We start from the raw sequence: 57,671 nt of genomic DNA, 5'->3' as shown, positions 1-57,671 counted from the left end.
AAATAAGAAGTATTGAATCGCTACTTTTGCCGTTCAGTTTTATTTTTCTTATTTTGATTGTGACATTTAAAATGACCAACGGTCATTTTTTAAGAGAAAACATTTTTAAAAATTCCCTCAACTTTGTTATTCGTCATAGAAGAAAATTAATATTACTCCTCTTTGTTGGGGGATTTCATGGTCTTTCTGAATTAACAACTTATTTATCTGGGAAAAATTTTAATGAATTATATACAAGTATCGTTGTCGCAGCCTTAGCACTTTTCTTACTTGATTACTTTATCTTAGAGCTAAAAGACAGTATCTCTGATGATGTCTTTAATAAATCCCACGTATTCAACTCTGATCAACCTTTGCTTGCTTTAACTTCACTCGGAAAAGAAAAAATTTCTGTGTTGAGCCTTCAAAAACAATATGGTTTGCCTAACCAGGTAATGCACGGGAAGATAGAATTGCATTTAAAAGGGGTGCTTACTCCAGTTCGACGCCCCTTTATTCGCCTTTCAAATTCCGAAGAAGAACTCCTTAATTCATCCTATACTCATTTTCTCTTTAAACTTCACAAAATTATTCAATTCTTTTGTGCTGCAGCTCTCACTTTAAAGGGAAAAAGTTTGAAGCAAGTAAAAGATGTTTATTTTGAAAAACAAAAAACAATGTCGCCAAAACAAAAGACCGGATACACGTTCATTATAAATATTAGTGTCATCCTTGCCTTTTTCATTCTTAAAGTATGGCTTACAAAATAACAACGGAGGAAATAACAATTGAACAGAAACGAACTTATACAAGCCCAACAACACTTTATCTCTACGTTTCAGACTTTAACACGTGAAGATAAACTAGAATTTTTAAACTTTAATCGCTATCATCATAAACGACCAATACAAGATGTCATCTCAATCTTTGTCCAGTACCCTGAAGCTCGCTATCTGGGGTCTTTTGATTTTTGGAAAGATTACAGTACAGAATCGAGCGTTCAATTTGGTCAAAAAGTTGCGGTTAGACTTTATGACAAACAAGGACGTCTGTCCGAACAACTCTTTGACATTGCACAAACAACACTTCATACAGTGCCTGACATACGTGATACTGTCCTTTCTGACCGCTTATTGACCAATTCTCTTGCAGAACTGACAGGGAATGACTATTTTATTGGTGAGGAACATTATGGCCAATATTTTGAAAGTATTTCAGACTCTATCGAGCAATACATAAAGGAGCATGTCCCTGCAGCTGCTCTTGAGAGTTACTCTCCCAAACAACAAAGATTAGCTCTGACTCTTGCAAAATATAACATTTGTGAAGAGTTTGGGGCTTTTTTAGAGGACAGCGAGCGTTATAATGCCTTTCTTGACAAAATAAGTACATCTATTGATGAAATGGCCCCTGAAGATAATTTGTTGCGTACCTTTGCTTTGGGAAATAATTACTCCAAAGAACTTTCAACACAAGTTTACAGCTTGTATGAAGAAGTTGAAAAAAGGACTGAAAATTTAGTCCAGGAACAAGCTACCTTGAACCAAAAAATTGCATCTCTCGATAGTGATTTATCTTTTGATAAACCTGATGTATTTGATGCTCAAAATGAAATCTCTGATACAAAAGTTGAAGAAAACTTAACTGAAGAGACCGAAATTTTACCTACAGAGGAAAAATCTGTCTCAGATAATATTTACAATACTACGGTACCCACCCTCACTTTTAAAATTAATGATGACTTAGGTGCTTTATTTATTCAGCTTTATTCTTCTGATCAAGTACAAAGGGGAAATGCTCAAATTAGTCCTGCATTATTGACAAGTCCCAATATCGGTAGTATTTCTGATGAAGAAAAAATTCAAAATGCTCAAAGGAGAGAGGAAATTATTTCTGCTGTTCAAAAATCTCCTGATCTGGCTTTAGATTTTATCAAAGAAGTGAATGGAAGAATTAGTTGGAAGAAAGATGGAACGAATATCTATGATATTCTTCCAAGCATTGACTATACAAATCTTTCTTGGGAAAGTATCAGTCAAGGTTTGGAGGAAGTTTCCCCTCAATATCACAATCTCGTCCATGAACCAAATCATATTCAAGAGCACCAACAACAGACTACTGAAGGAATAGATGAGGCTCTTACTTCAGATAAAGCATTTTTGGAAGCTGTAATTGAACATTTTGAACTCCCAGATAACTTTATTGTCACACAAGACGAATACAGCACAGACCTCATAAAAGGGAACTTCTGGGGGACTGAGAATGTTCTTTCTCTGGATGGGGAGTTAGAAGTTTCGGGAGCTGCTTCTGTTATAACTGAAATTAAAGATTTTGAGAAAAAAGTTTTACAATACTATTCCGACTACATAAATCAAGAGTTTCAATACAGAGTGGGGGATATTCTCTTTCTCGAAGGGCAATATATGGCTTCTGGATATGATGAAGAGCTTATAAAAATTTCTTCTCTTCCTGAAGACAGTTCTCAACCGATGTCTACTGAACAGGCGGTAAGGAGAATTGTAGATAACCGTGAGCCAACTGACTACAACTATCACCCTCAACTAGAACTCTACCGTTATCAAACAGTTAAGGCACGCCTTGCGACTGATGAAGAGATAGAGATTTTCAATGCGACTAAAGATAAGGCTACTACAAAAGAAGTCAACCTCTTTGATACTGAAGAGGATATTTTAAAGCCTTCCTCTGAAACAATTAACTTTCAAAACGAAAGTTCTGATACAAAGACTGAAGAAAACTTAACTAAAGATGTTCAAGTTTTAGCTGCAGAGGAAAATACTTCTCCAGGTTCTACAATTGAAAATAAAAGTCTAGAAAATATACGAAATGAAAGATTTCGAGAAGAATTTCCAAGTGCACATGAGAGTTGGCTTCAATATTCAGAAGAAGAGCTTGTTAAAGATTTCTTGGAAGGAGATTCTGGAGTTGAACTGACCGAAGAAGCAGCTCGATTTAATACAGCACTTTTTCAAAGGTTCTATGATACTGAATTTACAGAACAACAAAAAGAACAAATAGTACACCTGATTGATCGCTGGGATAAGATGGATTATGGATATAGTGGAGGAGTTAAGAATAAGGATATAAATGAAGCTATTGAGGAATTACACCAAATAATCAAACACCCCTCTTTAAAAGTTGAGTCAAAAAATGAGAACAATAACACTTCAGATAAAACATTCTTGGAAGCAGTCATTCAACATTTCGATCTTTCCGATAAATTTATTATCACACAAGATGAAACCAGCACAGACCTTGTAAAAGAGAATCCTTGGGGAACAGAAGTTCTGCTTTCTTTGGATGGAGAGTTAGAAGTATCTTCTGCTTTTTGGGGCTTAACAGATGATAGGGACTTCGATAAGAAGGTAAAACAATTCTATTTTGACTACACAAATCAAGAGTTCCAATACAAAGTGGGAGATATTCTCTTTCTCGAAGGGCAATATATGGCTTCTGGATATGATGAGGAACTTATAAAAATTTCTTCTCTTCCTGAAGACAGTTCTCAACCGATGTCTACTGAAAAGGCGGTAAGGAGAATTGTGGATGATCATGAACCCGCAGACTACAGCTATTACCCTCAATTAAAACTCTACCGCTATGAAACTGTCAAAGCACGCTTAGCCTCTGATGAAGAAATAGAGATTTTTAATGCGACTAAAGATAAGGCTACTATAAAAGAAGTCAACCTCTTTGATGCAGAAGAAGAAATTTCAAAGTCTTCCACTGAAACAATTGACCTTGATGTTCCCTCCCCTGAAGAAGTTGAACAAGTACGTGAAAAGGAAATTAAAGAGGACTTACAATGGGGTTCTGGTGTTCGAGAGGGAAAATTTAGAATATATGATTTCTTTAAAAATTACGCTTCTCTCACTGACCGGATTTCTTTTTTGAAAGACGAATACGGTGTGGGTGGTCATTCTGCTTTTGGAGAAAATAAGTACACACAAATGCATGACGCTAAGGGCTTACGCTTTTACTCAGATAATGATGATGTCTTACTGCCTTGGAAGAACATTGCCGAACGATTGGACTTTCTCATCGCTTCTAATGATTATCTTACCTCTGAAGAACAAGAAAAATATAAAGCTTGGAAGTCAGATAAAGAAAAAAACAACCAAGATTATACGAATGAGAACGATTCAAAATCTGAAGACGAAGACTTAACGCTACTTTCAGACGATGAACTTCTCGATGGTTTACGTGAAAGTTACAATACCATGATTGGGAAGAACGGTAACGTTTATAGAAAAGGTGCTTTTACACGTTGGGCAGAACTTCGTTCAGAAGAAAGTAGAAGAAGAACTGCAGCAGAAAAGAACAATAGCGAAATCTCGCTATTTGATGTTCTTGAAGGTACTCCTTCTAACAATGAAAGTAAAGATGATGGTTGTACAATTACTGAAGATAAAATTGCTGAAGTAGTTCCTCAAAACTACCAGGATAAGGTCAACTTTATTTTCCCTGAAGAGAACATTTATCCTAAAACTCCACGTGAGAAAGTCGAAGCAAATATTGAAGCTATTCAGCTCGTCAAAAAGCTTGATGAAGAAAAGCGTTTGGCCACTCCTTTTGAGCAACAAGTTCTTGCACGATACGTGGGATGGGGAGGTATTGCGAACAAGTTCTTTGATGAATCCAATCCTGTCTTTGAAGAAGAGCGAAATACTCTTAAAAAATTGGTGTCTTTAGCAGAATATTCTGCGATGCGTGAGTCGAGCCTTACGGCCTATTACACAGACCCTCAGCTTATTCAAAAAATGTATGCTTCACTTGAAAATCTAGGGTTTACAGGTGGGAAAATTCTTGACCCTTCGATGGGAACAGGAAACTTCTTCTCAACACTTCCTGAAGCTTTACAGGACAATAGCGAGCTTTATGGTGTAGAGCTGGATAAAATTACAGGGCAAATCGCAAAACAATTGCATCAAGCGACAAACATACAAGTGACGGGCTTTGAGCATACAAAATTTGTGGACAACGCTTTAGACTTAGTGATTACCAACGTTCCCTTTGGGCAAATTCCTATCGTTGATAAACGTTATGAAAAAAATCACGTCATCCATGATTACTTTATAAAACGCTCCCTTGACTTAGTACATGAAGGGGGCTTTGTTGCTGTGATAACCTCTACAGCCACGATGGATAAACGAGACGATAGAGTACGTAGCGAACTCGCACGTCAAGCAAACTTAATTACTGCAGCACGATTACCAAAAAATGCATTTACTGCTATTGCGGGAACTGACGTATCGAGTGACATTCTTATCTTCCAAAAAACAAGTACACCCGACCCTTCGCCCGAATGGTTAGAAACTACCTCCCTCAGTGATGAGAGAGGCAATACGGTTCACTATAATAAATATTTTGAGAATCATCCTGATCATATTCTTGGCCATATCAAAATTGAAGCCTTTAATGGTGGAACGCTCTCAATTACACCCGAATTTTCATTGGATGACCTTCCAATGGAATTAGGAAATGTCCTTTCTGATACACAAATTGACATAAAACCTTTTGAAAAGAAGGATAAGACACTTCAAGTTTTAGAAGAAATCAAGTTACCAGGTCAAACGGAAGATTTTAACATTGAGCCTTATACCATTGAAGTTATCGAAGGTGTCCCTTACTATCACAATGGAGAAGAAGTCGTCCAACACCAAAAAACGTCTAGCATAACATTGAATGCTAATGAAACCAGACAAAATCAATTGAATCGCTTTGAAAAAGTTAAAGATAGAATTTTTGATAAGAAAACGTCTTACAAAAATATCTTTTCTGGTTCAGGTTACTTTGATTCATGGTCAAATTTCATTTTTACCCCGGCAAAAGCAAATACTCCTAAAATCCCTCATGAGGTCTTGGAAATGCTCAATGATGGTTATGACCAAACTATACACGAAGACCATCGTTATACCGTTTCGAAAGGGAAAGATAACCTTCTTACTTTAACCGTAGAAGAAGCAGTAAGTACAAAATACAGCTATACACAAGACTATAACTCTCGAGATGTCAAAGCGATGCAAGGGATGATTGACTTGCGCCACAGTTTACAAGATGTTCTTAATATTCAACGTATACATGACATTTCAGAACCTGAGTACAAGGTAGAATATGAGACGTTGCTTCGTCGTCTCAATGATAAATATGATACCTTCGTGAAGAAATATGGTGCAGTAAGTCGTCCCGAAAATGCAACACTTCTACGTCGTGATGATTACTATCCTTTCTTGACGTCTATTGAACAAGAAAAAGAAAATTCTATTACCCACGAAAAAGAGTACAGTAAAGCCCCTGTATTTTTTGAACCAACCATTCAACCTCTCCCACAATCGGTAGTGGTTTCCTCTGCAGGGGATGCACTACTTGCAAGTTTGAACCACAAAGGGAAACTTGACTTTGAATATATGACTGATGTTTATGAAGGACATACACGTGAGGATATTATTCAAGAACTTGGCAATCAAATCTTCTATGAAGGAAACGGGCAGTATGCGACCAGAGAGGAGTACCTGTCTGGAGATGTTAAGACAAAGCTCTCTCTTGCCAAAACGAATAATGATTTTGAAGTCGAAGACTATGATTGGTCAGTAAATATACAAGCTCTAGAAGAAGTCATTCCGCTTGATTTGCCCTTAAGTGATATTAATTATCGATTGGGCGCACGTTTTATTCCAATTCCTGTTTATCAACGCTTCTTAGCAGAGCAGTTTGAACAAAAAGGTTATTATGATGACGATTATAATGCTGATTGGATAACGATTGAGTATGACGAAAGAGGGGATAGCTATAAAGTTGCTGCACGAATGGAAGGAACTTACGGTCTCCGAGATAAATTTGGATTGGCTTCCAAAAATTATCCCGGAGATAAACTTGCGACAGAACTTTTAAATTTACGTGATCCCAAAATTTACAAACCAGACCCCAACGACCCAACAGGTAAAAAACGTGTCCTTGATGAGGTTGCGACTGAAGCTATTCAAGATAAAGGAAAAATGTTGACCTCAGCCTTTAAAGACTGGGTCTTAAAAACTCCCGATGTACAAATGGAAATCGTTCAGATTTATAATGAGAAATTCAATCGTTACGTGGGGCGGACGTATGACGGGTCTCAATTGACGGTCAATGGCCTAGCAAAACAGTTTAAACTTCGCCCTCACCAAGCAAATGCGGTCATGCGTGCCGTGATAGAAGGACGTGCAGGGCTTGCCCATGAGGTAGGTGCTGGTAAAACTCTCACACTGCTTGCCAGTGCAAGAAAAATGAAAGAATTAGGTATTGCTCAAAAGCCTCTTTTTGTCATCCCAAAACCTTTGGTCGAACAATTTGGTCGTGAAATTTACCAATATTTCCCTGAAAGTCATGTCTTGATTGCACAGTCTGAGGACTTCCAAAAAGAAAATCGCAAACGCTTTGTCAGTCGTATTCTTACAGGAAAATACGACTTTATTGTTATTGCGGACTCTCAGTTTGGAAAAATTGCGATGAGTAAAGAGTACCAGGAACATTATATTCTTACTCAACTTGAAGCAGAACGTTCAGCTATGGAAAATATGGATGACAAGTCCTTTACCGTGAAGAAGATTGAGCAACGTATTAAACGGATGGAAAAATCTTTAGAAGACCTCCAAAAGAAAGATACCGACTCCTTTATCAATTTTGAAGAACTGGGTATCGACCTTCTTGTGGTCGATGAAGCTCACAATTTTAAAAACCTTGCGCCAATGACGCAATTGGAAAATGTCAAAGGCATCTCTGATACACGAAGCCAAAAAGCAATGGATCTCCAACAGAAAATTGAATATCTTCAAAATCAATATAATTATCGACGTGTCATTTTCTCAACGGGTACACCTCTCTCTAATTCTGTGGTTGAAATGTACACCATGATGAGATATACAGAGCCTGATGTCTTAGCACGTTATGGTGTTTTGAATTTCGACACGTGGGTGTCGACCTTTGGAATGATTGAAAATAATTTCGAATTAACTGCAGCAGGGACATTTAAAATCAATCGCCGCTTTGTCAAATTTGGCAATATGCAAGAATTAATGAACATGTTCAAGGAAACATGGGACATTCAAACCTCAAATATGCTTGATTTACCTGTTCCTGAAGCAGAGATTATCACACATAAAAGTCCGATTACTGAAGCTCAAAAACTCTACACAAACGACTTAATTCAACGTGCATCGAACATTGAAAGAGGTTTTGTAAAACCTTGGGAAGATAATATGTTGCGCATTGTGGGAGAAAATAAAAAGTTAAGTCTTGATATGCGCACCCTCGATGACAAATATTATACTGCAGAAGATTCCAATAAGCTCCAACAAGTTGTCAATACAGTATTTGATATTTATAAAAAATATGATGAACAAAAAGGCACTCAAATTATTTTCTCAGATATGTCTGTTCCATTAAAATATAGAAATTCTCAAGCTAAAAATACTGACGAAACGATCAACTCCTTTTCTGCTTACGATGAAATAAAAGCAGCGTTAGTCAAAAAAGGCATTCCAGAACAGGAAGTTCGTTTTATCCATGAAGCTACAGATAAAACAAAAGCTGTCATGATGCAAGAAATGCGTGAGGGTAAAATACGTATTTTACTTGGCTCAACAGGGAAAGCTGGAACAGGTCTAAACGTTCAAGACAAGCTTATTGCAGTACACCACCTCGACGTACCTTGGCGCCCTTCAGATGTTATACAGCGTAACGGTCGAATTATCCGACAAGGAAATGAAAACGAAAAAGTTCAAATTCATTATTATATTACTCCTGGTACGATGGATTCTTTCTTGTGGCAAACACAAGAAAACAAAATCAAATTCACGGAACAAGTCATGGAAGGCACCTCGACGTCAAGGGAAATGGAAGAAATGGAAACAGCTATTCCAACTGCTAGCCAACTTAAGGCTGCCGCAAATGGTAACCCTCTACAAGCCGAATTTATGCAAATTGAGATGGAACTCCAAGGATTGGAGCGCTCTCGCAATCGTTTTTATGAAGAACAGGCCAGAAGTCAAGAACGTGTCCTTAAAGACCAAGAAAAACTCCCCCAAGCCGAGAAACTCTATGAAAAACAACAATTAGACGTTCAAAATGCAAAGGACACTCAAGACAAACCTTTTGAATTAACCTTACATTTCAACGATCAGTCTAAAATTTTTACAGAAGAAGATAAAAAAGCAGATGTAGGTCTTGCTTTGGTTGGACGTATCAATACGAGCCTTGCGGAAAATAATCTTCAAGCAAATAAAATCATGCAACATATTGCGACATACCGAGGTTTTGAAATTTATCATAACCCTTCCGCTTCAGTCACAGGTCAAACGACAATGGAAGAACATCTCTTTATGAAAGGTCATGCACAATATAGCTGTATGGTCTCTTTAGAGAGCCCTACAGGCATTCTTACTCGATTGAACAATAGAATTGATGAGGGTATTGAGAAGTCCGCAGCAGCAACACTTAAAGATATTTCACGACTACAATCGGCGATTGCACAAACCGAAGAGGATAAGGCTAAACGCTTCCCCGATGAAGAAACCTACAACACGAAAAAAGCTCGCCATACTGAGCTTAAAGACCTTTTAAGACAACAAAAATCAGACGATGTCACAGCCGTTCGAGATGTGACCGATGATTTCGATATGGAAATGTAAAAGAAAGAAGAAAAATATGAATATACTTAACAACTGGCAACTCCCCCTTATCCTTGTACTTTGGGGAATATTAATTTTACTCGCCTCTGAGGCAGTTCAATTTATTTTAAATAGCTTTAAAAATAGAAAAAAAGAAACCAAGGAAATTAAGAAATACGAAGATGAAGAAGACCAAGATATCCTACTTTCTTCTCCAAAAATAAAAAAAGAACGTCCAACAGAGTACCTCGATTTACATTTTCACTATAAAGTGACCTTACAAGAAAGTCGAAATGAAAAAATAAAGTATATTTTTGAAGAAGGAAAACAAGGAGTTGTTCAAGTCAAGCCCATTTTCCGCTATGACAGACTTAAAGGGGTCGAAATCACCCAAATAGACCTTAAAACAAAGCTACTCACCCAAGAAACTTATTATTTTGATGAGTTCACCAATCGTCACCTCCGACTGAAAAGCGTTGAAAAAATCGTCGGTACACAATATATTCTCGTCGATGGAACATCAGAAACAAATCCCCAACCTGAGATAAAGAACGTTCATTATTTTTATTTAGAAGACATTCAAAAAGGAAATACGCCTGAATTATTAGAACTACTCGGTGTACCTAAGAAAATGTTCAAGGAAATTCAAGCACTTTTCCCTGATTTCAACTACTCTAAAGATTTTTATGATAAATACAGAGAAAATCCCTCCGTTGATGATCTTTTAGAGCTTGCACATCAACAAGGAGGAACGACCACAGGACAATTGACTACTTTCTACGGTTGGTTCTTTAGGGATTGTAAAGACCCTGAATCTGGTGAGGACTTTAATATCCTTGAAAAAAAAGAAGATGAGTTGTTTGGCGAGTACATCAAATTCTTTGATTTCTACTATACTTATAATCGCTACTCTAAAAAATATTGTGAAAGCACTTTTGATGAATACCTCAACCAGCATCACGCAGAACTTGATTTGGACTCTCATTACACTCCAAGACAAATCAAAAAAGAAAAGACAGAAGTTTCTTGTAAGGTTCTGTTTATTAAGGATGGTGAAGTTGTAAGAGAAATCCCTGAAGATTTACCTCGATTTATTCTTGACCAACAACTTAAATCTAATGGATGGGGCTATTCTGGATCAGCCTTCCAAAGTCCACGTGACATGATTCTATGGATAGATTGTAAACATCAAAAAACACTCGATTATACGGCACTTCTCTCTGAGAGTCTGATAGGGTTTGACGAAGAGAACGGACTTCCTTTGTTTCATTTTATTGATGATGAAGTCGTTCCTTTAATCGCAAATGAACACAACTGGTTTAAGGCAAACTATACCTCTGAAGCGAAAGTCACTTCTAATGACTGGATTTAAAAATACCATAACTTAATAAATATATTTTAACTGAAAACACCTCACAGGCTTTGTTGCTTGTGAGGTGTTTTTTTTTGCTTAGAGATATTCCTCTTCAATTTTTTCCTTGAGCAAATCCTTAATATAATTTACTTCCATTCCAAAGATTTCATCATAATATTCTCTAACACATTGTTTTTCAGTTTCATCAAGTGTCTTTTCAAAGAATTTGTTATAGATTTCTTCTCCAAGCTCACTATAAATATCATCTGCTTCAGACATATCTTTATTGATTAAAGTCAATGCTTCATCAATATTATTTGTCAGATGCCCTTCTCCTGCTTGATATACGATTTCTTTTTCACTAAAGAGAGATAATTCATTGACCGTAAGACTTATGATGTCTCCTGCACTATTATCCAATTCAATAAGTTCATCATTATCCCAAACTTGTTCATACTTGAAAGGAGATGATAGCTTAAACATTAAGTCTTGGTAGTAGATAATGTCACTTGCCAACCAAGCATATTTTAAACCATTCTCTTCAAGAAAGTCTTCAACACTTTCGTTATCTGCTTCTTCTACTGTAGTAAGGTACTTCTCATAAGTTTCTTTACTCAATCGCTCTTGTAGAGGGTAGCTCACTCCTGATTCTTCAAGAGAAATTTTATCTGAACCTTGTTCTTCAAACAGTGCGAGATATTCAGCTTTGTCACCACCATATTCTTTCACCATTTTTACATCGGAGATTGCGAACTTCAGCAACTCTTTTTTGACTTTATCTTGCTTGAAGAAAGCTAATAATTCTTGTTCCATTGCTTTCGCTAGTTTTTTATTTTCGTTCATTTCATTCTCCTCTATTCGTTTTTCTTTATGTATTAATTATAACATTGTTTATTTACGTCGTCAATAAATAATAGGTGTTTTTTATTATTTATTTATCAAGAAAAATGGCAAGAAAAAAGACCAAAGTACATTGTTCAATGGTCTGTTAGCTCTTTTTTTGATATAATAATATGGTAGAGTTTATGAACGGTAGCCCCGATTGGAGGTGATGCCATGGTTTTAGTGGCAATTCCTCACAAAACATGAAAGGCGAAAATTTTTTGACTGTTTATCAGACATTGAGTCTTATGATTGCTTTTGCAACATTAATGATTCTTGTCATAAACACAAGTAACAAAAAATGACCGTTCATCTTAGCGGATAAGGTCATTTTATGAATTAATATCTGCTACCGTTCTTAAAACGGCTACATGGGACTTGTTGGTAGCAAGTCCTTTTTCTTTATCTTTATTATATGACTTTTTTTTACTTTTTTCAATCCTTTTATTCTTTTTTTGTCTTTTGAATAACATTGCTATTTGATAAGACTATGATAAAATAAGGAAAGTTTAAAAGGTGGATAATGATAAAAATTTATTACAGGGGGAGCTGTGGTTCTTCTCGACGTGCATTTTCTTGGTTTGAAAAATACAATATCAACGTACAAAAACAGCAAATAAGTAAAATGACCAGGAACGATCTTGTCAAAATACTCAAAGATTCCGATGAGGGACTAATAGATATTGTAAAGCGCCCAGGAAAGAGTAGCATGGAGGTTAAAGAAGCACTAAGATATATGGAATATCTCTCGTTTAATGAAGCACTCGACTTCCTACTTACACATCCTTATGTGCTTCAGACTCCTATTATTATAGATGACCATAGTCTTCTTATTGGATATAACGAAGATGAAATACGAAAGTTTCTCCCAAAAGCTTATCGACGTCACCGTCTTTGAGTATAATTTTTGTAGTATAATATTCTCATGAATAAATTTTTGTTTAACCTTAAGTATAATGAGCCTCTTGGGAAAAAATTCCCCAAATATGCTATATCTCAATCTGAATATACAAGACTCAATTCAGAAGAATCTGCTGTTGCCTGGGCTAAAAAATACTACGGAGATTGGTCACAACAATATTGTAATATCTACGGTCATTCTTCTCTTACGGGAGCTACGATAAAAAATTATATAGAATCAGATAATTCAAGTGACCCTATTAGATTCTATTGTGGGCATGAAGGATCAAAATTAAATAGATTTTTAAGAGGAATGAAAGATTGGACGACAAATCTAAAAAATTATAATGATGTCCTCTCAACATTATTATTACATTCTCCTAGACTTCCAGAAAATATAGTTACCTATAGATTTGTACCTGATGAAGCTATTCAAGATATTTTACAAGCGAATAAAGAAGAACGTGTATTTACAGACCCTGCATTCTTGAGTACTTGTTTATTAAATAGCAAGCCTCTTAAAAATTCCGAATTTGACTATAACAAGGTACTAGAAATCTATGTTGATAAAGGTACAGCTTGTGTATATACAAATTTGATAAGAGGATGTCATAGAGGTGAATTTGAATTATTAGTTCTTAAAAATGCAACTATGTATTTAATTGATTACCCTTATAAGAAAGATGGTAAAACTTTCTACCCTATACGGTTAAAGAATATCCCTGATCAAAATTATTTGTGGTAGAATTCAGTGTCCAGAAAACCTCCATTTTCTGGACACTTTTTATTTTCTACAATTTTCGTCAATATCTTTTATATTTTGTGTTCATTAACCCATAATTTAATCTATGTCCATTTATATATATTGTTTTAAGTTATGATACAATTAAACTAACGGAGGTACAGAAATTTGAATATTGGATATGCACGAGTTTCAACTGGACTACAAAATTTAGATTTACAAAAAGACAGTCTTGGAAAATATGACTGTGAGAAAATATTTACTGATCACATGTCTGGAAGTAAAAAAGATAGACCAGGGTTAAAATCAGCAATAGAATTTTCTCGGCCCGGAGACACAATTGTCGTTTGGCGATTGGATCGATTGGGAAGAAATATGGAGGATTTAATCAGCATAGTCAACTCACTAAACGATAAAGGAGTAAGTTTCCATAGTTTGCAAGAAAATATCACGATGGACAAATCAAGTTCTACTGGACAGCTTATGTTTCATTTATTTGCAGCATTTGCGGAGTTTGAACGTAACCTTATTCTTGAACGCTCGGCTGCAGGAAGAGCTGCAGCACGTGCTAGAGGAAGATTAGGTGGTCGACCTGAGAAATTCTCTGAGAAAGATATAGAGCTACTTAAAACACTTGTAGATAGTGGAACACCAATAAAGAATATTGCGGAGTCTTGGGGTGTTTCGAGAACAACTATTTATCGATATATTAATAAATAGTATATATTTAAAGTAAAATCAGGAGATGATGATGAATATCTTACAAAAAATTTCAGATAAACTTATGATTCCAGAATATAAAATTGAAGGCAAACTATTCAATGATTTCTTCATTTTATACGAGGAATAAATAAAGACAATCTAAAGGGTTATCTGTACCAAGCATTATTTATTATAGAAAATTATTTAATTGATAACACAGAGTAGTCTGTAATTGATGAAGATTACAACATGTACAGTATTAAAAACTTTTACATTAATAGAAATATTTTACCTGAACCCAATAGTCTTAATAATTTTTCACTCTTTAAAAACTTTGCTATAAGCATAATTTTGTTTAACCTTTTTCTGAAAAGCTGCAGCTCCTTCAGATTTGTACTTCCATATCCAACTTCTAAGGAGTCCTGATGAGGGGATATTATATTTTCTTGCAAGAAACGTTGCCCCAGTCTTGCCTTCTAGATATTCACGAACTACTTTTAATTTAGACTCAATGGAATATTTTGACAAGAAAAATGACCTCCAAATTTATAAGTTCTTAAGTCTATATTTTTAGGGTCATATCAACTTTGGCTAATTAACAGTTCTCGAACTAAATACTGCCACCGACTTTTACTCGGCTATATTGGACTTGTTTGCAGCAAGTCCTTTTTCTTTATTATATGACTTTTTTCAATCGTTTTATTCTTTTTTGCTATATTCCAAATACAATATTAAGTCTTATATATAGGAAACATGTAAAATAGTATAATTTTTTTATTTTCTTGATAGTTGTCAATTTTTATCAGTAAGGGCAGCGCTATACTAGTATCATAAAGAAAATCAAAGGAAGTAGAAAATATGGCAAAAATAACACTGAACTTTCAAAAACAACTTCAACAACACAGTAATCACTTGGTTATCCTCTCAGCCATTCTCATTGTACTCGGATACCTTGGTAAATATGGTGTAAATCAAATATGGATTTGGAATTCGACAATGATTATTGCAAGTATTATCGGTTTTATACCTGTTGCAATTCATGCCTATCAAGCAATCAAAGTGAAACAAATTTCGATTGACCTGCTAGTTTCTATTGCAGTTATCGGTGCTCTGTTCATCGGTGAATACGAAGAATCAGCAATTGTCACTTTTCTCTTTGCTTTCGGTGGATTTTTAGAGAAAAAAACGCTTCAAAAAACGCGATCTAGTATCAAAGAACTCACGAATATGGCACCCAGTACAGCCCTATCTGCTGATGGCGAAGAAATAGACATTGATGAAGTTGAAATTGGTGATAAACTTTTAGTAAAAACAGGACGTCAAGTTCCTGTTGATGGTCATATTTACCAAGGGTCTGGCTATGTCAACGAAGCCAGCATCACAGGTGAATCACGTGAAATCAGAAAGGAAACTGGTGCTAAGGTTTTTGCAGGTTCTATCTTAGAAAATGGTACAATTTACGTAGAAGCAGAAAAAGTTGGCGAAGATACAACTTTTGGTAAAATCATTGAACTGGTCGAAGAAGCCCAAGATACCAAATCTCCTGCTGAGAAATTCATCGACCGCTTTGCTAAGTATTACACGCCAGCGGTACTTGTTATTGCAGCTATTGCTTGGGTTTTTAGTCATAATCTAGAGCTAGCCATCACGATTCTCGTACTCGGTTGTCCTGGTGCCCTCGTGATTGGTGCGCCTGTTTCAAATGTTGCGGGAATCGGTAATGGTGCAAAAAGAGGTGTCCTTATTAAGGGAGGTGATGTTATGAATACCTTCAGTCATATTGACACGCTTCTGTTTGATAAAACGGGTACTCTGACGAAAGGCAATACAGAAGTTGTTGTCGTCAAAAATTATGGTGCTTCAAAAGAACTGATTGATGCAGTTGCTTCAGCAGAAAATGAATCCGATCACCCATTAGCAACAGCTGTTGTACGCATGATTGGAGAATTCAATCCTGTCAAATTTGCAAAAACGGACGTTGTTAAAGGACAGGGGATCATCGCAGACGACCTATTGATTGGTAATGAAAAAATGATGGTGGCTAACCACATCACGATTTCTCCCGAGCAGAAACAGGACATCGCAGAAATTACTAATTCTGGTGCATCAGTTGTTTTGGTTGCAGCTGATAACAGATTACAACTGGTTTATGGTATCGCAGACGAAATGCGTTCTGGTGTCAAAGAAGCCCTCGAAGAGCTACGCCACGAAGGTATTTCTCGTATGATTATGCTGACTGGAGACAACGAGACAACAGCTAAAGCAGTCGCTTCTCAACTCGATATTGATGAAGTACGTGCCAATCTCATGCCTGAGGAAAAAGCTGAAGTTGTCAAATCACTCAAAAACTCTGGTAAAAAAATTGCTTTTATCGGTGATGGTGTCAACGATTCCCCTAGCTTGGCACTTGCTAATATAGGTATTGCAATGGGTTCTGGTACTGATACTGCGATTGAAACGTCCGATATCGTGCTAATGAAATCCAGTTTTGACGAACTTGTCCATGCATATGGTTTGAGTAAACGCACGGTTGCCAACATGACACAAAATATTGTGATTGCGATTGTAGTTGTGCTCTTTTTACTGGCTGGTCTAATTCTTGGAGGTACAGGATTAGTACCTAGTTTTGTCAACATGGGCACAGGTATGTTCGTCCACGAAGCTAGTATCCTTATCGTCATTGTCAATGGCATGCGACTGATTAGGTATCGAGAGAAATAGAAGAATGGAAACAAACCAAAATTTATGCGGTTTGTTTTCTTTTTTTGAAAGGAATCATTTTTTTGATATCAATAAAGTTTATAATGATTTTATCAAAAATGATTTGATAAAATCATCGAGACATTTTCGATGGCTTCTAGAATCTTTACAATTAAAGTTTTCCTTACTAATAGGGAGGTTCAATAAGACACTGAATTTGAGGCTATGAGAGAAACTATCGCAAGCAATGTAGCACGTTAGGGATTTGAACTTGTTTAAAAGCTTTGATACCTATCTCAATATAACTTTTTTATAAAAATAGATAGGAAGTTCCAATGACAATTATTTAAAAAGGAAACACACACATTTGCTAGACAGGAAGATTGTCAGGTAGGAGGGGACATAGCGTTTTCAGAACACTTCAAACATCTTATGTACGATGGATGTTTTAAAAAAATCACTAATGGTTTTGCTCTTTTAAATCTCATACAGGCAAAATTAGGGATTGATTTAAACACCGTTCCGCGGACCGTCTCGGTAGACTCTAACTGGTGCTGATTGCGCTCCTCATAGAAGGTTATTCAGCGTTAAAAAAGAGACTCGAGAAACTTTATTATTTTGTAGATAAAAAAATAAAATTGATATTCTTGATAGATATCAATTTTTTGCTAGTACTAACGAGTTATAATTAATTTATAAAGAAAGAGAAAGAGGTGAATCTTATGTCAAAAGTAATTATGAAACTCAATGAATTGAGCTGCCCATCTTGCATGGCAAAAATCGAAGGAGCAATGACTACAACTAAGGGTGTAGCAAATGCAAAAGTGCTTTTCAATGCATCAAAAGTTAAAGCAGAATTTGACGAAAATGTTGTCAGTGCTGATGAACTTATCAGCAAGGTTGAGAAACTTGGGTACCCTGTTTTAAGTAGCAAAGTAACTGTTGTGTGATTTCTACCAGTAAAGACAGCACTATAAATTGAATAAAGGAAAAAATTGATGACTAAATTAACGATTGATGAAAAATATGCTAAAGAACTTGATAAAGCAGAGGTTGACCACCACAAGCCTACGGCTGGTGCGATGCTAGGACATGTCTTATCCAATTTGTTCATTGAAAATGTACGACTGACTCAAGCAGGAATATACGCGAAAAGCCCAGTTAAGTGTGAGTATTTACGTGAAATTGCAAAAAAAGAAGATGAATATTTCTTTAAAATTTCGGATTTACTTCTTGACGAAAATGAGATTGTACCAAGTACAACTGAAGAATTTTTAAAGTATCACAAGTTCATTACTGAGGATCCAAAAGCCAAATATTGGACTGATGAAGCTCTACTTGAAAGCTTCATTGCAGATTTTCAAGCACAAAATATGTTCATTACGCGAGCAATTAAGCTAGCAAATAAAGAAGAAAAATTTGCTTTGGCAGCTGTTGTAGTCGAACTTTACGGCTACAATCTTCAAGTTATTCGTCACTTGGCAGGTGATTTGGGTAAAGCTGTTGCTGATTTTCATGACGAAGATGAAGATAATGACAATTAATTTTTACGAAACTGTAGGCTTTAATTGAACAAAGCTTGCAGTTTTATAATTTTAGCGCGATAATAAGATAAGGAGAATTACCAAAATGAGCAAGTATGAACATCATTTTAGTCATGATGAACACCACTGTGTACAGCTTGTCCCACTATTTGCTTTACTTTCAGAAAGTGAACTGGCGCAAGTTGAGCAGGTTGTTCATCATAAGACTTTTGAAAAGGGCGAAGCGGTCATCAGCCCTTTTACGGTGCCTCAACTCGCAATTGTGGCGCACGGTACTTTAAAGATATATCAGCTTTCTAGCGCTGGTAAAGAGCAGTTACTACGTGTAATTGAACCTGGTGGATATGCAGGTGAAGACGCCTTGTTTGGAGTAGTGAATGAGAATCTTTATGGCGAAACATTGCAAGAAACAAAAATTTGCTTTTTGCGACAACAAGATTTCAAAAATTTATTGTTAAAATATCCCGAGCTAAGTTTGAAATTACTTGAAACCACCGTGAGAAGAGCTGCGGAAATGCAATATCAAGCACAATTTCTCATGATGGAAGATGTTGAAAGTCGAATCGCTAATTATCTTTTGCAACTCGTCAAAATAGTAGATTCAAATCTTGTTACGATTCCAATGAAAATGAAAGATCTCGCAACGTTCATTGGAACAACTCCCGAAACTATTTCTCGTAAGTTCAAAATACTAGAAGAAAAGGGATTCATTGAGCGTCGAGGAAAGGTAATCAAAATACTAGATATTGATAGGTTTGAAGATGATTATGCTTAAAATGGTCTAAAGAGGACACAATAGATTCTGATCCTACACAAGATCCAGACCTAATGCCAGATGAAAAAAGGAACCAATATTGTTTCTCAAAATGATATTGCACTAGATTGGACTAATGTCAAATAATTAGACAGAAAATGAACTATATTTTCTTAAAAAAGTTCTCTTCCTCTAATTGGGCATTGCGTTTTTGCAATTCTTGAATCTGTTTAGCAGTCAACACTGTATTATCTTCAAGATGAACTTGAGAGTACTGGTTGATCCATTTTGCAAGTGCAGAAACGGAGACTCCATAGTCTTTACAGAGTTCAGATTGAGTTTTACCTGTTTGGTAGAAGGGTGACAAGAGATTGTTTAAATTCCTCGTCGTAACGTTTAAAGCCTGACATAAAAGTCCTTTCGTTTTTGTGTCTTCTTAGACAGATTATAACACACATATTTGTGTCTACTTTTATAGTATAGCTCCACTCTTACATATATTAGAAAGATAGATATAACAGGAAGTATATCGTTTTTAGAAAAAACAACTGTCAAATAAACCAAAATATTATTGAAAGTTGTTTTCTTATCTCTATCTATATAGATACTATTTCTTCTTTTTGTTATAATATTTAAAGAGAAAGTTTATAGCGGTTGGCTAAGTATAGAAAGAGGGGTGATGCCTATGAGTATAGGTATTCCCCTATCAAACTAGAAAGGCAAAAATTTTTGAGTGTCTCAGACAGCTTAACATTGATGATTGCATTTGCAAGTTTCATTGTTATGTTGCTCAATCTCATTATTGTGATTGTAAAGAACATAAAAAAATAGACCCGCTAAACTTTTGACGAAGTAGGATCTATTTTTTTAGATGAATATTAGTCAACCGTCTTAAACGGTCTCTATGGAGCTTGTTACTAGCAAGCTCTTTTCTTTATTTCTATTATATCACTATATGATATTTTTGCAAATACTTCAGTACAACAAATATGGATCAATTAATTTTCATTATTTTTTTTATGTCATTCGCAATTTCTTTTTCTTGCTCTTCATTATAAATTCTCTTATGTTCATTCGCAATAAAAATTTTTAAATTATCTAGATATTCTGAAAAAGACTTACCATAGCTTGTTAATTGTTTACTTTCCAATATTTCTATATACTCTGCAAAATCAGCCATTGAGTCATATAAAAAGACACAAGATCTTAGAAGTGAGGAAAGCATGATACCATAAAAGGACAAAGCCATAACAGGTTCAAAATCGTTTGGATTTATATTCTTTTCAATTCTTTGAGGATGTACCCAATTTGAAGGCTCATCATAACAAATATAAAATACCATAGGATCAACATCTATATCTTGGACTAGCTCGCTAAATGTTTTGCCCGCTGCTAATTCAAACCACTGTTTAAACTTACTTCCTTTTTTTCCATTTAATATTAGTTCTAACTCATCTTGGGAAATATTTTTATATTTTTCGCCAAACTTTATTTCCCATTCTTCAAAAGAACCTTTAACTGGATCGCTCTTTGAGAGCATTCGGTGCACCTTATTACTTGTCTCAAAACTATTTTTATTTCGATAAAACTGTACATAACGTTCTTTGTTTTCTGATTGTAGCATCGCTTTATACGCTACTAACATTTCGAAGAACGTACGTTGAAGTGGAAATACCCCATCTGTTATACCTAACTCTAACAAACTAAACATAGTGTGTAATCTTTGATTCATATTTCCTAAAAGTGTTAAAAGTACCATATCTTCCATGCCAAAATTTTGACGTTTTTCAGATAATTTTTTTAAACCTCTTAATCTGCGTTTAGTTAACTCGTATATTTGTGAATAGTTAGGTAATGTATCGCTCATTATTTATTCCTCTTTTTCTATGTAGTAAAATTTAATTAGATTAGCTTAATAGATTATTTTCTCTCATTGAATAAATATATGCTATCATATGAGCAATAATTTTATCATACTGAGAGTAAAATGATTTACAATCTTGATGTTTATTACGTACGTCCTTTAACTCAGCCTTTAATTGTCTTAACTCACGTCTTTTATATTTAATTAAATGATGCTCCTGTACTTCATTTTTAAAAAGTTCTTGATATTCTATTAACTCTTCTTCTTTTGAAGAAATTTTTTTTTGAAGTTTATTGGTTCTGTTGCAAAGTTTTAAATCTACTATCAAATAAGGTAGAATAATAGAAAAAGATAGCAGGAGGAATGACGATGAATCATTTTAAAGGAAAGCAATTTCAGCAGGATGTGATTATTGTAGCCGTGGGCTACTATCTTCGTTATAACCTTAGCTATCGTGAAGTTCAAGAAATCTTATATGATCGTGGCATTAACGTTTCTCATACGACGATTTATCGTTGGGTGCAAGAATATGGCAAACTACTCTATCAAATTTGGAAAAAGAAAAATAAAAAATCCTTTTATTCATGGAAAATGGATGAAACGTACATCAAAATTAAAGGAAAATGGCATTATTTGTATCGAGCCATCGATGCAGATGGTTTAACCTTGGATATTTGGTTACGTAAAAAACGGGACACACAAGCAGCCTATGCTTTTCTTAAGCGGTTAGTGAAGCAGTTTGATGAACCGAAGGTTGTAGTCACAGATAAAGCCCCCTCTATTACAAGTGCCTTTAAGAAACTAAAAGAATACGGCTTTTATCAAGGGACAGAACATCGTACCATTAAATACCTGAATAATTTGATTGAACAAGACCATCGTCCAGTAAAGAGACGCAATAAATTCTATCGAAGTTTACGCACTGCCTCTACCACGATTAAAGGTATGGAAGCCATCCGAGGATTATATAAGAAAACCCGAAAAGAAGGCACTCTCTTCGGGTTTTCGGTCTGTACTGAAATCAAGGTATTATTGGGAATCCCAGCTTAAATCATAGATACCGTAAGGGATTTTATTCTTTATTTAAAACTTTGCAACAGAACCAGAAAAGCATAGGCTGCTTGTGTGTCCCGTTTTTTACGTAACCAAATATCCAAGGTTAAACCATCTGCATCGATGGCTCGATACAAATAATGCCATTTTCCTTTAATTTTGATGTACGTTTCATCCATTTTCCAGGAATAAAAGGATTTTTTATTTTTCTTTTTCCAAATTTGATAGAGTAGTTTGCCATATTCTTGCACCCAACGATAAATCGTCGTATGAGAAACGTTAATGCCACGATCATATAAGATTTCTTGAACTTCACGATAGCTAAGGTTATAACGAAGATAGTAGCCCACGGCTACAATAATCACATCCTGCTGAAATTGCTTTCCTTTAAAATGATTCATCGTCATTCCTCCTGCTATCTTTTTCTATTATTCTACCTTATTTGATAGTAGATTTAAAACTTTGCAACAGAACCTTTAAAACTTAGTTTATATGTGGTAAAATGTTTTAATCAAGTTTAGGAGGAATTAATTATGAAGTGTAATGAATGTAACAGGGTTCAATACAACCAAATTTTAATTTGGCTTTGCATTTTATCTTTTTTTAGCGTATTAAATGAAATGGTTTTGAACGTCTCATTACCTGATATTGCAAATGATTTTAATAAACCACCTGCGAGTACAAACTGGGTGAACACAGCCTTTATGTTAACCTTTTCCATTGGAACAGCTGTATATGGAAAGCTATCTGATCAATTAGGCATCAAAAGGTTACTCCTATTTGGAATTATAATAAATTGTTTCGGGTCGGTAATTGGGTTTGTTGGCCATTCTTTCTTTTCCTTACTTATTATGGCTCGTTTTATTCAAGGGGCTGGTGCAGCTGCATTTCCAGCACTCGTAATGGTTGTAGTTGCGCGCTATATTCCAAAGGAAAATAGGGGTAAAGCATTTGGTCTTATTGGATCGATAGTAGCCATGGGAGAAGGAGTCGGTCCAGCGATTGGTGGAATGATAGCCCATTATATTCATTGGTCCTATCTTCTACTCATTCCTATGATAACAATTATCACTGTTCCGTTTCTTATGAAATTATTAAAGAAAGAAGTAAGGATAAAAGGTCATTTTGATATCAAAGGAATTATACTAATGTCTGTAGGCATTGTATTTTTTATGTTGTTTACAACATCATATAGCATTTCTTTTCTTATCGTTAGCGTGCTGTCATTCCTGATATTTGTAAAACATATCAGGAAAGTAACAGATCCTTTTGTTGATCCCGGATTAGGGAAAAATATACCTTTTATGATTGGAGTTCTTTGTGGGGGAATTATATTTGGAACAGTAGCAGGGTTTGTCTCTATGGTTCCTTATATGATGAAAGATGTTCACCAGCTAAGTACTGCCGAAATCGGAAGTGTAATTATTTTCCCTGGAACAATGAGTGTCATTATTTTCGGCTACATTGGTGGGATACTTGTTGATAGAAGAGGTCCTTTATACGTGTTAAACATCGGAGTTACATTTCTTTCTGTTAGCTTTTTAACTGCTTCCTTTCTTTTAGAAACAACATCATGGTTCATGACAATTATAATCGTATTTGTTTTAGGTGGGCTTTCGTTCACCAAAACAGTTATATCAACAATTGTTTCAAGTAGCTTGAAACAGCAGGAAGCTGGTGCTGGAATGAGTTTGCTTAACTTTACCAGCTTTTTATCAGAGGGAACAGGTATTGCAATTGTAGGTGGTTTATTATCCATACCCTTACTTGATCAAAGGTTGTTACCTATGGAAGTTGATCAGTCAACTTATCTGTATAGTAATTTGTTATTACTTTTTTCAGGAATCATTGTCATTAGTTGGCTGGTTACCTTGAATGTATATAAACATTCTCAAAGGGATTTCTAAATCGTTAAGGGATCAACTTTGGGAGAGAGTTCAAAATTGATCCTTTTTTTATAACAGGAATTCAAATCTTTTTGTTCCATTAAAGGGCGCGATTGCTGAATAAAAGATACGAGAGACCTCTCTTGTATCTTTTTTATTTTGAGTGGTTTTGTCCGTTACACTAGAAAACCGAAAGACAATAAAAATTTTATTCTTGCTGAGTCTGGCTTTCGGTAAGCTAGACAAAACGGACAAAATAAAAATTGGCAAGGGTTTAAAGGTGGAGATTTTTTGAGTGATCTTCTCAAAAAATACTACCTGTCCCTTGCTGATTTTTAAACGAGCACGAGAGCAAAACCCCCCTTTGCTGAGGTGGCAGAGGGCAGGTTTTTTTGTTTCTTTTTTCTCGTAAAAAAAAGAAAGGTCTTAAAGGTTTTATGGTTTTGGTCGGCACTGCCGACAGCCTCGCAGAGCACACACTTTATGAATATAAAGTATAGTGTGTTATACTTTACTTGGAAGTGGTTGCCGGAAAGAGCGAAAATGCCTCACATTTGTGCCACCTAAAAAGGAGCGATTTACATATGAGTTATGCAGTTTGTAGAATGCAAAAAGTGAAATCAGCTGGACTAAAAGGCATGCAATTTCATAATCAAAGAGAGCGAAAAAGTAGAACGAATGATGATATTGACCATGAGCGAACACGTGAAAATTATGATTTGAAAAATGATAAAAATATTGATTACAACGAACGTGTCAAAGAAATTATTGAATCACAAAAAACAGGTACAAGAAAAACGAGGAAAGATGCTGTTCTTGTAAATGAGTTGCTAGTAACATCTGACCGAGATTTTTTTGAGCAACTGGATCCAGGAGAACAAAAACGATTTTTTGAGGAAAGTTATAAATTATTTTCCGAACGATATGGCAAGCAAAATATTGCTTATGCAACAGTTCATAATGATGAGCAAACCCCTCACATGCATTTAGGTGTTGTGCCTATGCGTGATGGAAAACTGCAAGGAAAAAATGTGTTTAATCGTCAAGAACTGTTATGGCTACAAGATAAATTCCCCGAGCATATGAAAAAACAGGGTTTTGAGTTGAAGCGTGGTGAACGTGGCTCTGACCGTAAACATATTGAGACAGCTAAATTTAAAAAACAAACTTTGGAAAAAGAGATTGATTTTCTAGAAAAAAATTTAGCAGTTAAAAAAGATGAATGGACTGCTTATAGCGATAAAGTTAAATCAGATTTAGAAGTACCAGCGAAACGACACATGAAAAGTGTTGAAGTGCCAACGGGTGAAAAGTCCATGTTTGGTTTGGGAAAAGAAATAATGAAAACAGAAAAGAAACCAACCAAAAATGTTGTTATATCGGAGCGTGATTATAAAAACTTAGTGACTGCTGCGAGAGATAACGATAGGTTAAAACAGCATGTTAGAAATCTCATGAGTACTGATATGGCGAGAGAATATAAAAAATTAAGTAAAGAACATGGGCAAGTTAAAGAAAAATATAGTGGTCTTGTAGAGCGATTTAATGAAAATGTAAATGATTATAATGAGTTGCTTGAAGAAAACAAGTCTTTAAAGTCTAAAATAAGCGATTTAAAGCGTGATGTGAGTTTAATCTATGAAAGCACTAAGGAATTCCTTAAGGAACGTACAGACGGCTTAAAAGCCTTTAAAAACGTTTTTAAGGGGTTTGTAGACAAGGTAAAGGATAAAACAGCACAATTCCAAGAAAAACACGATTTAGAACCTAAAAAGAACGAATTTGAACTAACTCATAACCGAGAGGTAAAAAAAGAACGAAGTCGAGATCAGGGAATGAGTTTATAAAATAAAAAAAGCACCTGAAAAGGTGTCTTTTTTTGATGGTTTTGAACTTGTTCTTTCTTATCTTGATACATATAGAAATAACGTCATTTTTATTTTAGTTGCTGAAAGGTGCGTTGAAGTGTTGGTATGTATGTGTTTTAAAGTATTGAAAACCCTTAAAATTGGTTGCACAGAAAAACCCCATCTGTTAAAGTTATAAGTGACCAAACAAATAACTAAATAGATGGGGGTTTCTTTTAATATTATGTGTCCTAATAGTAGCATTTATTCAGATGAAAAATCAAGGGTTTTAGTGGACAAGACAAAAAGTGGAAAAGTGAGACCATGGAGAGAAAAGAAAATCGCTAATGTTGATTACTTTGAACTTCTGCATATTCTTGAATTTAAAAAGGCTGAAAGAGTAAAAGATTGTGCTGAAATATTAGAGTATAAACAAAATCGTGAAACAGGCGAAAGAAAGTTGTATCGAGTGTGGTTTTGTAAATCCAGGCTTTGTCCAATGTGCAACTGGAGGAGAGCAATGAAACATGGCATTCAGTCACAAAAGGTTGTTGCTGAAGTTATTAAACAAAAGCCAACAGTTCGTTGGTTGTTTCTCACATTAACAGTTAAAAATGTTTATGATGGCGAAGAATTAAATAAGAGTTTGTCAGATATGGCTCAAGGATTTCGCCGAATGATGCAATATGGTTCTGTTGCAAAGTTTTAAATAAAGAATAAAATCCCTTACGGTATCTATGATTTAAGCTGGGATTCCCAATAATACCTTGATTTCAGTACAGACCGAAAACCCGAAGAGAGTGCCTTCTTTTCGGGTTTTCTTATATAATCCTCGGATGGCTTCCATACCTTTAATCGTGGTAGAGGCAGTGCGTAAACTTCGATAGAATTTATTGCGTCTCTTTACTGGACGATGGTCTTGTTCAATCAAATTATTCAGGTATTTAATGGTACGATGTTCTGTCCCTTGATAAAAGCCGTATTCTTTTAGTTTCTTAAAGGCACTTGTAATAGAGGGGGCTTTATCTGTGACTACAACCTTCGGTTCATCAAACTGCTTCACTAACCGCTTAAGAAAAGCATAGGCTGCTTGTGTGTCCCGTTTTTTACGTAACCAAATATCCAAGGTTAAACCATCTGCATCGATGGCTCGATACAAATAATGCCATTTTCCTTTAATTTTGATGTACGTTTCATCCATTTTCCATGAATAAAAGGATTTTTTATTTTTCTTTTTCCAAATTTGATAGAGTAGTTTGCCATATTCTTGCACCCAACGATAAATCGTCGTATGAGAAACGTTAATGCCACGATCATATAAGATTTCTTGAACTTCACGATAGCTAAGGTTATAACGAAGATAGTAGCCCACGGCTACAATAATCACATCCTGCTGAAATTGCTTTCCTTTAAAATGATTCATCGTCATTCCTCCTGCTATCTTTTTCTATTATTCTACATTATTTGATAGTAGATTTAAAACTTTGCAACAGAACCATTTGGTTCATTCGGAATCAAGTCAACTACTAAGGTTGAATTAGTCAGTTTTGCTATTCGTTGTAATGTTGTAATTGAAGCATTGGTTCTTCCTAATTCTATTTTAGAATAATTTGATTTTGTCATGCCTAGTTCTTCAGCAAATTTAGTAACTGTCTTTGTACCCCTCATTTTTTTCAATCGCTCTCTATAAGCTAAGTCCATATAATCACCCTTTTTTTGTGTCATAAAATTCACGCTTTATTTTAAATTATAGCTTTTAATATCTTAATAAACAAGTGATTAATCACTTGTGATTTGTGATTAATCACTTGTGATTTGTGATTATTCCAAAAGTAGGTAATTTCACCAACCTTTTTCAAAAATTTTTATCGACGATTATTGGACTGGATCGTGTTTCCTAAAGCGATTCTAAGCGCATGTTTAACTTTAAAGTGGGCAATTATCTTTAAAATGTCCTACAATGATTCAATAAAAGCATGGCTGCTAGTGAAACTTGCGACCATGCTTTTAAAAATACTTAATGGGGTCCCGAGCGCTTTAGCTCCTTGGAAGCTGTCAGTAGTATACCTAATAATTTATCTACATTCCCTTTAGTAACGTGTAACTTTCCAAATTTACAAAAGCGACTCATAGAATTATTTCCTCCCGTTAAATAATAGATAACTATTAAAAATAGACAATACTTGCTCATAAGTAACGGTACTTAAATTGTTTACTTTGGCGTGTTTCATTGCTTGATGAAACTGATTTTTAGTAAACAGTTGACGATATTCTCGATTGACCCATTTTGAAACAAAGTACGTATATAGCTTCCAATATTTATCTGGAACATCTGTGGTATGGCGGGTAAGTTTTATTAAGACACTGTTTACTTTTGGTTTAGGATGAAAGCATTCCGCTGGCAGCTTAAGCAATTGCTGAATCGAGACTTGAGTGTGCAAGAGCAACCCTAGTGTTCGGTGAATATCCAAGGTACGCTTGTAGAATCCTTCTTCAACAATCAGATAGATGTCAGACGCATGGCTTTCAAAAACCACTTTTTTAATAATTTGTGTGCTTAAATGGTAAGGAATATTCCCAACAATTTTATACCTCTGTTTGTTAGGGAATTGAAACTGTAGAATATCTTGGTGAATTAAAGTGACACGAATGTTCAGTTTTAATTTTTCTGACGATAAGTTGAATAGATGACTGTCTAATTCAATAGACGTTACCTGTTTACTTATTTTAGCCAGTTTCGTCGTTAAATGCCCTTTACCTGTTCCAATTTCGTAAACGGTATCGGTTTCTTTTAAATTCAATTGTTTTATTATTTGGTTGAGTACTTTTTCACTCGTTAAAAAGTTTTGAGAATATTTTATATTTTTGTTCATGTAATCACTCCTGAAGTGATTACATCTATAAATAAATACAGAAGTTAAACGATTTGTTTGTAATTTTAGTTATCTGTTTAAAAAGTCATAAGATTAGTCACTGGTAGGAATTAATCTAACGTATTTATTTATCTGCGTAATCACTGTTTTTAGTCTGTTTCAAAACAGTAGATGTTTTATCTACATTACGCATTTGGAATACCAACATGACGAATCCCTCCTTCTTAATTACAAATTTTTAGCATCTAATTTAACTTCAATTCCTATTATACAAAATTTTAAGATAATGCACTATCAACACACTCTTAAGTTTGCTTCTAAGTCTTATTTCCATAACTTTAGGGTTAACCATACGCAAGACCAATCACTCTCGGACAATACTCATGATTTTAATGATAAAATCCATGTTAAACCCATAGATAAGAAATACACCTGCAATAACCGTTACCTGTTTGTGCCAATTTAAAAATGCACCACTTTTTTATAATTAAAACGGTTGAAAACTGTACCACTAATAACTCACAATAGAGAGATGTCACCGTCAAGTTAAATGTACAAAATAACAGCGAAATTTTTAAATCTATTTCTGGTTCTGTTGCAAAGTTTTAAATCTACTATCAAATAAGGTAGAATAATAGAAAAAGATAGCAGGAGGAATGACGATGAATCATTTTAAAGGAAAGCAATTTCAGCAGGATGTGATTATTGTAGCCGTGGGCTACTATCTTCGTTATAACCTTAGCTATCGTGAAGTTCAAGAAATCTTATATGATCGTGGCATTAACGTTTCTCATACGACGATTTATCGTTGGGTGCAAGAATATGGCAAACTACTCTATCAAATTTGGAAAAAGAAAAATAAAAAATCCTTTTATTCATGGAAAATGGATGAAACGTACATCAAAATTAAAGGAAAATGGCATTATTTGTATCGAGCCATCGATGCAGATGGTTTAACCTTGGATATTTGGTTACGTAAAAAACGGGACACACAAGCAGCCTATGCTTTTCTTAAGCGGTTAGTGAAGCAGTTTGATGAACCGAAGGTTGTAGTCACAGATAAAGCCCCCTCTATTACAAGTGCCTTTAAGAAACTAAAAGAATACGGCTTTTATCAAGGGACAGAACATCGTACCATTAAATACCTGAATAATTTGATTGAACAAGACCATCGTCCAGTAAAGAGACGCAATAAATTCTATCGAAGTTTACGCACTGCCTCTACAACGATTAAAGGCATGGAAGCCATCCGAGGATTATATAAGAAAACCCGAAAAGAAGGCACTCTCTTCGGGTTTTCGGTCTGTACTGAAATCAAGGTATTATTGGGAATCCCAGCTTAAATCATAGATACCGTAAGGGATTTTATTCTTTATTTAAAACTTTGCAACAGAACCTGTAAATTCACCTTTTTTTACGCCAGCTGATATAGCTAATCCTAATTTTCGATTATAAAATATTCTTTTACCCTTTGATCCGTAAGCCCATCCATATATAATCACTTCATCGATCCATTTTTTTAATAATGAAGGAGAACTATACCAATATAATGGAAATTGAAAAATAATATTATCATGATTTTCAACTAATTCCTGCTCTCTTTTTACATTTATAATAAAATCAGGATACTCTCTATAAAGATCATGAATGGTAATTTCGTTTGAATAAGACGCTGCTTTTTCTACCCAAACTTTATTGATTCGAGAATTTGGCATATCTGGGTGAGAAACGATCACCAATGTTTTCATTGTTTCATCCTTAACATACTCAACTTTCGCACCAATAAAACAGTGTACGAAAGTTGAGTTACTTAAAAGTATTCTATTCTAAGAAATTCAAATTTGCGTGATTCCTAAGCTATTTATTTACAGCTTAAACTATAGAAGATGAACTAAACAATAACTAATCTTTACATAACTAAGTTATTACCCACGCTTTTTTAAACCTAATCCAGCTATTAAGGCAATGAGTATTGCCCCTGTAGCTGCAAGGAACGCATCTGAGTAGGACATAGCGTCCAATATATATAATGGATTTATCGGCTCAGTAGCATCACGTCGAGCGGATAATAATGCTCCAATCATACCTGCTCCAGTTCCTGCTCCAAGGTACAAAGCACCTTGGAAAATCCCCATTCCGACACCAACCTTGTCTGCATCGAGTGCACTTACTGCGGCGTTATTTGCGGGAGAATTCGTGAATGCAAAAGCAATCCCTACTCCGAGGACCCCCACGGAAACTAACAGAGGTGAAGCACCAGATGCATAGGTGGACAAGAATAAGGTAGACAGCCCCATCAGAGTCATCCCAGTAATTATCAGACGTTTATCCCCAAATCGATCAGAAAGACGGCCAACGAAGGGAGATAAGATTGCAACAGCCACACCACCTGGCAACAATATCATTCCAGCCTGTCCAGAAGAGAGTCCATTCACCTCAATGACTAGTAATGGGACGAACACAAGAACAGCGAAATAAGCAAACATCGAAAAAAATGCAATTATGACCGTATTGACATAATCCTTGTTATTGAACAGGACAGGTGGTACAAATGGATTTTCTGCGGTAACAATTCTCCAAATAAATCCCACCAAAGCTACAACAGAACCAATTAGGCTAGTTAACGATGAGAACGAAGAAAAACCAGAAGTTTCTCCTTGAGTGATGCCAAAAAGGAGTAATCCTACTGTGAGGCCGAGGAATAAACCACCAATGAAATCAAAGTTCTTATTGCTTCCTACGGATTCTGCCGGTTTAATTGTCGGTAACGCGTAGTAGGCACCAATAACAATCATAATGGCTAACAAAAATGTGAACCAAAACAAGGCATTCCACCCTAAATATTGACCAACTACTCCACCAAATATTGGACCAGCAGCAGTTCCAACACCAATACTTCCTGCGATAATTCCCAAAGCTCCCCCACGTTTTCCTTGTGGGAAAACCTTCGAAATTGCAATGACTGATAGAACTGGAATTGCGGACATCCCAGCACCCTGAACCATTCTTCCCAAAACCAACAATGGGAGGTTCGGGGCAATTGCACATAAAAGACTACCACTTGCCAGAATCATAATGGCAAAGATATATAGCTTTCGTAACTCAAAAAAGTCTGAGATTCGACCATAAATCGGAACTCCAATCGCAAGAACAAGTGCAATACCACTAACTATCCAACTCACTTGAGATTTCGAAGCTTCTAAAGCTTTGCTTATTAGTGGAAGTACGGGATTGACTGAATCAGCCGTAATTGAACCTACAAGTACAGATAGGGAGAGTACCATCATTAAAAGCCTAGTAGAACCCCTTTTTTCAGATTGAATCATTTCTTTAGATTTACTATCCTTTTTCATTTTATTTCCTCCTAAAATATATTGTGATTTTAGGAGGCTAAATCCACTGCTTTCACCATAAACCTCACCTCATATCTATTTATATTGTAAAACCAAATCAACGAACTCACCATATTTCTACAGCATGATTAAAGATTCGGTTCTCCAAACTAACTGAACTGATCAAACAAAAAAAAGGCACCAGTTTAACAACCGGTGCCTAATCATTCGTATGCATTTTTACAAATGCAATAGATTCATAAATTTTTGCCCATTATATAAAAGGAGGCAAAAAGTTTTCCGGTAGTGTTTCCATTTTTTGTTTTTGTGAAAAAGGACATACTGATCCCGTTGTACCTAAATCCCCTGAAACTTTTACATGCTTTCTAAACTCGACATTAATGAAATCAATTCCCATTACTTTTTGCCTCCTTTCTCATATTGTGATAATAACACAATAATGGACTAATGTCAAATATTTAGACACAAAATGAGCTATATTTTCTTAAAATAATTTTCTTCTTTCTGATTTGGAGTTAAACCATTGTTGGCGGAATGAGGATTATAATTGTTATAAAATTGTTCGATGTATTCAAAGCAAGAGAGTTGAACTTCTTGAATGGAGTGATAAGTTCTGCGATTAATTTCTCGTTGTTTAAGATACTTGAAAAAGACCTCAGTCACGGCATTATCATAAGGATATCCAGGCTTGGAGTAAGAAGCAAGCAATTGATGCTCATCTAATAGCTTTCTAAAGGAAGCTGACTTAAATTGACTGCCTTGATCAGAATGAAAAATGATTGGTTCTTTAGGTTTTCTTTTCTTTATAGCTATCTCTAAGGTATCACAGGCGAGTTTGGCATCAATTCGATCACTTACTTTCCACGCAATACATTTCCTTGAGTAGAGGTCAAGAATAGCACAGAGATAAATATGTCGTTTAGGTCCTATAGAAATATAAGTGAAGTCAGTTGTCCACACTTGATTTGGGGAGTTCGGGTTAAATTCTTGTTTCAGTAGATTATCAGAAGAAAATTCGGGCGATTTGTTTGAATAAAAACGAGGTTTAATGGTTGACATTTTAGGGAGTGTCATAGACTTGAGAAGTCTTAAGATACGCCCTTCAGAAATATTGACGCCATAATCACGCAGGAGAATAATTTTAAAAGCTCTTGTTCCGATTCTTTTCTTGGCTTTCATATAGATTTCAAGAAGTAATTTTCTCAAGCGTTGATTTTCTACTTCACGCTTCGAAGGCCTCTTGTTTATGAAGTTATAGTAGGTGGAACGATTGACATGTAAAACACGACAGAGCATAACTGTCGTGTGTTCAAATCGGAGTCTATAGATGGCTTTCAATCTTACTTGGAGTTTTGCATGAATATGGCACTCGCTTTTTTTAAGATCAGATTTTCTTCCTCTAGTTGGGCATTCCTTTTTTGTAATTTTTGAATCTGTTTAGCAGTCAACACCGTATTATCTTCAAGACGCACTTGAGAGTACTGCTTAATCCATTTTGCAAGTGCAGAAGAAGATACCCCATAATCTTTACAGAGTTCAGTTTGTGTTTTACCAGTTTGATAGAGATTAACGAGCGATTGTTTGAAATCCTCGTCGTAACGTTTAAAACCTGACATAAAAGTCCTTTCATTTTTGTGTCTTAATAGACAGATTATAACACACAATTTTCTGTCCACTTTTATAGTATAGCTCCAATAATAATTGATGAAAAAGAAATAATCAACCCTACTTTTTTGAAAACCAATTTAAAGCTTTACTACTTTTACTTACATAATAAAGGCAGGTGCAGTATAAACTTTTTTAAATAGGTCTTCTTTAACGAGCAGGTAGCGTCAGTTAAAGTAGATAATTTAAGATCGAAATCATATTATAGATATTCCGAAATTGGGCGTGATTGTTGCAGGTCAAAAGCTTAATTCCTCGATAAAATAAAAAGGAATTAGTTTTTTTATTTGTGGTACATTCTTCTGACCGTAATCAATTGTCATCTAATAATTACATTGTATTTTTTCATTTGATTTAACACGTTAAATATATGTTCTTAAAGTAAAAACATTGATGTTAATGGATTTTTAGTAATTTACTCTTGATAAAATCCGTTACCAAGTAAAGCAGATACGATGATGACAGACAGGATGAACAAATTATGTGAATTGATGGGGATTCCTTTAATTGATCACGTGATTGTGGGAGGAGATAATCGAGAGTTTTTTAGCTTCAAGGAAAAAGGGTTGATATCTAATCCAAGAATTACTTTGACGAACGACTATAAAACTCTAGACTTTCCATCCCCAATGATAGCTGAGCGAGGGAAGGTAAGGTGAATGTGAGTGGAGAGGCCAAAATAAGTGGCGCCGTGCTGAGTGGATATAATGCTTCACATTCTATTTAAAGTTTTCAACAGAAGTGCTGACGCTACCGACTGGTGCGCTAGCACTTTTTAATCTCGATATATCCCTTTTCAAAATATGTTATACTATATTATAAAATACTTTTGAAAGGTACAGACAAGGGTTGTCAAAACTATGAAGAAAGAAAGAATAAAAGAAATCTGCCATCTCGCACAGGTATTTCACTCAACTATAAAATTTCAGTTCTAATAAAAGATGACAAGAATATAAACATAGCTCTTGGTAATATTGAAGTTGACAAGAATTTGTTTCCTATTGATTATGATATGAGCCAATATTGGATTGAAGATTTACCAGGATTCAGAATCGGAGTTCATCCTCTTGGTGCTGTCCGATGCACATTTGAATCTGATGATAAAGCAATGTACGTTCAGATTGGTCCAGTGATGGTAGAGAACATTAACCCATTGATGATTTATCAGGGAAGCAATGACAATGAATGGACTGTGCTCGATATCAGAAAGTTTAGTGAAATATGTGTGATGATGTATTACTTTGCATTAGATAAGAATTTATCTTTTTCTATTGAGAGTTTAGTGAATAAACTGGTACAATTTTTTTCGACTGATATCATGGGACTACAAACGTCTGAGCTTTCAAAGCGGACGATTGAACAAAGTTATCAGGACTTACGAACAAGACTTGAGCTTGTCCAAAATGGTGATATAACTACACTTAAACAGCTGAACCGGGATCAAGATTACCTTAATGCACTTTTTGAATTTTGTAATAATGAACAATCAACAAAATCCATGCTGACATTCTGTCTGTATCTATCGATGTACTATGCTATTGCTGGCGGTCTTCCTATTGAAATGTCAGGTGCAATCAGTAGCTATTACGGAAATCGCTTTAGTTCTCTGAGAAAAAGAGAAGAGTCCGTTGCTATGTATAACAGTATTTTGGAGCATTTCGCTTTAAGTACTGCAGATTATAGAGTATCTGGTGTCTCTTCAGACATAGCAAAAGCAGTCAGGATGATTAAAAGAAATATCAACCGTCAGCTCACCATTCAGTCAATATGCACAGAAATTGGTCTAAGTCAGTATCACTTCATGCGTAAATTCAAGATAGATATAGGTATGACTGTTGGTGCATACATTAAGAAGGAGAAAATAGCATATGCCAAATTTCTATTGGTATATACGAATCAGTCAATATCAGAAATTAGTGAATATCTTATATTTAACTCACAAAGTTACTTCACATCCGTGTTTAAAAAAGAAACAGGAAAAACGCCTTTTGAATATAGAAAGAGTGATTTGTAAAGCTGATGGCTAATGCAAAGAATCAATTGCGGCAATCCTTTTGTATCTTTTTCCAGTGTGGCTGCGGTTTCTGTTGACGGGAACAGCAGGGCATATGCGGAATCTGGTGTCGGATGAGATAACGGATCAGTTACTTTGTTTTTATCAGAAAAGGTGTAAGCTAAAACTTAGGTTAGCCATTGCGCTAGCGATTTGGTACAATAAGGGGGAAGTTGAATTATATTTGAAACGATAGGAGGGAGAAGCAAATGAAATCTACAACTAAAGTAACATTTAAAGAACTTCATGTATAGGTGGCTGTGACAAGCTTTACATGGAGTGGAATAATTATTGTCCGAAGCCACCTTTGCAATTGCTAGTACTAACGCAAAGGAGGATATGAAAATGCAATACAAAATAATTAATGGTGCCGTTTACTATGATGGTAATATGGTGTTGGAAAACATCGGTATTGAAATCAATGATAATGAAAAGATTGCTATTGTTGGTAGAAATGGATGTGGAAAAACAACCTTGCTAAAAGCTATTATAGGCGAAATTGAATTAGAAGAAGGAACTGGTGAAAGTGAGTTTCAAGTAATAAAGACCGGTAACCCTTATATTAGCTATTTAAGACAGATGCCTTTTGAAGATGAAAGTATATCAATGGTGGATGAAGTCCGTACGGTATTTAAGACGCTTATTGATATGGAAAACAAGATGAAACAGCTGATAGATAAAATGGAGAATCAATATGATGATAAAATCATCAATGAATACTCTGATATCAGTGAAAGGTATATGGCTCTTGGAGGTCTAACCTACCAAAAAGAATATGAAACGATGATTCGTAGTATGGGTTTTACTGAAGCAGATGATAAAAAACCCATTTCTGAATTTTCAGGTGGTCAGCGAACTAAGATAGCTTTTATAAAAATACTTTTAACAAAGCCAGACATTCTATTACTTGATGAACCTACTAACCACCTTGATATAGAAACAATACAATGGTTGGAGAGTTATTTGAGAAGTTATAAATCTACATTGGTTATTATTTCCCATGATAGAATGTTTCTTAATCGAATTGTGGATAAGGTTTATGAAATCGAATGGGGAGAGACCAAATGTTATAAAGGTAATTATTCAGCCTTTGAGGAGCAAAAACGAGAAAATCATATCAAACAGCAAAAAGATTACGATTTGCAACAGATAGAAATTGAAAGGATTACACGCTTGATTGAACGTTTTCGTTATAAACCTACGAAAGCTAAAATGGTGCAATCTAAAATTAAATTATTACAGCGTATGCAAATATTAAATGCACCAGACCAATACGATACAAAAACTTATATGTCTAAATTTCAACCGAGAATCAGTAGTTCAAGGCAAGTATTAAGTGCTTCAGAACTTGTGATAGGCTATGATACTCCTCTTGCAAAGGTTAATTTCAACCTTGAAAGGGGACAGAAGCTTGGAATTGTTGGGAGTAATGGTATTGGTAAATCCACGTTGCTTAAAACACTTATGGATGGTGTGGCAGCATTGTCTGGAGATTTTAAATTCGGATACAATGTTGAAATTAGCTATTTTGACCAACAGCTTGCTCAAATCAGTGGAGATGATACACTATTCGAAATTTTTCAAAGCGAATACCCTGAGCTAAATGACACAGAGGTCAGAACTGCTCTTGGCTCATTTCAGTTTAGTGGAGATGATGTTTTTAGACCGGTGTCCTCTTTGTCAGGTGGAGAAAAGGTTAGATTGACATTATGTAAATTATTATATAAACGTACTAATGTTTTAATCTTAGATGAACCGACAAACCACATGGATATTATTGGAAAAGAGAATTTAGAGAATATCTTATGCAGTTATCAAGGTACAATTATTTTTGTGTCACATGATAGATATTTTACTAATAAGATTGCTGACAGATTACTTGTTTTTGATAAGGATGGTGTAGAGTTTGTACAATCTACTTATGGTGAGTACGAGAAAAAAAGGATGAATTCTGAAAAGCCATTTAATAACATTAAAGTTGAGCAGAAAGTAGAGAAAAATAACACAGTAAAAGGCGATCGTAACTCCATTGAGAAGGAGAAGGTTAAGAAGGAGAAACGAATTGAAAAACTTGAAGTGTTAATAAATCAATATGATGAAGAATTAGAAAGATTGAATAAAATTATTTCTGAACCAAACAATTCTTCTGATTATATAGTACTGACGGAAATACAAAAATCAATTGATGATGTTAAAAGGTGTCAGGGTAATTATTTTAATGAATGGGAACAGTTGATGAGAGAATTGGAAGTTATGTAATTTTTGAGTTATGCAATAAGGATGTAAAAGTGTTAATGATACATTCTGGTTGTTGAAAATGTAAAAAAATTAATGAATTTTTATTAGATATAATCGCTATGTGAAGACCTTTTGAGTTTGCCGCATAGCGGTTTTTATTATCTATACTTTGGAATTGTCAAGAAAAGTGTAGTCGTATAAACTCACTAAATTTCCTTTGATTGTTATGCTGCCAGAAGTTGTTCTTCCAGCTGAACAAAATTATTACGATTTATATGAAAAGTTGTTGCCTGGATGCCAATTCCATAAAATGGGTTGGGCAATGGGGGTTGTCTGGACAAAATAACTTAAAGCTGTGGCTTTGAAAAGTTGAATTTGTGATTGTTTTCAGAGCTATCGGGTGCTTTAGTATAAATAACAATGAATAAAAAATCAGCCTGTATCTTATGTTACTATTAAGTAATTTAAGATACAGGTTTTACTATTTTTGAAATAAGTACCTTCCACTTCAAATACATGTATTCAAAGTGAAAGTATTGATTTAAATGATTCTTTTGTAATTTACTCTTGATAAGATATAAATGTATTAGAAGAGTATATATTGTTGCGTGAAACTATTTATAATGATTTAACTGATATAGAAAAAGATTATATAGAAAGTTTTATGGAAAGACTAAATGCAACAACAGTTTTTGAGGGTAAAAAGTGTTTATGCCATAATGATTTTAGTTGTAATCATCTATTGTTAGATGGCAATAATAGATTAACTGGAATAATTGATTTTGGAGATTCTGGAATTATAGATGAATATTGTGATTTTATATACTTACTTGAAGATAGTGAAGAAGAAATAGGAACAAATTTTGGAGAAGATATATTAAGAATGTATGGAAATATAGATATTGAGAAAGCAAAAGAATATCAAGATATAGTTGAAGAATATTATCCTATTGAAACTATTGTTTATGGAATTAAAAATATTAAACAGGAATTTATCGAAAATGGTAGAAAAGAAATTTATAAAAGGACTTATAAAGATTGATTATATAATATATGAAAAGCTATTATAAAAGACATTAGTATTAAATAGTTTAAAAAAATGAAAAATAATAAAGGAAGTGAGTCAAGTCCAGACTCCTGTGTAAAATGCTATACAATGTTTTTACCATTTCTACGGTTCTGTTGCAAAGTTTTAAATAAAGAATAAAATCCCTTACGGTATCTATGATTTAATCTGGGATTCCCAATAATACCTTGATTTCAGTACAGACCGAAAACCCGAAGAGAGTGCCTTCTTTTCGGGTTTTCTTATATAATCCTCGGATGGCTTCCATGCCTTTAATCGTGGGTGAGGCAGTGCGTAAACTTCGATAGAATTTATTGCGTCTCTTTACTGGACGATGGTCTTGTTCAATCAAATTATTCAGGTATTTAATGGTACGATGTTCTGTCCCTTGATAAAATCCGTATTCTTTTAGTTTCTTAAAGGCACTAGCAATTGATGGTGCTTTATCTGTGACTACAACCTTCGGTTCATCAAACTGCTTCACTAACCGCTTAAGAAAAGCATAGGCTGCTTGTGTGTCCCGTTTTTTACGTAACCAAATATCCAAGGTTAAACCATCTGCATCGATGGCTCGATACAAATAATGCCATTTTCCTTTAATTTTGATGTACGTTTCATCCATTTTCCATGAATAAAAGGATTTTTTATTTTTCTTTTTCCAAATTTGATAGAGTCGTTTGCCATATTCTTGCACCCAACGATAAATCGTCGTATGAGAAACGTTAATGCCACGATCATATAAGATTTCTTGAACTTCACGATAGCTAAGGTTATAACGAAGATAGTAGCCCACGGCTACAATAATCACATCCTGCTGAAATTGCTTTCCTTTAAAATGATTCATCGTCATTCCTCCTGCTATCTTTTTCTATTATTCTACCTTATTTGATAGTAGATTTAAAACTTTGCAACAGAACCATACCGTTCAATTGTTCCTAAATATGAGTTGATTTTAGGTACTGCCATAACATACATTTTTGTTTCGTAACCTTTGGCTTGAAGCATTGTTGCGGTTTGAATAGGAACGTCTGTTGTTCGTCCTGTACCTTCAATCACTAAATTATAGCCTTGATCGCTCAAACGGCTTATGATCGCTTCTGTCATGCGATTAGAATAAGGGGTGACGTGTTTTACTACGTCTTTCTCATAAAGTTTCGCTAGTTCATCAAAATTAGGGTGCTGTTGTTTAAAGGTATCATTATCAATGACAATAACATTCCCTTGTGTTTCTTCAAGAATTGCTGATCGCAAACTGGTTTTCCCTGACCCTGGTTGCCCACCAAGTAAAAAAGCGGTTGGCGATTCAACCGCTTTTTTTCCTTGAATCAATTCTTCTAAATTATCATTTAAGCGATTCTCAAATTGTTTGTCAGTAAAATTGACTATATTTGCCATATTAAGCCACTTTCTCTTTATTCAAAACTTGTTTTGAGTAACGATTCATTGACCGCCAATACTCATGAACGGCTTGTAATTCTTCTAAAGAATAATCAAAAAGATTTACACGTTTTGCAAGCTTTAATTGGTTTAATAAATTGACTTCCAATAATTGAGAGTCATTTTTATTTAATTCATGGTTCAAAACATAGTTTAATACTCGATTATAAACACTTGCCGATAACTCATTAATGATTTCAATTTCAAATGTTTTTTCATATGTAACTGCCATTTCATTTTCACTCCTTTTAAAGTTTGTCAGGTAAATATTTCCGAATATATTCTTCTAAGGCTTTATCCATAACTTCTTTTACGTTTCCGCCATTCTTTGCTGTTTCGATTTTTATGATATGGTGCAAGTCCGCACGAACACGAACCGTCTTATCTCCCATTATATCTTTTTTTGCACTGATTGGTGTATCATTTCGTTTTGCTTTTTGTGCGCCTAAATTTCCCAAAATCACTCACTTCTTTCTATTTCTTCTTATTCTTATTTTATCATCAACAATCACAAATCACAAGTGATTTGTGATTTGTGATTAATCACTTGTGATTTGTGATTCTATTCTTTTTCGTTTTCTAATTGAATAATTCGCTCAAGCATTTCAAAAAATACGTTCTCATACATGGATAAAACTTTTTTGTCATAGCCTTTGTGTTCTGTAATTCCGTTTTTAGACCAGGTACTTACTTTATTACTTCGCTTGATAATATTTTGGAAAACCAAGTTATCTTCTTTATGTTGCTTGTACAGTTCTTCCAGGTTTGATTTTATCGTTGCGCTGTCCGTATCAACTAAATAAGGAACAAAACCGATCATATCTAGTCCAGGGTTAAATTGTTCTTGTAAATCAATCAAATAGGAAATATAGTTTTGAATGTTGTTTGTACTTTCTTCTTCTGCTTGTAAAGGGATCATAACGTAATCACTTGCCACGATTGCATTATTTGTATAAACGCTTGGCGTTGGTACAGTATCAATAATAATGAGATCATAGTCACTTTTTAAAGGTGCTAAAAGAGTAGCAAGCAATCTACTTTCGTTTTCAAACGTCCATGAGCGAGTTAATTTTGGTAATAACATCAAATCAAACGTGCCAGGAATCAAGTCTAAATTATCAGTCAAATGAATAATAGAAGAAGCCAAGTTTCCATTTTTCAGTCCTTCATAAAAATTGACACGTGGCAATTCTACCTTAAATGTTTTTGCTAAGTCTTTTGTCAATGTTGCTTGTAAGTCCTTATCGATCATTAAAACTTTTAAATTAAATTTGTCTGTCAAGTAAGCAAACATAGTCGATAATTTTGACTTTCCAACACCACCTTTAAAATAATTGTTTAAGATAACAATTGCTTCATTTTTACTGTTTAAAATACGTCTTAATTCTTCAAGTATTTTTAGTTCTTCCTTCTCCATAACTACGCCCCATTCTTTTTTTGTATAGTAATATTGTATCATTAGGAATCACAAATCACAAGTGATTTGTGATTAATCACTTGTGATTTGTGATAAGTGATTTGTGATTAATATATAAAAGCCCTGTTTAAAGGGCTTTTATGCTTATTTTGAAAAAGAGATAAAATCAATATATCCCTTTTCTCCGATTTTTACAACGGCATTGTAGGACTTTCTATCTTTCGTTTTGATTCCTTTTACCAGGGTTTCTTTTCCCTCTAGTAATTCTTTTACATTTGTTTTGGTGAGTTTTTTCTTTCTAAAATGTTCAGCTAAAGTAAACTTACATTCAGGATAATTTGAACAACCATAAAACGATTTTTTTAATACAATATTGTTGCCACACTTAGGACATTTTCCTACAATACTTTTTTCTGCTTCTTTTTCTTTCTGTTCCTGGTAATCAGAAAAATTTAGTTTTGCTATATCGTTAGGTACAGCTTCCAGTAAATGAACAATGAATTTTTTGATATTCGTAATAAAGTTCTCTTGATTGCCTTCTCTTTTACCGATTTTTTTTAAATACGTTTCCCATTTAGCCGTCATTTCAGCACTCGTTAAGAGGTGCTGACTTTCAACTGCCTGGCACAATAATTTTCCTTTTTCAGTTACAACAAGCTTATTCTTAATCACTTGGATATATTCTTTTTGTTTTAACGCTTCAATAATGCTTGCTCTTGTCGCTTCTGTTCCGATCCCCTCGACTTCTTGTAAAATCTTGATTGCTTCTTCATCATCAACCGTTTTATTAGCGGTTTTCATAGCAGTTAATAATGTACCCTCTGTAAAAGCTTTCGGTGGTTGTGTTTCTTTTTCGGCACTCTTAACGTCAACCTCGGCATGTTCTCCAATGATAACCAAGGGTAACGTTTGAACGTCCTCTTTTTCTTCTTTGGTTTGTTGTTTGAAAAGAATTTTCCAACCTTCTTGTTTTGGTGTCTTTCCGATCGATTGAAACAGCAAATCAGCTACTTTCGTTTGTATCTTGGTTTCTTCATACAAGTAATCAGGTAAAAACATGGCAACGGTCGTTTTAACGACTAAAGCATAAATTTTTCGTTGCAAATCGTCCATTTTCGCTAATGCAGATTCGGTAGGTACTTGTTTTGTTGGGATAATGGCGTGGTGTTCCTGTACCTTACTACCGTCCACATAACGCTTTCTAGGCTCTGTTTGAACCATTTCAAGATCAAGTCCTAAAAAACCGCTATATTTGCCAAAATTCGCTTTTAAATAAGCAAATTCGTTCTCTGTAATAAATGGTGTATCTGTTCTTGGATAACTCAATAATTTTGCTTCATACAGTCCTTGCATAGCTTTTAAAGTTTAGCTCGCTGTCGCTTTATAAAGCTGATTGACTTTTGATTGCAAACTACTTAAAGAAAACAGACTAGGACTATTCGTTTTTTTCTCTTTGGTTTGCACGTCAGCGATTCTGCCCTCTTGATTGCCTATTTTAGCTTGTTTAGAAGAAACAAAGGATAAAAGTTCCTCTTGGCTCTTAAAACGCTGTGTGGGGCTTAGAACGCCCTTAAACGACCCTTGGTTTACTTTTATACTAGCTTCCACCTCGAAAAAAGGTTCTTTTTTAAAGTTTTCTATTGCTTCCTGGCGTTGATAAATGAGATATAAAGTCGGTGTTTGTACACGTCCTAATGAAAATGTACCTTGTACGCCTTTTTGTTGTAAATTCAAGGTATATAAAGGGCTTGCGTTCATGCCGATCAACCAATCGGCAATTTGGCGTGTTTGCGCTTCTTGATAAAAGGGATAGTAATTCATTCCTGGTTGCAAATTTTGAAAACCGCTACGGATCACATCTTTTTCTAAACTATTGATCCATAGTCTTTTATACGTTTTATCTTTAGAAAAGGCATTTGCTTTATGAATGATCGACCAGGCAATGTTTTCGCCTTCTCTGTCGCTATCTGTTGCGACAATGATTGTATTTGCTTGTTTTAAAAGTTCAGCAACAATTTTATAAGTAGTTCAGTTTTGGAGTACAAAAAGTGAAAATGTAAACCTAAATGAGTATCAAATTGCAACTGAATTTGATACTCGTTTTTTATTGTTAAATCAACGTTTGTTGTTAATTTACACCACAAAATGTAAGTTAAAATGTATATAAAAATGCGAACGTGAAATAATTATTGTAGGAATGCAAATTGGTGTGTTAAAATGGTTACAATTTACTAAGCAAAAAGGGGTGCATTTTCCTATGCAATTTCTTGAGCCAAAAAATAAGAACGCTAAGTCTGTGGATTGGGAAATATCAGAGCAAGTAAGGGTGATAGTTAAGCAATACGCTGAATATGCAGAGCGTACTGAAAGCGAAGCAGTGGATGAATTCTTATTGAACATTTTAGACGATAAGAAGTTTATTGAATGGATTGCCAACAAGCGAAGTAATAAGCGGATTGTTGAAAAAATGGGTATCAAAGATAGAGTGGGTTGATAGACAATGACCAAGCTTAAAAGATTAGCCACGAAGGAAGATGAAATTGTAGATGTTAAAATTCCGATTTCAAACGAAGAATTAAAAGATAGGGCTAAACAATATGATTTATTAACTCCAAAACGATTTGCAACAAGGTATAACAAAATGTTGTTCTTGCCAACGTCTTTTAAATGGAACGGTTCTGAATATCCCATTCAATATAATTACTGCATCAATCCGTTTTGTTGTAATTTTGGGAAAGAACAGCACAAATTCAAAGATGTAAAAGGGAAACCAAGTCGATATAAAATGACTGGTAGTTCCAAAGATAAAGGTCATAAAGGTATGTACTGCAATGACAATCCTATTGGCAGAGGTGTATCGCAAAACTGTACAGTAACCCCTTTATCTAATTGGTCTGTTGTTGAAGAAATTAAACGCCTTATAGAAATCAATAGCATCCAAGATGTTGAGCCAGATTATCAATTTCATAAAGAAGGCTGCTCGGAAGAAGAATCAACCCCATTCAATGAGCCGAAGCAATTTTACAAAAGGGGGAAAAGTAGGGGCAAATCTCAACGCTATCAATGTAAGGCGTGTAAGAAGTTCACTAATGTTCTACCAAAAAGAGAAGAAACCACTACTTATCACCAACAAAAGAACACCATTCTTCCAATGTTCGCTAAGATGGTTGTTGGAAGGGTTTCAGTCAGTCGTACTTGTGATATTTTAGGAATTGGAGTTGGAACCTACTATCATAAGCTGGAGTGGCTGTATAGGCGTTGTTTGGAGTTTTTAGAACGATATGAGACACAACCCCTTCAAACAAAGAAATTTAACGAGATGTGGCTTAATACGGACAAGATGCACTACTACCTAAATAACGTCCGTAAGAAAGGACAAGGTTCAAAGAAATATACGGGGTTTGAAGACCTTAATATGCAAACGTATATAGTTGTATCTGCTGAGGTCTTATCAAGATATGTGTTCCGTTCTGATGTTGCCTATGATTGGAATATTTCAATGGATGAATTAAATGAAGATACAAGAAAATTCAAAGAAGACCATCTCAATACTTTTAGTCGTAAAAATGATAGGTTAGATTGGTCTTATTATCCACAAGAACCATCCGCTAACGATAGCGAAAATAGGAATGCTTATCTTCACGAATTAGGGAAAATTACTAATAGGAGTAGATTTGTCGATGGTTTAAATGTTGATGCTCCTTATACTACAACTGCTCACTATTGGTTAATTAAACAAATGGTTAATGCCGACGAATGGCGAATGATTAGTGATGATGACTTCTCTATTAGAAACGCCTTTTATAGAGTATTCACGAAAGAATTAAGGTTGAGCGATGCACATCATTTTATTTGCCAAGTTAACAAGACGAAAAGCAGAAAACAATGCTTAAAAGAATTCGGACAAGCAAAAGCAGAACTGCTCGATTGGGGAGATATCAGAGGATTCAAAACAAAGTTTCTACGGACTTTGGCATCTCATTATCTAACTGAATTACTAACAAGTCATCAATTCCACGAAGAGGCTATTAGTAAAGATGGAGAAAGATATCGCAAATATGCCGATAACCCTATCAAACATCCATTAGCCACTAAGGATAAAGGATTTTATTCAGTTGATTGTAGAACGGATTTATCTGCTCTGGAACCAAACGAAATCGCAAAGATGCTATTAAATGTTAATGACCATTCGACCAATAGCTTTATTCAACAGATAAGACGTTATATATCATCTCTTGAAAGACCATTAACAACAGCTCGTGGTGATAAGAAGAGCTATATTTACGCTAACTTCAATCCGAAGTATGCTCAATTTGCGATTACAATTCTAAGAACTTACTACAACTTTTGTCGCCCTTTTAAATCAGCGGATAAAAAGGTTTTGACACCTGCTCAAAGATTAGGGATTACAGATAAACAATTTGATTGGAAAGATATAATTTATTTCAAATGACAAAAAGAGCTTGGAGTAATCCCAAGCTCTTGTGCTTTATCTTTACTGTTCTTCTTCAATTAACGCACCCGTTAACTCAATAAGTTTTTTCTTTCATATACATGAAAATAGTAGTTATACGGATTTTTATCATTCTTTATCCCTTTTTGGGCAAATACCTCATTCCATTCCTCATAATTCACTTCTGGAAAAAAAGTATCTCCTTCGAATTCATGATGTATTTTTGTGATGTACATTTTCTCAACATAAGGGAAAAACAAATTATAAATCTGTTCTCCTCCGAAAATAAAAATTTCTTCTTCGTTTTTACATAACTCAAAAACATCTTCTATTGAATGAACAATTTCACAACCATTAAAGGTAAACCCCTTATCTCTCGTCAGAATAATATTTCTTCTGTCAGGTAAGGCTCTTCCGATTGATTCAAGGTTCTTCCTACCTAATATTATCGGATGTCCCTTTGTAGTATTTTTAACATATTCCCAGTCCTTGGGAATCCTCCAAGGAATGTCATTCTCTTTGCCAATCACTCTATTCTTATCCATCGCAGCAATCAAAGAAACTTTCATTTATAACACAGCCTTTTTAACTAATTTACCATCTAATTTCTTATTTCTATCAAAAAACCTTTTCTCATTATCCTGCCCGTTAGTTGAATAAGCAATTTTTTCTATAAGTTATATTATCATAATACCACAAAATCACAAATTTTCATTCAATTATCATTTTCAATTGCATTTTATAAATCATTTTGTATGTAATTTGGTATGTAAGTTAAAATGAAAAAAGTAGTCCATTTTGAAGTACATTTTGTCATTTTGTACTCCAAAACTGAACTACTTAACAATTTTAAACTGCTTTTTTTTATCTGTTGCCACTTCAAAATCGTATCGATCAGGAAAAATCGGCAATGATTCAAGTTTCCAATTTTGCCACTTTTCGTCATAATGACCTGGTTCTGCTAATTCCACTAAATGCCCAAAACCAAAGGTGATAAACGTTTCATCTGTAAATAGTGGGTCTTTGATCTCAAAATAACCGTCTTTTTTGGTGCTTTGTTTTAAAGCACTTGCATAGGCTAATGCCTGGCTTGGTTTTTCAGCTAAAATAACCGTACTCATTAACTATCCCTCTTTTCTTTATTTTTTCTTTGATCGACTGTCACGTTATATCTTGCTCGATACCTTCTAAACGTTCGGCGATTGATTCCAGTTTGTTCTTCAACTTCTTTATCGGATAAACCGTTCAAAAACAAATCGAAAGCGTGTTGTAAACGTGGATCATTTTCTTTGAATTTAGGTTGTCGCCCTTTGAATTTTCCTTTTTTCTTAGCAATTTCAATTCCTTGGGCTTGGCGTTCTTTAATTCGTTTGCGTTCAGATTCCGCTTGGTACTTATACAATTCAATCACTAAATTATTAATCAGCCGTCTTAAATTTTCATCTTCAATACCATTCATTGAGGGTAAATTTAAGACTTCCAGGGTTGCCCCCTTAATTTGAATTTGATTCATCAATTCTGTTAATTCTTTATTATTTCGTCCTAATCGATCTAATTCAGTAACAACAACTATATCCCCTTCACGAATATAGTTAAGCATAGCTTGTAATTGTGGGCGTTCGACCGATTGACCGCTTAATTTGTCTGAAAAGACCTTAGAAACGCCCTGTAACGCTTGTAATTGCCGATCTAGGTTCTGTTCTTTGCTACTGACACGTGCATAACCAATTTTCGCCATTTTCAACCAACCTCTAAAATTCTCTCGGTTGCAATAACCAATCAGCTATATCTACTTTTTCAATTTCAAATTGCTTATCAGAAATTGTCTTTTCGTAAGCGATAAAATCTTGCGCATATTGTTGCTCATTAAAAATAGCCACCACTTCGTCATTTTCTAAAACTCGATAAATAAATTTTTTCATTTTACTCCTCCTATTATGCCCAACTTAAATGACCTATTCACCAAGTCAATTATACTGCTAAAACCATATTAGGACAAATAAGTATACTCTATTGGACGCCCTGACAGAATAGGAGTTTATCAAGAAAATACCTTTCTCTAATTCTATGATAATTTTTTTTGCACTATCATTTTTATCAATTTTAAACTAAAATAATGCTATAGAAGATTTTTGAAATAAGCTCTTAAACTTCACTTAAATTATTATATTTTAAAGAGGAAAAATGTTAGAAGAAGACTACCATTCTAGGATAAAAGATAAAGATTTAATACAAACTATTTTACCCGTTTTCAATTTTTTTGAACCAGATATCAGCAAAAAAATTGAAAAAAAATTTGATGAAAAATATTTTTTTGAGTATACTCAAAGTCTAGTAAAAAGTAACATGCAAGAAAATATTTCAGCTCTTAGAAAAAAATCGAGAGAAAAAGATTACCCTACTCTGAATAGTTTTGTAAGGTCTTTACAGATAAATACTACCCAGTTTATAAATTATGAAAAGTATAGAACTACTACAAAGTTAAAAAAATATTATATTCTTATATAAATGTTTCAAGAATTGCATTAGATATAGATAAAATAGAAGAAGTTAGAAAAGGAATTGATCAGGAAACAAGAGTCTTCTTATCTTTAAGTCTGATTGATATGGAAAATGATGATGTCAAGGCTAATGACGAGGTAAATAATATATCGCAGATTATAACTCACCCAGATTATTTAGTAATTCCAATACACGGATGCTCAACTAATATATTTAGAACTATTTTTGATAGCTTTTCAAGCATAGATATACTTCATATAGCTGGACATACAGCCATCTCAAACAACAGAACTCTTCTACAATTTGTGGATTCTAACATGACTTTCACGAAATTTAATGAGATTATACAATATCATCAATTTTATCTTGCATTTCTAAACTGCTGTTCTACTCTAGAGTTTGCTAATAATACCAACATACCTAACGCCTTAAACTGTGTTTTACATAATGATAAAGTTACTAACACACACGCTTATGATTTTTCAGACCATTTTTTTACCACATTTAATACTACTAATGATGTTAGTTCTTCTTGGCATTGTGCTTTTCAAAATTCTAATGAAACACCTTTTAATTATCGATTGTTTTAATACAAGAACTTTTTACTAATGACTCTAAATGGAAGACTAAACCACCAAAATCATAATGGGTTAGAAATTTATTTAACGAGAATATAATAAAAATGCCTACATTGATGCAGTCCCTAAACCTATTTCAACATTTCCTAACTATGAAAAACTTTTCGAGAGTAGATAATTTCCTTCATAAATTAATTTGAGCCTATTATTAATTTGGTTCTAATACCCCAAAAATATTCATTGAGGTATATACTATAAAACAAAAAAATTTTAGAAATTCGTTCTTATACTTTTTTATTCTGTATATTTAACATCCGTATCCGATCATATATGATAAAATATAATATTGAAAGAAGCATATTAAGCTAATACGTGCGATAGGTATGGAGAAAATTGGAGAAAAAATGGGAATTTTTGGTAATCTATTTCGAACAAATACTACAGATAAAAAAGTAGAAAATAATCAAATACAAAAAAATGGGGAATTTAGGAGGGGGGAGACTATAACCCTCGATTTTGAGATTCCTATAACTGAAAACAATAGAGTAGAAAATACTCCTGAAATGTTTTGTATTACCTTGAAATTAAGAGATGAATATAAAAATATTGGAACGGTTAGTAATTATGTAAGAATTATATTTGCTGATGAAGTTAAATTCCAAGAATTTGATTCAGGTTATTATATTTATGGTTTTAAAGATCCTGTAAAGACAATAGACCTGGTGCAAGAGTTTGATTTGATACCCGTATCATTTGAGTTTAAATTGAATACTAATATCTTAAAAATGGAAGATCTAATCGATAAATTTAATTATCAATTCGAACTAACTACCTCACGAGAGTTCTCTAGTATATTTAATATAATAAAAAATGAGTATAGCTTTGATATTAGAACAAAATATGATTGGGAAACAATACCAACAGAGAATATTGAAACATATATATCCTCTTTGGAGGGTCTAATTTTAGGCCTGGATACAAAGTCTCACTGGAAAACAATATTAGAGATCAAAAATAAAATCATTATAATACAAGAAAACTTAAGAGGTAGTAAAATATCTCAAGATGAATTTCAAGAAATAAAAAATAATTATTTTACTGAATTAAGACAGTATGCTTCATTACTAATTATTAAAACATACTATTCTCAAGTAAAAAACAGATTCTGGATTAAAGAAGTATACCCCACAAAATCCAGCATTTCTGAAAAACAAAAACAGATTATAGGTAAGTTTCCTATATATGACTTAGAGCTTCAAAAAATGGCAATGCCTTTTGAAAAAGAAGCGATCAGAAATAACCATTCTAAAAATAGCAACAATATGCCCATGCCATCAGAAAATATTATGAGAGATAAAATAGAAGGTATAGGTTATATATCAGAAAAATTTACCCCACAAATATTTAACTATATGAGTAACAGCCCAACAAATGATTATACTGGTGTTTATATTATTTACAATAGTAGCAATGAAAAATACTATGTTGGCCAAGCTAAGAAAGTAATGAATCGATTATTTAAACACTTTTCTGGTAAGGGTGGGAATGCAGGAAGTTATAATTTCTTTAATGACTACCAAAGCGGAGAAGCGTTTGAGGTATGGACAGTACGCTTAAGAGAGAGTGAATTTGATAGTTTAGATGAACTAGAGCGTAGAACTATCGAATATTATCAAGCATATGATCTCGGTTATAATGAAAATCGAGGAAATAAAAATTAGCTTTAAAATATATTATTTTTAAAATTTTCTCGTTCTACTTTTTACTTGGAAGAAATTTTATATTCATTAGGACGACTTTGAATTGGTTCATTTTTAAGATTAAGATCATTACTAATGAATATAAACAAAAAAATAAAAAGCTCATAAATTAGAAGTATGAGCTTTTTATTTTTTTGTAAATAGCGTTTAAAGGTAGCCCTCTAATATTAAATAAAGTTCAGAACCATAATAATCGTACCTTTGTTCCTGTAAAATTTGAAAAGTGTCTAAAAATGCGCTATCAATGTATCATTTCTTGAAGGTCACTTTTATTTGTTTTAATTGTCGTTAAGGGCTAGATTAATCTTCTTTTTCTTTCTCTTCAGCATATTCTTCCATAAGTTTCTTCTGCGCTTCAGTTAACTCCCCTGTCGCAAAAGCCCCCCACTTCATCATACCTCGGTCATGATACGTTCTGATGGCTTCATATTCACTGTATGAACGATCCACTGTCATATGCTCTCACCTCCTGCTGCAGCATGCCCGCCTATCATTTTATGTCTCTCTAGTACTCTTGAACCTGCAGCCAATGCACTTGCTTTTTGTATGGCTGTGAAGTCAAACTTCTCTCTGATTTCATCTACAGCTCGCTGTAGCGCTTCTTGTTTGTTCACTTGCTTATCATCTTCAAGCATGGTTTCAAAGAGTGTCAGTTGCTTTATATTCTCGTCTGATAAGTGAAAGCCCCCTATCCCAATTTCTCGTACCGGTCCCCCCTGGTACTTTGAAGAGAACATTCTTAAGGCTTCATTTTGAATCACTAAAGTGCTTTGAGTGGGGTCAATTTTACAGGACACTTTAATCGATGGTGCATTGCTTTGATAAGAGTGTCTGACCCATAAAGAAAGCCCTCCTGCCAACTTCTTTCCCTTACGTAATCGAATGGCCAAGTGTTCCGCCATTTCCTTTATCACAAGCACGATCTCTTCTCTTCTTTCATAATCCCTTGGTAAAATCTGACTGTTGCTGTAACTCTCAGATTTTTTTATGTGCCTGTCACGTACATTGGTTTCATCGATGCCGTTCGCATGAAAGAATTGCTGCAGTCCAACCACTCCCATTTTTCTTTTGATAAGTTGAGGGTTGGCGTTTGCTAGGTCTTTTATTGAATGAATTCCAAGCTTATTCAATGTCCGCTCTGTAGCTTTGCCTATCCCCCAAAAGTCAGTCATCTTTGGGATTGTCCATATCTTTTCAGGTACATCTTCATAACGGATAAGGGCTCTCATATTCTTGTTGTGTTTAGCGTAATTATCCATTGCAATCTTAGCCAGTAGCGGATTATCTCCCATTCCCACAGTAATATATAAGCCAGTACGTGCAAGCACTTCCCTCTGCAGCTTTTGTGCCAGTCTATCCATTTGTACATACTTGTCTTTTATATCTGGGTAGAAAAGATTTAAGGACTCCGTGACATCCATAAAGGATTCGTCAATGGAGTAGGAGTGAATTTCTTCAAAGGAGGTATAGCCTGACAATATCTTTTGCATACGTATATTTTCTTCAATGTACAAGGCCATTTGAGGGGGAACAATGTGCGTACGTTTTGCCCAACTCTCTATAAAAGCCACATATTCAAGGGTTGGTTCTGTACGTTGGCCATGAATATCTGTATGCTTTTCATACCACTTTTGATAGTTAAACTTTCTTGACTCAATTAAAAAAGGCAAATCACGTGCTCGACTCACATTTGATTTACCGAATACTTCTTTAAATTTTGGGCTTGATGCTAGGATAAGACCGTATGAATTGTCTGACCTGCTCATGACACATAAAGAAGTTGTTAGGGGGTGTAACTTCCTTTGAACACATTCAATGGATGCATAGTTTGATTTGACGTCCTCAAAGAAGATAGCCCTGCGTGGCTCTTTATCATAATCAATCCTCATCTTTGTTTACACTACATCTGTATAATTTCACCATCATAGAGTTCAGCTAAGTAACTTGCGACTTCTTCATTCCAAGTCATAGCAAAGCTGCGACTCCAAACTGGAACTGACAGATCTTCCTCTCTATTAATATCTTGTTTAAAGTTTAAATATTGTCCTTCTTCATTTTTAATTGCAAATTTAATAGCGATCCCCTCCTAACCATTTATTGAATATATCAATATTATATATTTATTGTCGCCATAAATCAACTACAAATATTGGAAAAACCGATATTCATGTTATTCGTTTTTAAAAAGTTTAACTTTACCCCCTCTTTTGTCATTCTATATTTTGAAATTAGGGGCTAAATTTTGCCCCCCTCTTTTGTCATTCTATATTTTGAATTTAGGGGCTAAATTTTGCCCCCTCTTTTGTCATTCTATATTTTGAATTTAGGGGCTAAATTTTGCCCCCTCTTTTGTCATTCTATTTTTTGAATTTAGGGAGCTAAACTTTGTCCCCTTGCAAAAAAAGAAAGCCTTACTTGGCTTTCTGTTCTAAAAGTTTAATTATTCCTTCTTTAATTTTTATCTCTTCTTCAGTATTCTCAAATTCCAATTTTTCAATTTGCTTAACAATTTTTTTAAGTTGAGTTACTGTACTGATACTTTTAACTTTTTTAGGTTTTTCTTTTTCTCCCCCCTCTTTAACTTTTCGAATAATCTTCTGAGCCGTATAATGACTTACCCCAAATCTTTCTGCCACAAGTTCTCTTGTTTTACCTTTAATTGGTTTTCCGTTTACTTCAATGCCTTGTTTTTTAGCTTGATCAATTAGATTCATATAATCTTCAACAACTGAAATTTTTTCACTTTCTTCCATATTTAGAAGTGAGCGAGTTTGTAGATTTGTTTCATGGAGTTTCAGTCTTGTTATTATTTCGTTCTCTGAAGAGTCAATTATTTTAGATAGTACTTCATAATCTGAAGGGAGCTTATTATTATCAATAAGTTTTTTTATTGCAGTAAATCTTCTATGTCCTGCAATCAATTCATATTCAAATTTCCCTCTTTTTTTAACTAAAAGCGGTTGTAATAATCCTAGCTCTTCTATACTTGTAGCTAATTTATCTATATCAACAAGTTCGTAATTATTATTTTCGTTTTCTTTTATTTCATCTACTGGAATATTTTTTGTATTTGTTTTTTTTCTTTCATGCTCATCTTTTTTAATCAAATCAGTGAAGCCAAAATCATTTGCCATCTTTACCCCTCCTTATTTATTATTTCATCAATTAGAGATAAATAATCTTCTTTTACATTTGTATCTCTTTTATCATCTATTAATACAACATTATTTAGTGCATTTTCAGTGACAGGTTTTGCTTGAAAACGAATAGTTGTATCAAAGCGATTACCAGAAATTAGTTCCATAATTTGTTTATCTATATTATTCCTGTTTACCATTGTATATAGAATAGTAAGTTCTGTATCGAGTTCATAATCATCAATGATTTGTTCAATGTTATTTAGTGTAGTTTGATAACCTTCTAATGCGAACTTATCAATTTTTATTGGAATAATAATCTCATCACTAGCTATAATAATATTCAATGTAATAAGATTTATAGTTGGAGAACAGTCAATAATACAATAGTCATAATCAGAAGAAACTTTTTTTACTATCTTATTGACGATATTTGAAGTATTTCTATTGAATGAACTTCGAATTTTCAACTCACTCTCCGCAACAGATAGGTTTGAACCTATCATGTCTAAATTTGTATCGACGTTATAAATATACTCTGAAACGTCTTCTAATTTTTCATCTAGCAAAATTTCTGCAAAGCCTTTAAAATCAGAACTAGTACGCTCTTCATCTAAAAATATACTCGTAGCATTTGCCTGCATATCTGTGTCTATCATCAATACAGTTTTTCCTTTATTTGCTAAACCTTTTGCTAGATTAATACCTGTGGTGGTTTTTGCAACTCCACCCTTTAAATTTAATAAACTAATTGTTTTCATTTATGCACTCCTAAATTTTCTTTTTGCATTATTGAACTTAAATAACTTTCAACTGCTTTTTTTAGATATTTTGCTGTGTTTCTTTTTGTATAACCCTCTTGTTTATCTTGAACATATTGTAGATGTACGAGGAGACCATTATCTCCTTTTATCTTCTCTAATTCTTGATATAATGGATACACATTTTTTTGTAATCCAACCATAAGGCTAATATCGGTCATTTCCATTGGATTTAAAAGAGAATTCTCTATTAGTAATCTTGTATATTTACTTTCCATTGAAAGTTTAAAATACTCAGCATCATCTATACTTTGTTTTTCCTTGGATTCCAAATATTCAGGATCATCTTGTTCTTTTTTATAATCATTATCAGTTAGAATAATTTTTTTATCAATATGAAATATGATACTGTCGATGCTGCGACCTTTTTTTACTTTTTCATAGGTAACATTGAAATGAGTATTGTCATTTATTTCTTTTAATGGTTCATCAATCACTCTTTTAAAGAAATTCGAACTATGTTTATATTCATCCAATGTGTCTGTTATTTCTCTTAATTCTAAAATACTATATTGAGGGTTTCTGTATTCCAATAATTGTTTTTTAGTACGATTTGATTTGTACTGATAATGTTCATACTGATTATATGATTTGGTAAGTAACTTATAAAAGATTATACTGTACTTACTATTGAGTTCCATAATATCTGTAATTGCATATTGAGTAAAATTTGTTTTTAAATCAATCAAATAAGGCATAATAGCTTGATCAAATCTAATAATTACTTGACTATTATAATCATTCCATTCTACAAAGGGGATTGGTACAATACTCTTAAATTTAAAGCCTCTTTTTTTCTCTTCTTTAATTTGAAAAAAAGCTTGCTTTTGCATTTTTTCTATTGCCTCTTTAAAACGGCTGTGCTTATTACTATCTGACACATCAAAAAAATCAAATAATTCCTGCTTCGATAAATAAACGATATTATCTTCTGGCGGATTTTCTGTATCAATGTAAGAAACGGCCATTTCAAAAATCTTCAAAGGAACTTTATCCATTTTGGCAACGCTAGTAATTAAGTCATTATGCTCAACAACATTTCTTTTCTCTAAATCATTCATCTATGACTTATTCCTTTTTTATTTTTATAGATTTATTATAACATTACATTGATACATTGTCAACACTCAACGTATCAATATACATAGTATTTTGTATCAGAATACATAGTTTTTTGTATCACTATACATATTATTTTGTATCAATAAAAACCTCGGAAGGTTGATTATTACTGAGTTTTTTTTCTCCCAAAAGCTCAAAAGTTCAAAATATATAAGATAAACAAATAAAAAGGAGCTAAGGCTCCTTCTTTTTTATTTTTAAATTAATCAAAACTAGTTGAAGTTACATACTGTTCTGCAGAAGTTTTTAAATACTTCACTATATTCTTTTTACTATCACTAAAATCTATCATTTTATCACGGACATACTCTAAGTGAGTAGTTAAACCACTCTGTCCCTTACTTTGTGTGATGCTGTCGTAAACAGGATAAACATTTCTTACAAGTCCTATCATTCTTTCTTGATTTGCTATATCTGTTGCCTGAAGTAGTCCAACATTAATCAATTGTAAAGTGTAAGGATGTCCAACTGCAGAGTAGAATAGTTTTTCATTTTCAACTTGCTTTTGCTCTAATGATTCTTGTGCTTTAGGATCATTGTCTTTATAATTTTCATTCAACACTTTCTTTTTAGTTATAAAAAATTGTATTTCGTCAATATTTCTGCCTTTTTTTATCTTCTCATAATCTACATCAAAGTGTGTGTTATCATTAATTTCAGAAATAGATTTCTTTATTACATTAGTCTCAAAATTTCCAAAACGTGCATAGTCTGAATTTGTATCCGTTAATTCTCTTAATTCCTTTACAGAAATCTTTGGATTTTTGTACTTAAATAGCTGCTTTTGTGTGCGATTGGGTTTATCAGAATAATGCTCATACTGATTAAAAAACATACTTAGCCATTTATAGAGGATGATACTATACTTGCTGTTCAAATTCATAATATCCATAATCGCATATTGAGTGAAGCTCGTCTTCATATCAATTAAATATGGCATTATGTCTGGATTAAATCTAATAAATACCTCGTCATTATAATTATTCCACTTAACAGTAGGGATTGGAATGATACTTTCAAATTCGAAGCCTTTTCCTGTTTTTTCTCTTACTTGAAAGTATGCTTGTTTCTGCATTTTTTCTACAGCTTTCTTAAATCTAGTATGCTTATCGTTATCTGAAACATCAAAAAAACTGAATAGCTCTTTTTTTGAAAGATAAACAACATCATCTTTAGGAGGATTGTCCGTATCAATACATGAAACTGCAAGTTCAAATATCTTTAGAGGAGTTTTATCCATTTTCGCAATGCTAGTTATCAAATCATTGTGCTCAACAACCTTTCGGTCTTTTATAGCTTCCATTGCTAGTTTTTTTTCAGTATTCAT

At 34.1% G+C, this 57,671-nt stretch carries 48 protein-coding genes and 10 pseudogenes (1 of these 58 running past the window's edge); 27 read left to right on the top strand and 31 right to left on the bottom strand.

The features are described 5' to 3' along the window. The 3 genes in view from J0J36_RS10295 to J0J36_RS10285 are tightly spaced (at most 18 nt apart) and all read left to right on the top strand, a layout consistent with a single transcriptional unit that may run on beyond the window. Nucleotides 1–749, top strand: partial view of a hypothetical protein gene (locus J0J36_RS10295; RefSeq protein ID WP_206886806.1) — the 3' portion only. It extends 169 nt beyond the left edge of the window; only the last 749 of its 918 coding nucleotides appear in the window; its start codon lies off the left edge, out of view; it ends in the stop codon at nt 747–749. A gap of 18 nt (nt 750–767) precedes the next feature. Beyond that, nucleotides 768–9,662 carry an SNF2-related protein gene (locus tag J0J36_RS10290; protein WP_242520672.1) on the top strand — a complete coding sequence of 2,965 codons (8,895 nt, stop codon included), beginning with the start codon at nt 768–770 and terminating at the stop codon, nt 9,660–9,662. Between the two features lie 16 nt (nt 9,663–9,678). Continuing rightward, on the top strand, nt 9,679–11,013 hold the full coding sequence (locus J0J36_RS10285) for a hypothetical protein (protein ID WP_206886805.1): 1,335 nt from the start codon (nt 9,679–9,681) through the stop codon (nt 11,011–11,013). Between the two features lie 78 nt (nt 11,014–11,091). On the opposite strand, the gene J0J36_RS10280 is transcribed toward J0J36_RS10285, so the two are convergent. Continuing rightward, nucleotides 11,092–11,838 carry a hypothetical protein gene (locus tag J0J36_RS10280; protein WP_206886804.1) on the bottom strand — a complete coding sequence of 249 codons (747 nt, stop codon included), beginning with the start codon at nt 11,836–11,838 and terminating at the stop codon, nt 11,092–11,094. 242 nt (nt 11,839–12,080) lie between these two features. On the opposite strand from J0J36_RS10280, the gene J0J36_RS10760 reads away from it, so the two are divergent. From J0J36_RS10760 to J0J36_RS10265, 4 genes are all read left to right on the top strand, one after another. After that, a complete protein-coding gene (locus tag J0J36_RS10760) occupies nt 12,081–12,182 on the top strand; it encodes a putative holin-like toxin (protein ID WP_225210430.1) in 102 nt (33 codons plus the stop codon). Nucleotides 12,183–12,400: 218 nt separating this feature from the next. Continuing rightward, nucleotides 12,401–12,775 (top strand): ArsC/Spx/MgsR family protein, encoded by a 375-nt coding sequence (locus J0J36_RS10275; protein WP_042753266.1) that lies wholly within the window; start codon nt 12,401–12,403, stop codon nt 12,773–12,775. 27 nt (nt 12,776–12,802) lie between these two features. Beyond that, nucleotides 12,803–13,522: an ADP-ribosyltransferase gene (locus J0J36_RS10270; RefSeq protein WP_206886803.1), complete on the top strand. Its 720-nt coding sequence runs from the start codon at nt 12,803–12,805 to the stop codon at nt 13,520–13,522. Between the two features lie 165 nt (nt 13,523–13,687). Further along, nucleotides 13,688–14,239, top strand: a complete 552-nt coding sequence (locus tag J0J36_RS10265; RefSeq protein ID WP_011997527.1) for a recombinase family protein — start codon at nt 13,688–13,690, stop codon at nt 14,237–14,239. A 300-nt stretch (nt 14,240–14,539) separates the two neighbouring features. Here the strand turns inward: J0J36_RS10265 and J0J36_RS10260 are convergent, their stop codons facing one another. After that, nucleotides 14,540–14,749 carry a helix-turn-helix domain-containing protein gene (locus J0J36_RS10260; protein ID WP_206886802.1) on the bottom strand — a complete coding sequence of 70 codons (210 nt, stop codon included), beginning with the start codon at nt 14,747–14,749 and terminating at the stop codon, nt 14,540–14,542. A gap of 330 nt (nt 14,750–15,079) precedes the next feature. Here J0J36_RS10260 and J0J36_RS10255 point away from each other — a divergent pair, with 330 nt between their 5' ends. From J0J36_RS10255 to J0J36_RS10240, 4 genes are all read left to right on the top strand, one after another. After that, on the top strand, nt 15,080–16,942 hold the full coding sequence (locus J0J36_RS10255) for a heavy metal translocating P-type ATPase (protein ID WP_206886839.1): 1,863 nt from the start codon (nt 15,080–15,082) through the stop codon (nt 16,940–16,942). Nucleotides 16,943–17,643: 701 nt separating this feature from the next. After that, a complete protein-coding gene (locus tag J0J36_RS10250) occupies nt 17,644–17,871 on the top strand; it encodes a heavy-metal-associated domain-containing protein (RefSeq protein ID WP_012898751.1) in 228 nt (75 codons plus the stop codon). A gap of 48 nt (nt 17,872–17,919) precedes the next feature. Then, nucleotides 17,920–18,465, top strand: a complete 546-nt coding sequence (locus J0J36_RS10245; protein WP_011915219.1) for a DNA-binding protein — start codon at nt 17,920–17,922, stop codon at nt 18,463–18,465. A gap of 85 nt (nt 18,466–18,550) precedes the next feature. Continuing rightward, on the top strand, nt 18,551–19,240 hold the full coding sequence (locus tag J0J36_RS10240; RefSeq protein WP_206886838.1) for a Crp/Fnr family transcriptional regulator: 690 nt from the start codon (nt 18,551–18,553) through the stop codon (nt 19,238–19,240). 148 nt (nt 19,241–19,388) lie between these two features. Here the strand turns inward: J0J36_RS10240 and J0J36_RS10235 are convergent. After that, a pseudogene (locus J0J36_RS10235) lies at nt 19,389–19,629 on the bottom strand (transposase); the annotation flags it as partial. A 346-nt stretch (nt 19,630–19,975) separates the two neighbouring features. Here J0J36_RS10235 and J0J36_RS10755 point away from each other — a divergent pair. Next, nucleotides 19,976–20,050: a putative holin-like toxin gene (locus tag J0J36_RS10755; RefSeq protein ID WP_352110434.1), complete on the top strand. Its 75-nt coding sequence runs from the start codon at nt 19,976–19,978 to the stop codon at nt 20,048–20,050. Nucleotides 20,051–20,213: 163 nt separating this feature from the next. On the opposite strand, the gene J0J36_RS10225 is transcribed toward J0J36_RS10755, so the two are convergent. After that, a complete protein-coding gene (locus tag J0J36_RS10225) occupies nt 20,214–21,086 on the bottom strand; it encodes a DUF5677 domain-containing protein (RefSeq protein ID WP_206886836.1) in 873 nt (290 codons plus the stop codon). Between the two features lie 40 nt (nt 21,087–21,126). Then, nucleotides 21,127–21,411 carry a hypothetical protein gene (locus J0J36_RS10220; RefSeq protein ID WP_206886835.1) on the bottom strand — a complete coding sequence of 95 codons (285 nt, stop codon included), beginning with the start codon at nt 21,409–21,411 and terminating at the stop codon, nt 21,127–21,129. A gap of 41 nt (nt 21,412–21,452) precedes the next feature. Here J0J36_RS10220 and J0J36_RS10215 point away from each other — a divergent pair, with 41 nt between their 5' ends. Then, on the top strand, nt 21,453–22,133 hold the full coding sequence (locus tag J0J36_RS10215; RefSeq protein WP_001015311.1) for an IS6-like element IS1216 family transposase: 681 nt from the start codon (nt 21,453–21,455) through the stop codon (nt 22,131–22,133). Between the two features lie 53 nt (nt 22,134–22,186). Here the strand turns inward: J0J36_RS10215 and J0J36_RS10210 are convergent. After that, nucleotides 22,187–22,537: pseudogene (locus tag J0J36_RS10210) on the bottom strand (IS6-like element IS1216 family transposase); the annotation flags it as partial. Between the two features lie 132 nt (nt 22,538–22,669). Here J0J36_RS10210 and tet(L) point away from each other — a divergent pair. From tet(L) to J0J36_RS10195, 3 genes and pseudogenes are all read left to right on the top strand, one after another. After that, the gene (tet(L), locus tag J0J36_RS10205; protein ID WP_002387933.1) at nt 22,670–24,043 is read left to right on the top strand and encodes a tetracycline efflux MFS transporter Tet(L); all 1,374 of its coding nucleotides are present in this window, start codon (nt 22,670–22,672) and stop codon (nt 24,041–24,043) included. Between the two features lie 563 nt (nt 24,044–24,606). Beyond that, nucleotides 24,607–25,869, top strand: coding sequence for a MobV family relaxase (gene mobV, locus J0J36_RS10200; protein WP_000119405.1), 1,263 nt, complete (start codon nt 24,607–24,609; stop codon nt 25,867–25,869). A gap of 244 nt (nt 25,870–26,113) precedes the next feature. Next, nucleotides 26,114–26,572, top strand: a pseudogene (locus J0J36_RS10195) (protein rep); the annotation flags it as partial. Between the two features lie 39 nt (nt 26,573–26,611). Here J0J36_RS10195 and J0J36_RS10190 read toward each other — a convergent pair. The 5 genes and pseudogenes from J0J36_RS10190 to J0J36_RS10695 all read right to left on the bottom strand — a co-directional run. After that, complete coding sequence (locus J0J36_RS10190; protein ID WP_001015311.1) at nt 26,612–27,292, bottom strand: IS6-like element IS1216 family transposase; 681 nt, start codon at nt 27,290–27,292, stop codon at nt 26,612–26,614. 53 nt (nt 27,293–27,345) lie between these two features. Then, the gene (locus J0J36_RS10185) at nt 27,346–27,570 is read right to left on the bottom strand and encodes a helix-turn-helix domain-containing protein (RefSeq protein WP_206886841.1); all 225 of its coding nucleotides are present in this window, start codon (nt 27,568–27,570) and stop codon (nt 27,346–27,348) included. A 434-nt stretch (nt 27,571–28,004) separates the two neighbouring features. Continuing rightward, a complete protein-coding gene (gene erm(B) / locus J0J36_RS10175) occupies nt 28,005–28,742 on the bottom strand; it encodes a 23S rRNA (adenine(2058)-N(6))-methyltransferase Erm(B) (RefSeq protein ID WP_001038790.1) in 738 nt (245 codons plus the stop codon). Between the two features lie 124 nt (nt 28,743–28,866). Then, the gene (locus J0J36_RS10170) at nt 28,867–28,950 is read right to left on the bottom strand and encodes a 23S rRNA methyltransferase attenuation leader peptide (RefSeq protein WP_001814874.1); all 84 of its coding nucleotides are present in this window, start codon (nt 28,948–28,950) and stop codon (nt 28,867–28,869) included. Between the two features lie 48 nt (nt 28,951–28,998). Continuing rightward, nucleotides 28,999–29,082 (bottom strand): annotated as a pseudogene (locus tag J0J36_RS10695) (MLS leader peptide); the annotation flags it as partial. A 322-nt stretch (nt 29,083–29,404) separates the two neighbouring features. Here J0J36_RS10695 and J0J36_RS10160 point away from each other — a divergent pair. Next, nucleotides 29,405–30,085: an IS6-like element IS1216 family transposase gene (locus tag J0J36_RS10160; protein ID WP_001015311.1), complete on the top strand. Its 681-nt coding sequence runs from the start codon at nt 29,405–29,407 to the stop codon at nt 30,083–30,085. 33 nt (nt 30,086–30,118) lie between these two features. Here the strand turns inward: J0J36_RS10160 and J0J36_RS10155 are convergent, their stop codons facing one another. The 4 genes and pseudogenes from J0J36_RS10155 to J0J36_RS10140 all read right to left on the bottom strand — a co-directional run bounded on the left by J0J36_RS10155 (nt 30,119) and on the right by J0J36_RS10140 (nt 33,711). Next, nucleotides 30,119–30,490 carry an NAD(P)H-dependent oxidoreductase gene (locus tag J0J36_RS10155; RefSeq protein ID WP_206886834.1) on the bottom strand — a complete coding sequence of 124 codons (372 nt, stop codon included), beginning with the start codon at nt 30,488–30,490 and terminating at the stop codon, nt 30,119–30,121. 177 nt (nt 30,491–30,667) lie between these two features. Next, nucleotides 30,668–32,095 carry a chloramphenicol/florfenicol efflux MFS transporter FexA gene (gene fexA, locus J0J36_RS10150; RefSeq protein ID WP_065813868.1) on the bottom strand — a complete coding sequence of 476 codons (1,428 nt, stop codon included), beginning with the start codon at nt 32,093–32,095 and terminating at the stop codon, nt 30,668–30,670. A 253-nt stretch (nt 32,096–32,348) separates the two neighbouring features. Continuing rightward, the gene (locus J0J36_RS10145; RefSeq protein ID WP_002360221.1) at nt 32,349–32,492 is read right to left on the bottom strand and encodes a hypothetical protein; all 144 of its coding nucleotides are present in this window, start codon (nt 32,490–32,492) and stop codon (nt 32,349–32,351) included. A 61-nt stretch (nt 32,493–32,553) separates the two neighbouring features. After that, nucleotides 32,554–33,711: pseudogene (locus J0J36_RS10140) on the bottom strand (IS3 family transposase). A 504-nt stretch (nt 33,712–34,215) separates the two neighbouring features. On the opposite strand from J0J36_RS10140, the gene J0J36_RS10135 reads away from it, so the two are divergent. The 5 genes and pseudogenes from J0J36_RS10135 to J0J36_RS10120 form a co-directional block, all read left to right on the top strand. Next, nucleotides 34,216–34,419: a JAB domain-containing protein gene (locus J0J36_RS10135; protein ID WP_002360188.1), complete on the top strand. Its 204-nt coding sequence runs from the start codon at nt 34,216–34,218 to the stop codon at nt 34,417–34,419. A gap of 170 nt (nt 34,420–34,589) precedes the next feature. After that, nucleotides 34,590–35,774: an AraC family transcriptional regulator gene (locus tag J0J36_RS10130; protein WP_242520677.1), complete on the top strand. Its 1,185-nt coding sequence runs from the start codon at nt 34,590–34,592 to the stop codon at nt 35,772–35,774. A 378-nt stretch (nt 35,775–36,152) separates the two neighbouring features. Next, on the top strand, nt 36,153–38,072 hold the full coding sequence (gene optrA, locus J0J36_RS10125) for an ABC-F type ribosomal protection protein OptrA (RefSeq protein ID WP_238139930.1): 1,920 nt from the start codon (nt 36,153–36,155) through the stop codon (nt 38,070–38,072). Nucleotides 38,073–38,301: 229 nt separating this feature from the next. Beyond that, nucleotides 38,302–38,397: pseudogene (locus tag J0J36_RS10750) on the top strand (SAM-dependent methyltransferase); the annotation flags it as partial. A gap of 234 nt (nt 38,398–38,631) precedes the next feature. Then, nucleotides 38,632–39,093 (top strand): annotated as a pseudogene (locus tag J0J36_RS10120) (aminoglycoside phosphotransferase family protein); the annotation flags it as partial. 187 nt (nt 39,094–39,280) lie between these two features. On the opposite strand, the gene J0J36_RS10115 reads toward J0J36_RS10120, so the two are convergent. The 6 genes and pseudogenes from J0J36_RS10115 to J0J36_RS10090 all read right to left on the bottom strand — a co-directional run. Next, nucleotides 39,281–39,961 carry an IS6-like element IS1216 family transposase gene (locus J0J36_RS10115; RefSeq protein ID WP_206886833.1) on the bottom strand — a complete coding sequence of 227 codons (681 nt, stop codon included), beginning with the start codon at nt 39,959–39,961 and terminating at the stop codon, nt 39,281–39,283. 74 nt (nt 39,962–40,035) lie between these two features. Further along, nucleotides 40,036–40,512, bottom strand: a pseudogene (locus J0J36_RS10110) (zeta toxin family protein); the annotation flags it as partial. Between the two features lies 1 nt (nt 40,513). Beyond that, the gene (locus tag J0J36_RS10105; protein ID WP_000301765.1) at nt 40,514–40,786 is read right to left on the bottom strand and encodes an antitoxin; all 273 of its coding nucleotides are present in this window, start codon (nt 40,784–40,786) and stop codon (nt 40,514–40,516) included. 16 nt (nt 40,787–40,802) lie between these two features. Next, the gene (locus J0J36_RS10100; protein ID WP_100185209.1) at nt 40,803–41,018 is read right to left on the bottom strand and encodes a peptide-binding protein; all 216 of its coding nucleotides are present in this window, start codon (nt 41,016–41,018) and stop codon (nt 40,803–40,805) included. A 98-nt stretch (nt 41,019–41,116) separates the two neighbouring features. Continuing rightward, nucleotides 41,117–42,013: a ParA family protein gene (locus J0J36_RS10095; protein WP_002387620.1), complete on the bottom strand. Its 897-nt coding sequence runs from the start codon at nt 42,011–42,013 to the stop codon at nt 41,117–41,119. Nucleotides 42,014–42,115: 102 nt separating this feature from the next. Continuing rightward, a pseudogene (locus J0J36_RS10090) lies at nt 42,116–43,993 on the bottom strand (DNA topoisomerase); the annotation flags it as partial. Nucleotides 43,994–44,228: 235 nt separating this feature from the next. Between J0J36_RS10090 and J0J36_RS10080 the strand changes: the two are divergent. Continuing rightward, complete coding sequence (locus tag J0J36_RS10080; protein WP_001159903.1) at nt 44,229–44,465, top strand: hypothetical protein; 237 nt, start codon at nt 44,229–44,231, stop codon at nt 44,463–44,465. Nucleotides 44,466–44,471: 6 nt separating this feature from the next. Continuing rightward, entirely contained in the window at nt 44,472–46,424 is a 1,953-nt protein-coding gene (locus J0J36_RS10075) for a hypothetical protein (protein WP_000163792.1), read from the top strand. A 71-nt stretch (nt 46,425–46,495) separates the two neighbouring features. Here the strand turns inward: J0J36_RS10075 and dfrG are convergent, their stop codons facing one another. From dfrG to J0J36_RS10055, 4 genes and pseudogenes are all read right to left on the bottom strand, one after another. Continuing rightward, nucleotides 46,496–46,993, bottom strand: a complete 498-nt coding sequence (dfrG, locus tag J0J36_RS10070; RefSeq protein ID WP_000868795.1) for a trimethoprim-resistant dihydrofolate reductase DfrG — start codon at nt 46,991–46,993, stop codon at nt 46,496–46,498. A gap of 273 nt (nt 46,994–47,266) precedes the next feature. Next, nucleotides 47,267–47,545, bottom strand: a pseudogene (locus tag J0J36_RS10065) (topoisomerase); the annotation flags it as partial. Continuing rightward, nucleotides 47,545–48,162, bottom strand: coding sequence for a recombinase family protein (locus tag J0J36_RS10060; protein ID WP_100185207.1), 618 nt, complete (start codon nt 48,160–48,162; stop codon nt 47,545–47,547). The pseudogene J0J36_RS10065 and the gene J0J36_RS10060, both read right to left, overlap by 1 nt. 13 nt (nt 48,163–48,175) lie before the next feature. Then, on the bottom strand, nt 48,176–48,346 hold the full coding sequence (locus tag J0J36_RS10055) for a hypothetical protein (RefSeq protein ID WP_000713595.1): 171 nt from the start codon (nt 48,344–48,346) through the stop codon (nt 48,176–48,178). A gap of 262 nt (nt 48,347–48,608) precedes the next feature. Here J0J36_RS10055 and J0J36_RS10050 point away from each other — a divergent pair, with 262 nt between their 5' ends. From J0J36_RS10050 to J0J36_RS10040, 3 genes are all read left to right on the top strand, one after another. Further along, nucleotides 48,609–48,932, top strand: coding sequence for a hypothetical protein (locus J0J36_RS10050; RefSeq protein WP_206886831.1), 324 nt, complete (start codon nt 48,609–48,611; stop codon nt 48,930–48,932). Nucleotides 48,933–49,030: 98 nt separating this feature from the next. Beyond that, entirely contained in the window at nt 49,031–49,516 is a 486-nt protein-coding gene (locus J0J36_RS10045) for a hypothetical protein (RefSeq protein ID WP_242520675.1), read from the top strand. 392 nt (nt 49,517–49,908) lie between these two features. Further along, nucleotides 49,909–51,225, top strand: coding sequence for a GIY-YIG nuclease family protein (locus J0J36_RS10040; protein WP_206886830.1), 1,317 nt, complete (start codon nt 49,909–49,911; stop codon nt 51,223–51,225). A 339-nt stretch (nt 51,226–51,564) separates the two neighbouring features. Here the strand turns inward: J0J36_RS10040 and J0J36_RS10035 are convergent, their stop codons facing one another. The 6 genes from J0J36_RS10035 to J0J36_RS10010 form a co-directional block, all read right to left on the bottom strand. Next, a complete protein-coding gene (locus J0J36_RS10035; protein WP_206886829.1) occupies nt 51,565–51,720 on the bottom strand; it encodes a hypothetical protein in 156 nt (51 codons plus the stop codon). Beyond that, the gene (locus J0J36_RS10030) at nt 51,717–53,153 is read right to left on the bottom strand and encodes a Y-family DNA polymerase (protein WP_206886828.1); all 1,437 of its coding nucleotides are present in this window, start codon (nt 53,151–53,153) and stop codon (nt 51,717–51,719) included. Before J0J36_RS10030 ends, J0J36_RS10035 begins: the two co-directional genes overlap by 4 nt. A 522-nt stretch (nt 53,154–53,675) precedes the next feature. Continuing rightward, complete coding sequence (locus tag J0J36_RS10025; protein WP_206886827.1) at nt 53,676–54,398, bottom strand: ParB/RepB/Spo0J family partition protein; 723 nt, start codon at nt 54,396–54,398, stop codon at nt 53,676–53,678. A 2-nt stretch (nt 54,399–54,400) separates the two neighbouring features. Next, nucleotides 54,401–55,162: a ParA family protein gene (locus tag J0J36_RS10020; RefSeq protein ID WP_206886826.1), complete on the bottom strand. Its 762-nt coding sequence runs from the start codon at nt 55,160–55,162 to the stop codon at nt 54,401–54,403. Beyond that, a complete protein-coding gene (locus J0J36_RS10015; protein ID WP_206886825.1) occupies nt 55,159–56,283 on the bottom strand; it encodes a RepB family plasmid replication initiator protein in 1,125 nt (374 codons plus the stop codon). Before J0J36_RS10015 ends, J0J36_RS10020 begins: the two co-directional genes overlap by 4 nt. Nucleotides 56,284–56,546: 263 nt before the next feature. Continuing rightward, nucleotides 56,547–57,671 (bottom strand): RepB family plasmid replication initiator protein, encoded by a 1,125-nt coding sequence (locus J0J36_RS10010; RefSeq protein ID WP_014386624.1) that lies wholly within the window; start codon nt 57,669–57,671, stop codon nt 56,547–56,549.

Origin of the sequence: Lactococcus sp. LG1074, from assembly GCF_017309525.1 — a bacterium.
GTDB classification, from domain to species: Bacteria; Bacillota; Bacilli; order Lactobacillales; family Streptococcaceae; genus Lactococcus; species Lactococcus petauri.
This window is presented reverse-complemented; position numbering and strand designations above follow the sequence as displayed.

Excerpts from the sequence above, each read along its gene's own strand:
- J0J36_RS10285 (WP_206886805.1), top strand. The coding sequence starts at position 9,679 with ATGAATATACTTAACAACTGGCAACTCCCCCTTATCCTTGTACTTTGG.
- J0J36_RS10280 (WP_206886804.1), bottom strand. The coding sequence starts at position 11,838 with ATGAACGAAAATAAAAAACTAGCGAAAGCAATGGAACAAGAATTATTA.
- J0J36_RS10760 (WP_225210430.1), top strand. The coding sequence starts at position 12,081 with ATGAAAGGCGAAAATTTTTTGACTGTTTATCAGACATTGAGTCTTATG.
- J0J36_RS10275 (WP_042753266.1), top strand. The coding sequence starts at position 12,401 with ATGATAAAAATTTATTACAGGGGGAGCTGTGGTTCTTCTCGACGTGCA.
- J0J36_RS10270 (WP_206886803.1), top strand. The coding sequence starts at position 12,803 with ATGAATAAATTTTTGTTTAACCTTAAGTATAATGAGCCTCTTGGGAAA.
- J0J36_RS10255 (WP_206886839.1), top strand. The coding sequence starts at position 15,080 with ATGGCAAAAATAACACTGAACTTTCAAAAACAACTTCAACAACACAGT.
- J0J36_RS10250 (WP_012898751.1), top strand. The coding sequence starts at position 17,644 with ATGTCAAAAGTAATTATGAAACTCAATGAATTGAGCTGCCCATCTTGC.
- J0J36_RS10245 (WP_011915219.1), top strand. The coding sequence starts at position 17,920 with ATGACTAAATTAACGATTGATGAAAAATATGCTAAAGAACTTGATAAA.
- J0J36_RS10240 (WP_206886838.1), top strand. The coding sequence starts at position 18,551 with ATGAGCAAGTATGAACATCATTTTAGTCATGATGAACACCACTGTGTA.
- J0J36_RS10225 (WP_206886836.1), bottom strand. The coding sequence starts at position 21,086 with ATGAGCGATACATTACCTAACTATTCACAAATATACGAGTTAACTAAA.
- J0J36_RS10215 (WP_001015311.1), top strand. The coding sequence starts at position 21,453 with ATGAATCATTTTAAAGGAAAGCAATTTCAGCAGGATGTGATTATTGTA.
- mobV (WP_000119405.1), top strand. The coding sequence starts at position 24,607 with ATGAGTTATGCAGTTTGTAGAATGCAAAAAGTGAAATCAGCTGGACTA.
- J0J36_RS10190 (WP_001015311.1), bottom strand. The coding sequence starts at position 27,292 with ATGAATCATTTTAAAGGAAAGCAATTTCAGCAGGATGTGATTATTGTA.
- J0J36_RS10185 (WP_206886841.1), bottom strand. The coding sequence starts at position 27,570 with ATGGACTTAGCTTATAGAGAGCGATTGAAAAAAATGAGGGGTACAAAG.
- J0J36_RS10170 (WP_001814874.1), bottom strand. The coding sequence starts at position 28,950 with ATGTTGGTATTCCAAATGCGTAATGTAGATAAAACATCTACTGTTTTG.
- J0J36_RS10160 (WP_001015311.1), top strand. The coding sequence starts at position 29,405 with ATGAATCATTTTAAAGGAAAGCAATTTCAGCAGGATGTGATTATTGTA.
- J0J36_RS10155 (WP_206886834.1), bottom strand. The coding sequence starts at position 30,490 with ATGAAAACATTGGTGATCGTTTCTCACCCAGATATGCCAAATTCTCGA.
- fexA (WP_065813868.1), bottom strand. The coding sequence starts at position 32,095 with ATGAAAAAGGATAGTAAATCTAAAGAAATGATTCAATCTGAAAAAAGG.
- J0J36_RS10145 (WP_002360221.1), bottom strand. The coding sequence starts at position 32,492 with ATGGGAATTGATTTCATTAATGTCGAGTTTAGAAAGCATGTAAAAGTT.
- J0J36_RS10135 (WP_002360188.1), top strand. The coding sequence starts at position 34,216 with ATGATGACAGACAGGATGAACAAATTATGTGAATTGATGGGGATTCCT.
- optrA (WP_238139930.1), top strand. The coding sequence starts at position 36,153 with ATGAAAATGCAATACAAAATAATTAATGGTGCCGTTTACTATGATGGT.
- J0J36_RS10115 (WP_206886833.1), bottom strand. The coding sequence starts at position 39,961 with ATGAATCATTTTAAAGGAAAGCAATTTCAGCAGGATGTGATTATTGTA.
- J0J36_RS10105 (WP_000301765.1), bottom strand. The coding sequence starts at position 40,786 with ATGGCAGTTACATATGAAAAAACATTTGAAATTGAAATCATTAATGAG.
- J0J36_RS10095 (WP_002387620.1), bottom strand. The coding sequence starts at position 42,013 with ATGATACAATATTACTATACAAAAAAAGAATGGGGCGTAGTTATGGAG.
- J0J36_RS10080 (WP_001159903.1), top strand. The coding sequence starts at position 44,229 with ATGCAATTTCTTGAGCCAAAAAATAAGAACGCTAAGTCTGTGGATTGG.
- J0J36_RS10075 (WP_000163792.1), top strand. The coding sequence starts at position 44,472 with ATGACCAAGCTTAAAAGATTAGCCACGAAGGAAGATGAAATTGTAGAT.
- dfrG (WP_000868795.1), bottom strand. The coding sequence starts at position 46,993 with ATGAAAGTTTCTTTGATTGCTGCGATGGATAAGAATAGAGTGATTGGC.
- J0J36_RS10060 (WP_100185207.1), bottom strand. The coding sequence starts at position 48,162 with ATGGCGAAAATTGGTTATGCACGTGTCAGTAGCAAAGAACAGAACCTA.
- J0J36_RS10055 (WP_000713595.1), bottom strand. The coding sequence starts at position 48,346 with ATGAAAAAATTTATTTATCGAGTTTTAGAAAATGACGAAGTGGTGGCT.
- J0J36_RS10050 (WP_206886831.1), top strand. The coding sequence starts at position 48,609 with ATGTTAGAAGAAGACTACCATTCTAGGATAAAAGATAAAGATTTAATA.
- J0J36_RS10045 (WP_242520675.1), top strand. The coding sequence starts at position 49,031 with ATGGAAAATGATGATGTCAAGGCTAATGACGAGGTAAATAATATATCG.
- J0J36_RS10040 (WP_206886830.1), top strand. The coding sequence starts at position 49,909 with ATGGGAATTTTTGGTAATCTATTTCGAACAAATACTACAGATAAAAAA.
- J0J36_RS10035 (WP_206886829.1), bottom strand. The coding sequence starts at position 51,720 with ATGACAGTGGATCGTTCATACAGTGAATATGAAGCCATCAGAACGTAT.
- J0J36_RS10030 (WP_206886828.1), bottom strand. The coding sequence starts at position 53,153 with ATGAGGATTGATTATGATAAAGAGCCACGCAGGGCTATCTTCTTTGAG.
- J0J36_RS10025 (WP_206886827.1), bottom strand. The coding sequence starts at position 54,398 with ATGGCAAATGATTTTGGCTTCACTGATTTGATTAAAAAAGATGAGCAT.
- J0J36_RS10020 (WP_206886826.1), bottom strand. The coding sequence starts at position 55,162 with ATGAAAACAATTAGTTTATTAAATTTAAAGGGTGGAGTTGCAAAAACC.
- J0J36_RS10015 (WP_206886825.1), bottom strand. The coding sequence starts at position 56,283 with ATGAATGATTTAGAGAAAAGAAATGTTGTTGAGCATAATGACTTAATT.
- J0J36_RS10010 (WP_014386624.1), bottom strand. The coding sequence starts at position 57,671 with ATGAATACTGAAAAAAAACTAGCAATGGAAGCTATAAAAGACCGAAAG.